General features: G+C 47.5%; 45 protein-coding genes and 3 other annotated features (1 of these 48 only partly in view). Of the genes, 8 read left to right on the top strand and 37 right to left on the bottom strand.

The genetic code is table 11. From position 1 onward, the window contains the following. Window positions 1-16: 16 nt before the first annotated feature. From tdc to M3661_RS22225, 11 genes are all read right to left on the bottom strand, one after another. The gene (gene tdc / locus M3661_RS22275) at window positions 17-1,888 is read right to left on the bottom strand and encodes a tyrosine decarboxylase (RefSeq protein ID WP_251488681.1); all 1,872 of its coding nucleotides are present in this window, start codon (window positions 1,886-1,888) and stop codon (window positions 17-19) included. Window positions 1,889-1,962: 74 nt separating this feature from the next. Continuing rightward, window positions 1,963-3,372, bottom strand: coding sequence for a tyrosine-tyramine antiporter (gene tyrP, locus M3661_RS22270; RefSeq protein ID WP_065291368.1), 1,410 nt, complete (start codon window positions 3,370-3,372; stop codon window positions 1,963-1,965). Window positions 3,373-4,443: 1,071 nt separating this feature from the next. Then, window positions 4,444-5,124 (bottom strand): protein rep, encoded by a 681-nt coding sequence (locus M3661_RS22265; RefSeq protein ID WP_065291367.1) that lies wholly within the window; start codon window positions 5,122-5,124, stop codon window positions 4,444-4,446. 80 nt (window positions 5,125-5,204) lie between these two features. Continuing rightward, window positions 5,205-6,467, bottom strand: coding sequence for a tyrosine--tRNA ligase (tyrS, locus tag M3661_RS22260; RefSeq protein ID WP_142545788.1), 1,263 nt, complete (start codon window positions 6,465-6,467; stop codon window positions 5,205-5,207). 115 nt (window positions 6,468-6,582) lie between these two features. Then, window positions 6,583-6,807 (bottom strand) — a binding site (T-box leader). A gap of 572 nt (window positions 6,808-7,379) precedes the next feature. After that, a complete protein-coding gene (locus tag M3661_RS22255; protein WP_251488678.1) occupies window positions 7,380-13,412 on the bottom strand; it encodes an S-layer homology domain-containing protein in 6,033 nt (2,010 codons plus the stop codon). A 514-nt stretch (window positions 13,413-13,926) separates the two neighbouring features. Beyond that, a complete protein-coding gene (gene groL / locus M3661_RS22250) occupies window positions 13,927-15,564 on the bottom strand; it encodes a chaperonin GroEL (RefSeq protein WP_021254325.1) in 1,638 nt (545 codons plus the stop codon). Window positions 15,565-15,688: 124 nt separating this feature from the next. Further along, entirely contained in the window at window positions 15,689-15,973 is a 285-nt protein-coding gene (groES, locus tag M3661_RS22245) for a co-chaperone GroES (RefSeq protein WP_021254326.1), read from the bottom strand. A 299-nt stretch (window positions 15,974-16,272) separates the two neighbouring features. After that, window positions 16,273-17,055: a twin-arginine translocase subunit TatC gene (tatC, locus tag M3661_RS22240; RefSeq protein ID WP_065291365.1), complete on the bottom strand. Its 783-nt coding sequence runs from the start codon at window positions 17,053-17,055 to the stop codon at window positions 16,273-16,275. Between the two features lie 76 nt (window positions 17,056-17,131). Then, window positions 17,132-17,401 carry a twin-arginine translocase TatA/TatE family subunit gene (locus M3661_RS22235; protein ID WP_065291364.1) on the bottom strand — a complete coding sequence of 90 codons (270 nt, stop codon included), beginning with the start codon at window positions 17,399-17,401 and terminating at the stop codon, window positions 17,132-17,134. A 127-nt stretch (window positions 17,402-17,528) separates the two neighbouring features. Next, on the bottom strand, window positions 17,529-18,029 hold the full coding sequence (locus M3661_RS22230) for a MogA/MoaB family molybdenum cofactor biosynthesis protein (RefSeq protein WP_028531653.1): 501 nt from the start codon (window positions 18,027-18,029) through the stop codon (window positions 17,529-17,531). 139 nt (window positions 18,030-18,168) lie between these two features. Further along, window positions 18,169-18,849, bottom strand: a complete 681-nt coding sequence (locus tag M3661_RS22225) for a 5-formyltetrahydrofolate cyclo-ligase (protein WP_083189164.1) — start codon at window positions 18,847-18,849, stop codon at window positions 18,169-18,171. A gap of 324 nt (window positions 18,850-19,173) precedes the next feature. On the opposite strand from M3661_RS22225, the gene M3661_RS22220 reads away from it, so the two are divergent. Next, window positions 19,174-21,144 (top strand): ABC-F family ATP-binding cassette domain-containing protein, encoded by a 1,971-nt coding sequence (locus M3661_RS22220; RefSeq protein WP_251488675.1) that lies wholly within the window; start codon window positions 19,174-19,176, stop codon window positions 21,142-21,144. A 94-nt stretch (window positions 21,145-21,238) separates the two neighbouring features. Here the strand turns inward: M3661_RS22220 and M3661_RS22215 are convergent, their stop codons facing one another. The 7 genes from M3661_RS22215 to M3661_RS22185 all read right to left on the bottom strand — a co-directional run bounded on the left by M3661_RS22215 (window position 21,239) and on the right by M3661_RS22185 (window position 28,156). After that, window positions 21,239-21,715 carry a YbaK/EbsC family protein gene (locus tag M3661_RS22215; protein WP_251488672.1) on the bottom strand — a complete coding sequence of 159 codons (477 nt, stop codon included), beginning with the start codon at window positions 21,713-21,715 and terminating at the stop codon, window positions 21,239-21,241. Between the two features lie 468 nt (window positions 21,716-22,183). Next, complete coding sequence (locus tag M3661_RS22210) at window positions 22,184-23,758, bottom strand: 2-isopropylmalate synthase (protein WP_065291361.1); 1,575 nt, start codon at window positions 23,756-23,758, stop codon at window positions 22,184-22,186. A 143-nt stretch (window positions 23,759-23,901) separates the two neighbouring features. After that, window positions 23,902-24,181: a binding site (T-box leader), on the bottom strand. A gap of 62 nt (window positions 24,182-24,243) precedes the next feature. Continuing rightward, window positions 24,244-24,530 (bottom strand) — a binding site (T-box leader). 114 nt (window positions 24,531-24,644) lie between these two features. Next, on the bottom strand, window positions 24,645-25,646 hold the full coding sequence (gene tsaD, locus M3661_RS22205) for a tRNA (adenosine(37)-N6)-threonylcarbamoyltransferase complex transferase subunit TsaD (RefSeq protein ID WP_065291394.1): 1,002 nt from the start codon (window positions 25,644-25,646) through the stop codon (window positions 24,645-24,647). A gap of 69 nt (window positions 25,647-25,715) precedes the next feature. Beyond that, window positions 25,716-26,165, bottom strand: a complete 450-nt coding sequence (rimI, locus tag M3661_RS22200; RefSeq protein ID WP_065291393.1) for a ribosomal protein S18-alanine N-acetyltransferase — start codon at window positions 26,163-26,165, stop codon at window positions 25,716-25,718. Between the two features lie 138 nt (window positions 26,166-26,303). Continuing rightward, window positions 26,304-27,185 carry a tRNA (adenosine(37)-N6)-threonylcarbamoyltransferase complex dimerization subunit type 1 TsaB gene (gene tsaB, locus M3661_RS22195; RefSeq protein ID WP_251488669.1) on the bottom strand — a complete coding sequence of 294 codons (882 nt, stop codon included), beginning with the start codon at window positions 27,183-27,185 and terminating at the stop codon, window positions 26,304-26,306. Between the two features lie 3 nt (window positions 27,186-27,188). After that, complete coding sequence (tsaE, locus tag M3661_RS22190) at window positions 27,189-27,668, bottom strand: tRNA (adenosine(37)-N6)-threonylcarbamoyltransferase complex ATPase subunit type 1 TsaE (RefSeq protein ID WP_065291359.1); 480 nt, start codon at window positions 27,666-27,668, stop codon at window positions 27,189-27,191. A gap of 296 nt (window positions 27,669-27,964) precedes the next feature. Continuing rightward, window positions 27,965-28,156: an H-type small acid-soluble spore protein gene (locus M3661_RS22185; protein WP_065291358.1), complete on the bottom strand. Its 192-nt coding sequence runs from the start codon at window positions 28,154-28,156 to the stop codon at window positions 27,965-27,967. Window positions 28,157-28,372: 216 nt separating this feature from the next. On the opposite strand from M3661_RS22185, the gene ku reads away from it, so the two are divergent. From ku to ligD, 3 genes are all read left to right on the top strand, one after another. Continuing rightward, on the top strand, window positions 28,373-29,476 hold the full coding sequence (ku, locus tag M3661_RS22180) for a non-homologous end joining protein Ku (RefSeq protein ID WP_251488665.1): 1,104 nt from the start codon (window positions 28,373-28,375) through the stop codon (window positions 29,474-29,476). Continuing rightward, window positions 29,476-30,522, top strand: coding sequence for an ATP-dependent DNA ligase (locus M3661_RS22175; RefSeq protein WP_251488662.1), 1,047 nt, complete (start codon window positions 29,476-29,478; stop codon window positions 30,520-30,522). The genes ku and M3661_RS22175 overlap by 1 nt, the downstream gene beginning before the upstream one ends. A 102-nt stretch (window positions 30,523-30,624) precedes the next feature. Then, complete coding sequence (ligD, locus tag M3661_RS22170) at window positions 30,625-31,569, top strand: non-homologous end-joining DNA ligase (protein WP_397376542.1); 945 nt, start codon at window positions 30,625-30,627, stop codon at window positions 31,567-31,569. On the opposite strand, the gene cls is transcribed toward ligD, so the two are convergent. Beyond that, complete coding sequence (gene cls / locus M3661_RS22165; protein ID WP_065291356.1) at window positions 31,552-32,979, bottom strand: cardiolipin synthase; 1,428 nt, start codon at window positions 32,977-32,979, stop codon at window positions 31,552-31,554. The two genes, ligD and cls, sit on opposite strands and share 18 nt — an antisense overlap. Window positions 32,980-33,164: 185 nt before the next feature. Between cls and M3661_RS22160 the strand changes: the two genes are divergently transcribed. The 3 genes from M3661_RS22160 (at window position 33,165) to M3661_RS22150 (ending at window position 37,119) form a co-directional block, all read left to right on the top strand. Further along, the gene (locus M3661_RS22160) at window positions 33,165-35,372 is read left to right on the top strand and encodes a penicillin-binding transpeptidase domain-containing protein (protein WP_251488657.1); all 2,208 of its coding nucleotides are present in this window, start codon (window positions 33,165-33,167) and stop codon (window positions 35,370-35,372) included. Window positions 35,373-35,520: 148 nt separating this feature from the next. Further along, a complete protein-coding gene (locus tag M3661_RS22155; protein ID WP_251488654.1) occupies window positions 35,521-36,639 on the top strand; it encodes a peptidoglycan DD-metalloendopeptidase family protein in 1,119 nt (372 codons plus the stop codon). Between the two features lie 39 nt (window positions 36,640-36,678). Next, on the top strand, window positions 36,679-37,119 hold the full coding sequence (locus tag M3661_RS22150) for a bactofilin family protein (RefSeq protein WP_251488651.1): 441 nt from the start codon (window positions 36,679-36,681) through the stop codon (window positions 37,117-37,119). A 35-nt stretch (window positions 37,120-37,154) separates the two neighbouring features. Here the strand turns inward: M3661_RS22150 and M3661_RS22145 are convergent, their stop codons facing one another. From M3661_RS22145 to M3661_RS22115, 7 genes are all read right to left on the bottom strand, one after another. Then, entirely contained in the window at window positions 37,155-38,159 is a 1,005-nt protein-coding gene (locus M3661_RS22145; protein WP_251488648.1) for an LCP family glycopolymer transferase, read from the bottom strand. A gap of 146 nt (window positions 38,160-38,305) precedes the next feature. Beyond that, entirely contained in the window at window positions 38,306-39,175 is an 870-nt protein-coding gene (rfbD, locus tag M3661_RS22140; protein WP_083189159.1) for a dTDP-4-dehydrorhamnose reductase, read from the bottom strand. Beyond that, a complete protein-coding gene (gene rfbC / locus M3661_RS22135) occupies window positions 39,172-39,762 on the bottom strand; it encodes a dTDP-4-dehydrorhamnose 3,5-epimerase (protein WP_065291351.1) in 591 nt (196 codons plus the stop codon). The genes rfbD and rfbC overlap by 4 nt, the downstream gene beginning before the upstream one ends. 162 nt (window positions 39,763-39,924) lie before the next feature. Then, the gene (locus M3661_RS22130; RefSeq protein WP_251488645.1) at window positions 39,925-40,398 is read right to left on the bottom strand and encodes a hypothetical protein; all 474 of its coding nucleotides are present in this window, start codon (window positions 40,396-40,398) and stop codon (window positions 39,925-39,927) included. After that, on the bottom strand, window positions 40,388-40,546 hold the full coding sequence (locus M3661_RS22125) for a hypothetical protein (RefSeq protein ID WP_251488641.1): 159 nt from the start codon (window positions 40,544-40,546) through the stop codon (window positions 40,388-40,390). Before M3661_RS22125 ends, M3661_RS22130 begins: the two co-directional genes overlap by 11 nt. 1 nt (window position 40,547) lies before the next feature. After that, window positions 40,548-41,918: a lipopolysaccharide biosynthesis protein gene (locus M3661_RS22120; protein ID WP_251488638.1), complete on the bottom strand. Its 1,371-nt coding sequence runs from the start codon at window positions 41,916-41,918 to the stop codon at window positions 40,548-40,550. 26 nt (window positions 41,919-41,944) lie between these two features. Next, a complete protein-coding gene (locus M3661_RS22115; protein WP_065291348.1) occupies window positions 41,945-45,049 on the bottom strand; it encodes a heparinase II/III domain-containing protein in 3,105 nt (1,034 codons plus the stop codon). Between the two features lie 116 nt (window positions 45,050-45,165). On the opposite strand from M3661_RS22115, the gene M3661_RS22110 reads away from it, so the two are divergent. Then, a complete protein-coding gene (locus M3661_RS22110; protein WP_251488635.1) occupies window positions 45,166-46,806 on the top strand; it encodes a hypothetical protein in 1,641 nt (546 codons plus the stop codon). 321 nt (window positions 46,807-47,127) lie between these two features. Here the strand turns inward: M3661_RS22110 and M3661_RS22105 are convergent, their stop codons facing one another. The 11 genes in view from M3661_RS22105 to M3661_RS22055 are tightly spaced (at most 30 nt apart) and all read right to left on the bottom strand, a layout consistent with a single transcriptional unit that may run on beyond the window. Then, window positions 47,128-48,297 carry a DegT/DnrJ/EryC1/StrS family aminotransferase gene (locus M3661_RS22105; protein ID WP_065292601.1) on the bottom strand — a complete coding sequence of 390 codons (1,170 nt, stop codon included), beginning with the start codon at window positions 48,295-48,297 and terminating at the stop codon, window positions 47,128-47,130. Then, on the bottom strand, window positions 48,290-49,405 hold the full coding sequence (locus tag M3661_RS22100) for a lipid II:glycine glycyltransferase FemX (protein ID WP_065292602.1): 1,116 nt from the start codon (window positions 49,403-49,405) through the stop codon (window positions 48,290-48,292). Before M3661_RS22100 ends, M3661_RS22105 begins: the two co-directional genes overlap by 8 nt. After that, window positions 49,398-50,759, bottom strand: coding sequence for a polysaccharide deacetylase family protein (locus tag M3661_RS22095; protein ID WP_251488632.1), 1,362 nt, complete (start codon window positions 50,757-50,759; stop codon window positions 49,398-49,400). Before M3661_RS22095 ends, M3661_RS22100 begins: the two co-directional genes overlap by 8 nt. Window positions 50,760-50,789: 30 nt before the next feature. Next, the gene (locus tag M3661_RS22090) at window positions 50,790-51,611 is read right to left on the bottom strand and encodes a GNAT family N-acetyltransferase (RefSeq protein ID WP_251488629.1); all 822 of its coding nucleotides are present in this window, start codon (window positions 51,609-51,611) and stop codon (window positions 50,790-50,792) included. Between the two features lie 7 nt (window positions 51,612-51,618). Further along, window positions 51,619-52,227: a sugar transferase gene (locus tag M3661_RS22085; protein WP_072727421.1), complete on the bottom strand. Its 609-nt coding sequence runs from the start codon at window positions 52,225-52,227 to the stop codon at window positions 51,619-51,621. Then, complete coding sequence (locus tag M3661_RS22080; protein WP_251488626.1) at window positions 52,227-53,057, bottom strand: acyltransferase; 831 nt, start codon at window positions 53,055-53,057, stop codon at window positions 52,227-52,229. Before M3661_RS22080 ends, M3661_RS22085 begins: the two co-directional genes overlap by 1 nt. Window positions 53,058-53,073: 16 nt before the next feature. Further along, window positions 53,074-54,369 (bottom strand): glycosyltransferase family 4 protein, encoded by a 1,296-nt coding sequence (locus M3661_RS22075; RefSeq protein ID WP_251488624.1) that lies wholly within the window; start codon window positions 54,367-54,369, stop codon window positions 53,074-53,076. Beyond that, window positions 54,366-55,052 carry a WbqC family protein gene (locus M3661_RS22070; RefSeq protein WP_065292607.1) on the bottom strand — a complete coding sequence of 229 codons (687 nt, stop codon included), beginning with the start codon at window positions 55,050-55,052 and terminating at the stop codon, window positions 54,366-54,368. The genes M3661_RS22075 and M3661_RS22070 overlap by 4 nt, the downstream gene beginning before the upstream one ends. Beyond that, entirely contained in the window at window positions 55,049-55,702 is a 654-nt protein-coding gene (locus M3661_RS22065) for a PIG-L deacetylase family protein (protein ID WP_065292608.1), read from the bottom strand. The genes M3661_RS22070 and M3661_RS22065 overlap by 4 nt, the downstream gene beginning before the upstream one ends. Before the next feature lies 1 nt (window position 55,703). Further along, window positions 55,704-56,981, bottom strand: coding sequence for a glycosyltransferase family 4 protein (locus M3661_RS22060; protein ID WP_251488621.1), 1,278 nt, complete (start codon window positions 56,979-56,981; stop codon window positions 55,704-55,706). Continuing rightward, window positions 56,968-57,671, bottom strand: partial view of an O-antigen ligase family protein gene (locus M3661_RS22055; RefSeq protein WP_175400554.1) — the 3' portion only. Its footprint extends 448 nt past the window's final position; 704 of the gene's 1,152 nt are visible here — the last part of the coding sequence; the start codon falls outside the window, past its right edge — the gene reads right to left on this strand; its stop codon occupies window positions 56,968-56,970. Before M3661_RS22055 ends, M3661_RS22060 begins: the two co-directional genes overlap by 14 nt.

Raw genomic sequence — 57,671 nt, 5'->3', positions numbered from 1 at the left:
TTTATTAATGTGAATCTTACATTTCGTACATGTAGATTTTTTCAAGCTTGTCTTGCATTGCTTTCTCAATCTTAAGCGCATATTCTTCGAATACGTCTTTGTCATGAGCATATGGAGACAATGCACAAGCACGAAGGATTGTAACCTTACCTGCACGATCCCATTCTTCTCTGCTAAATCCAAGACTGTTGACGAATTCCAATGGGCTGTTGCCATAGTCAGGAATTGCGAAGTCTGTATGAGATGTAATGAATTCGTTGCTGTACAATCCGCCCTTCACATAGGAAGCATAGTCGAAGAAGTCATGGTTCAACTTGTTCATTTTCTCCAAGTCTGTGTTGCCTTCTTCGTTAAATACATAGTCAACCATGTTGAAGTCTGGTTTAGTCAATGGATGAAGTTTAATCACTTTGCCATTAACGTTGAATGTTCTTTCCTTCAAGAAGTTGTAGAAGCGGTAAGCCCCTTCGATGCTCGCACCCATCAATTTACCAAAGCCTGTAACGTTGAGTGGCAATACTTTGTGTGCTGTCCATACAGCCGCTGCTGTTGCACCTGCTTTGGAACCTTCGAGAATATACGCACCAAGCAATGCTGGGATATCTGCACCCTTCTCGAATACGTATGTTGCGAAGTAAGAGATCGCGTCGCGCATTCTGATATCTTGAATAACGATTGCACCTGCAGAGTAAGGGATATAGCCCATTTTGTGCGGGTCAATTGTAATGGATTCAACTTTGCTCATTGCTTTGAAGGCTTCATATACATCTTCTGTAAGCCATTCGTCCTTCAAGCTCATATCAGTGAAGATATTGTGTTTCTTGAATACTTCATTAATTTTGTTGTATTCGATAAATTGATCATTTTCATCCAAGAAGATGGAGCGTGCATAGCCGCCGTAAGCTGCATCGACATGGATATAGAAGTAGATGCCTTCTTTCGCCAATTTTTCACGAAGAGCAACGATTTTATGAATATGGTCGATTTGACCTTCTTCTGTACTGCCGACTACGCCGACAACCCCAAGGATTGGCGTATTTTCTGCTGCCAATTCACGAATGCGTGTTTCCAGCTTCTCAATATCCATATGATAGCTGCTGTCTACATCGACTGCTTCAACAGCATCCAAGCCGATACCGATAATGTCGGCTGCTTTCAACCAGGAATAGTGTTTTGTTTGCGGAATCAGCCATTTACCAAGCTTGTCCAAATAACGACCGCTGCGTGCGGATTTTGCTTTGATGTCGTCCAATTGATCTTGAACTTTGTCCATGATGTCCATGATTTCTTGCGTAGACATGTTGAGCAATTCCCATTCGGATTTGCCTTCTACATGCTCAGGCGCAACTTCTTTAATCGCAAGCGGCAAGGACTTGATGTTACGTGCATACCAGAGACCTTCCAAGTTCGCGATGGAACCATCAGCACAAATGTGGCCCCAGCTATGTCCTTCGCGATAGCTCATCATTTTGCACAATTCATGTCCAACTTCTTCTTCCATCTGGGATGTACCTGGAGAAGATTCATAAGCTACGTTGTTACCGTTCCACAGCATTGCTGCTGTATAAGCAATAATTGCTGGCATCAATGTTTCCGAGTTCATATGACCCCAGAAACGTCCTGCTGTATGCCATGGCAAGGATTCGGAACGAAGCTTGGAAGACAATTGATCGAATACGCTGCGCATATGGTCTGCAGTATCTCGGAAGCTCTCAGAGCTCTTATCGAAAGGAGAGATGACTGGCAAATCTTGCGGTTGATAGTTTTGTCTCCAGCCAACATGCTCGTCCACAATTTTATTCAATACTTCTTTGAAGAGATTAACGTTCTCGCCTTTAGAACCAAGGAATAATGCTTTCAAGTTAATTTCCGGAATTTGATAGTTCATGTTCTATTCCTCCCGTGATGTATAAATGAATTGAATGTGATGAAACGAATTGATGAAGCACTTAATTTGTGAAACTATTCACTCTTTTTCCAGCTTGGCTTCTTGAATTTATATATGATAAGGGCGATGCCCACCATAACAATTGTTGCGCCTACTTGATATATGATATAACCCGTTGTTTGGCTTGGTTCGAGAATAGATGGTGGAATCAAGCTAACAACCAATGTTATGCCTACGCTCAACAAGGCCAGCAAAGCTACGAACCACATCAAGCCATTGCCTTTGCTGCCAAGTCGGAATGGTCTTTCGACTTCAGGCATTTTGTAACGAAGACGAATTGCTGAAATTGCGATAAAAGCATATACGAGACAATAGAGAATTGTCGTTGTAATTGTGATAATCAAGAACGCACTGTTTACGTCAGGTACTACGATATAAAGAACGGAAACTAACGAGATAACAATCGCTTGAATCAATACGAACGAAATTGGAATACCTTTTCCATTTCTCTTTTGGAAGAATGGCGGCAAGTTACCATCTTCTGCGACCTTGATCATCGATTTACTTGGTCCAAGTACCCATGCACTAAGCTGAACGAGTACACCGATCAAAATCATTGCCGAGATAATATTAACGAAAATTGATGGAATGCCTAAGTCTTCACAGAAGATCAGGTAAGGCTGCGTAATGTTCGCAAGCTCCATTTTCCCCATTGGAACACCGTTTGCTACAGTAAGACCTGCAATCAGGTTGAAAATAACCAGCAAGATAACGGAAGCGATAACTGCAATCGGATAGTTGCGTTTCGGATTTTCGATGTTATTCGCATGTACAGAGGAGATCTCTACACCAGCGAAGATAAAGATGATACCGGACAAGAATGCCAAGCTTCCCAAATCGCTTAGATTCGGCAACAAATTGCTTGCTTTGAAGTCAGCCAAGTAACCTTGTGGGTTAATGCCATTTTTGATCATGTACATAATACCCAGGATTACGAGAATAACGAATGGGATATATACCCCGATAATTGCGCCCCAGTTACCTGCAATTTTGACCATATCGAACTTCAAGTTCAATAATGTAACGCCCCAATATGAAATCAGGATAACTGCGAATATGAAGTAATTGTTTGATGATAAATCGGGAACATTAATGACGTATCCGAATAGAACCCCTACTGTGGATGCGACCATTACCATCCCGAAGAACATTTGTACCCATAAGAGCCATGAGGTAACGAAGCCCCATTTCTCGCCTAAAGCGTTTTTAACCCATACTTGCGGTCCGCCCTCTTCAGGGAACCCTGTTGACAGCTCGGCTGACATCAACGCGATTGGCAAGGCGAACAATACGGCTGCAACCAACATATAAAAGATTTGAGTCCAGCCGGTGGCGGCAAGTGTCGGCACACTACGAACAGTACCGAAGAACGCCATCGTAATCCCAATTAACCCGAATAGCGTCAACTTTTTTGAATTGGCCATTGATCTATCCTTCTTTCTCTCAGTTGTCTAACCTTTTCAATCTTCCTAAATTATTCAAATCAATGAATAAGGTATGAATTGAAACTATAGGAATGCAATTGAAACGCTTCGAGCTCACCCCTTGATCATATGAAATTATTTATATAGTTTTGTTAATCGATTAACTTGCACCGTCAGTATACGCCTCATTTTTTTGTTCTGTCAATTCGATTCAACACCTTGTCACATAAGGTTTTTTCGTCATTTTCCAGAATCTTGTTAGCAGATACTTTAAAGCTTTTTCCAGCAATTCGATGAAGGCTTTAAAGGTTTTTCGCTTCTATAGGTAAAAGCATTTCCAGGGTGAAATAGTGAATATAAATGCGGTAAATAGTATTTTTATATATACATCAATTCATCTTCTCTATCATTTATTTATTGATATTGAACACACATCCTTTCAATCATGAAATAAAAGCACACATGGGGATTGGTTGCCTACTAGAAGATATCACTATCATGCGTTGGGGAAGTTGTTCTTATTCCCTAAGGTTGAACGTAATTGAGGGCAAAACTGGATTGGGGAACAAAGAGTGAAGAAAATACAAAAGGGAATACTTATACATGCTGGGGAATATGTTTACCGGTTTGCTGGAGTAAGGGAAACCTCTCAGAAATAGATAATTCCCTCTCTATTTCTATTTTTTATCAAATTCCACTCAAATGCTTGAAGTACGCAGATACAAATGAAGAGGATTAATTTGGTAAGTAATTATATTGAAATCGGCTATTTCTTATATCAAAACGTGTACCCTTTCTTATCTTCCTATGATAATCCTCATATTTTAATTGTGAAATATATCATAGCCAAACATTTCAATTTTTGATCTTTTTATGGCCTTTATAGATTAATGCGCTCAATCTGCATCAGAAAGTGTATAATTTCTCTTCAGCTCCCACTTTTTTGAACCAAGCAGCATTCATTGGTGACGTTCCGTACAAAGAAAGGACTGGATTTTGTCTCAATCCAGTCCTTCAAACTTCTATCATCTATATAAATTAAATGATGACTCTATTTCTTAGGATGATGATCTATTTGAGCCGTATCCCAGGATACCAATCGAGCATGATTTCGAATGCAGCGTTCGCTACGACATCTTCTGTTCGGTACTCGCTCAAATCATATACAGGATCAGGCTTCAACTTCTCCATATATTCCTTCATCACTCTGCTGTATCCGATTAATCTGCGAGAAGGGAGTAGGGTACTTGGCTCACTACTCTCCAACCTTCGTTGTCCCCTATTCACTACAAGCTTGTCCAAGCCTTCGTCCATCTTTTGAACAGTCGCCTGCTGATCGCCCTTTGGGTTCACAACCTTCACGTTCACGGTCACATGGTCTACAGATTCTTTATCCAAGGCTCTGCACCATAGAGACAACCACGACTCTGCCTTAATATAATACCTGCCTTGAAAATAACTCTTAATTGTTGGAAGCAGAATATGTAGCTTAGGCTGGCAACTCTCTTCATTTCGTATAATATCCAACATTCGAAAGCAGCCTAGCGATATCTGCTTTACCTGTTTATACTTGCATAATCGATTGAACGCAATTAGCATACGGTCAAGTTCTTCATTCAGTTGATCGAGAGCCACTTCGGCAATCCCGAGATCGAGCATAAGCCAATTGACTTGCATGTCCTGATTGATAGCCGATATAATGCGATGATTCAGTAAAGCACTTTGCAGCGATTTTTTCCACGATTCTGGCATTTGGTTATCCTGCCCCCTAACTAAAGGAGATAAAGGAAAGAGAATAGCTGTAGCAGCTATTCTCCAAATTTCATGAGCAGCTATTCTCCCAATTTCACGAGGCTGTAGCTCTTTTTCCCTTTACGGATAATAATGAAGCGGCCATCGAAGGAATTGTCCACAGTAACTGTCATTTCCAGATCCGTTACTTTTTCTCCATTCATCGAAATTGCACCGTTCGCAATATCTTCACGTGCTTGACGCTTGGATGGTTCGATACCAAGATCAACGAGCCAGTCTACAATGTTTTTCTCTTCCTTAGAAGCATGGAATGTAGGCATATCTTTGAAGCCTTGCTCGATTTCATCTGCAGTCAGCGCTTTGATATCTCCGCTGAACAAGGCAGCTGTAATTTTCTGAGCTTGTACCAATGCTTCTTCGCTATGAACGAATTTGGTCATTTCTTCAGCAAGTACACGTTGAGCTTCACGTTTATGCGGCTCTGTTTGTACTTTCTCTTCTAACGCCTTGATTTGCTCTTGCGTTAAGAATGTGAAGAATTTCAGGTATCTAATTACGTCACGGTCATCTGTGTTTGCCCAGAACTGGTAGAACTCGAATGGAGTCGTTTTGTTCGGATCGAGCCAGATTGCACCGCCAGCAGTTTTACCGAATTTCGTACCATCTGCTTTGAGCATCAATGGAATTGTCAAACCAAATGCTTTAGCTTCTGATCCTTCTTTTTTGCGAATCAAGTCAAGGCCGCTTGTAATGTTTCCCCATTGATCCGCGCCGCCGATTTGCAGTTGTACGTCTTCATTAACGAACAAGTGATGGAAGTCCATCGACTGAAGAATCTGGTACGAGAACTCAGTGAAGGAGATCCCCGTATCGAGACGGCTTGCTACGATATCTTTCGCCAGCATCGTGTTGACGCTGAAGTTCTTCCCGTAGTCGCGAAGGAAATCAAGAATTGTTACGTTATGAGTCCAATCGTAGTTGTTCACCATGCGCAGGCCAGTGTCGCCTTCGTTCAAGAACAGCTTCTTCATTTGCGCAGTCAATGCATCTACGTTATTTTGGACTTGATCCATCGTTTGCAGCGTACGCTCTGTTGTACGGCCGCTTGGATCGCCGATTGTCCCTGTTGCTCCACCAATCAAGATTACCGGACGGTGTCCTGCAAGCTGGAATCTCTTCAGCATCATGAATGGAATCAAGTGTCCGATATGCATGCTGTCCCCAGTAGGGTCAACACCACAGTATAATGATATCGATTTCTCGCTTGTTAATTTACGCAAACCTTCAGCATCTGTCTGTTGATTAATGGCACCGCGCCATTCCAATTCGTCGATAATGTTCATCATTGTGATTCAGCTCCTTGGTGTGAATTTATATTTGATAATTGGGAATGTAAGTTCAAAACGCTACCTTATAGGTTTAGAAATACAAAAAAATCGTCTCCTTGTCTATTGTAGACATAGGGACGATTAATTAACCGTGTTACCACCCAGCTTGCATGAACAGTGCTGCAGCCACTATTCATACCACTCTCGGCAATGATATCGATTGCCAATCCGCTTAGCGTTACCTAAGAACCTCCAGAGTGTAATTCGCAATTCATTGTGTGTACCAGGTCGCATCAACCCCTGGCTTTCTGAGAACAGTGACAACATTGCTACTTCGCTCTTTCATCGGGTTATTCAATATTAGATTACTGACAATCTTAGAACTTATTAAACCGTCTGTCAACACCATTTTTTTGAAATTTTAAAAATTGAAGAAGTTCGGAATCGGGGATCTTTTACGCCTCTGCTACTGTCCGTTCGCAATTAGTATAACTTAAACGGTATGTTCTATACAGCTGGATCAACGTTCAAATCTTCCATTAAGCCCACAACAAGGTCTTGATACAATAGGTTTGATTTGCTCATGGGCTGGGATTGGTATTTGATTAACTATCGGCACAACGAGTTAAAATGTGTGTACTTGAGGATAGCTACGACAACTATTGACCACCCTGTGTTTATGAAGATAGATCATAGCAGCAAAACCAAATGCGGAGAAAAAAATGGACTCTGTATCAAGTTGACATAGTAAGGGAAGTAGGATTGAGATTGATTCTTCATAGAAACAATCTATTATACCTAAAGCCATCATACAAAATATAGAAAAGACAATATACAATTGAATAAACATTTAAATATTTGAACGTAGAGCTTATGAAAGACCGTCAGGATGATCCCTGACGGTCTTTTGGGTTCTGCGCGTATTCGTTACTTATTCAACATCATATACAGCATCTTCGAGATTTCCGCTCTCGTTACTGAGCCGCGCGGATCGAAACGGTTGTTGTCTTTGCTGTTAATGATACCCGTTGCTTGCAGCTTCGTCACCGCATCCTTCGCCCAGCCGGAGATGCTGCCCAAGTCAGCAAATGCTGGCACGGAGGACGATCCCGAAATTGGCTTCTTCATGTATTCTGCCATTTTGTTCAGAATCACTGCCGCTTCTTGGCGCGTAATCGGCTCCGTCGGACGGAATTTGCCGTTGCTGCCCTGTACCAATCCCAGTTCAGCCGCTTTGCTCACATAGCCTGCATAGTAACGGTCTGCCGCTACATCCGCGAATGGCGTCTGTCCTTCTGCTGCTTGGATACCCAGCGCACGGATGACAAGCGTCGCGAAATCCGCTCTCGATACATGCAAGTTCGGGCGGAATTGGTTATTCTCCATCCCCCTAATGATATTCTTCGCAGCCAGCTTGAGGATGTACTCATCAGCCCAACCGCCAGTTAAATCAGTGAACTGCTTGTGCTGCTCAAGCACCGCGAATTGCGCCAGTTGATCCGTCGTGAAGCTAATTGTGCTGCCATCGAACGTACCATCTATCAGCTCTGCTTTGCCGCCCACCAGATGATACAGGTTCGCATAATCTTGCTGTAAATGCTTCTGTTGCTCTGCCGTTAGCGTACGCTTCACGGTAATCGGACCGCTGAATTGCTGAACCGCCGTCTCTGTCTTTCCTTTGACCGTTACTAGCTTGAGCGTGAATACAACGCCTGTCGACTTCAGTTCACCGTTCGAGCTAATTGCCGCGTTGATTGTCGTCTGGATTGAGGAATTCATCGTCGGATCAATATGAAGTACGATGCGATCGACATCTGCAATGCCATTCGGCAAGGAAGCTACCGGAATCGTCACGGTAAACCCAGATCCCACAATTTCAATACTCAATTTGCGCTCTTTCGCTTTCTGCACACCAGCCGCATCCAACACGAGCTGAGCCGCTTGTTCCGAAGACGCTACCTCGAGCTTAATCGCCACTTTGCCGTGCTCTGCTTCATTGAATGCTTTTTCAAGCGCAGCGCGATCTACCGCATAAGCGCCATCCGCGCCCGGTTTAATGCTCATAACCCCTTTGTCCGAAGAAGTCTCCGGCTTAGGCTGAGGTTTTGGATCAGGCTTTTGTTCTGGCTTTGGATCTGGTTTCGTAGTACCAGGGCCTGGATTAAGATTACTCACCTTACCTGTATAGAAGCCCCAAATATCCGATAACACTTGACCGCTGTTGCCGTCTTCTGCCTTCGTATACCATTGATAGTAGCTATCGCCTTGGAGACCGTTCCAAGTAAAAGCTGCCTGCTGGCCGCTCTTCACGTTATTCACTTTGCCGATCGGTAATTCACTATAGACCTTCACGCCAATGTAGTCGGTTGCGACGCGTTTGATCTTCGGCTGTAAATCCAAATCCAGCGAGAACTCGTCTTTGCCAGGATAGAATTCAGGATCATAATAGTTATAATCGTCCAAATATGGCGAATACGTCTTGATGTGAAGCTTGTTGTTCTTCATGTCGAACTGCATCAGACGGATATAGCCGAGACCGCCTTCCGGCGCGCCTTGATAGTCCGCGAGCATCTGATAGACTTTGCGCTTCTCGCCGTTGTCGTCCTCCAGCTCATCGATCTTCAGCTGCGCATCGTGATAGTGTCCGGACAATGCCGCGATGACGTTCTTGTTCGGCTTAATGACCTTCTCGAAAATCTTATCGGCAATCGGGGCACGGTTATTGGATACGAGCATGTATTCATGCAAGCACAAGATTGCCTTACGCTCCGGATATTTCGCCACGACCTCATTCATCCAGTCGATTTCCTTGTCACCCAGGCCCCAGCCCATATAGACGATGATAAAATCATTGCCTCCGGCCGAAACGAGATCGTAGTGTCCGCGATTGTTCTGATAGGACTCGCCGTACGTTGGCATATCCTTGAATCTCTGTTCTCCGAAATACTGCCAGTACTTCGTATAGTCGTTGTCTTGGTGACCAACATCATGGTTGCCAGCAAGCACGCCGTAAGGAATGTTGGCATCTTCCAACACCTTCATATCCTCGTCCGCTTCCTGCCATTGATACTCTTGATAGGATTTATCGACGATGTCGCCCGTATGGATGACATATTTAATATTGTTGCTCTCTTTGTTATCCTTCACCCAATTCACAATTTTCTTGTAAATCTGAGGATAACTCTGCGAGTAGTACTGCGTATCCGACATCCATACGAAGGAGAAATCATACGGATCTTGGGCCGTATCAGACTTCAGTTCCTTCATCTCCGCGATCTCATCTTGCACGATGATCTGGATTGTCTGTCCCATTGCATAGTCTTCGACTTTAACCATGGACTTCAATTCGAAATCCTCTGTGCCTGCAATGCGGGTAACGAGCTGCACCCATTTCTTCGCGCTCTCGTTCCAAGCATACAAGCTGACTTTACGTCCTTCGATTGATTTGCCCTTCCAGACGATATCGACGCGGTCTGTCTTCTGAACCGCTGGGTCAAGCTTAATCTCATAACGTTGGTATGGGAATTGCTCCACTGCGTCATTGACTAAGTAATCGCCGTCTTCTGCGCTGATCTTACGGTAATCCTCTGCCGTTAATGTCTGCTCTCCTTCCGGAATCATGACCTTCGGCGGTTCGTTATCGGATGCGTTCATGAAGCCTGTGAATCCTTCTGCAATACGGTTGCCATCATATTGGAAGCCTCTGTAGAACGTGACGTTCATCGGATCATTCGTCGGATCCTGCACTTTCACTTTCAGACCCACGCTGCCGCCCAATTCGGATTGACCCTGCGTTGGCGCAATCAATTCCGGCTTCAGCGGGTTTTCCTCCGGCGTCGTGAACGTTACCGTGCGCTCCGCTTGATTGCCCACCTTATCGGATGCCGTAATCGTCAGCGTGTGCTTGCCCGCCTTCATGCTGCCGGAAGATAAAGCATAGGGAAGCTTAATATCTTGGTTATCCAGCTTCACGGCCACTTGGTCTACGCCGGCAAGCTGGTCTTTGATTTCCGCATCCAGCTTAAAGTTGCCGCGGTACTGCTTGCCTTCTTCAACATTCGGCTTGATCGAAGGCGGCGTATTGTCTACGGTGACATTCGCCGTCACGTCAACGTTGTTGCTATCGGTCACTTTCACCTGATGCGCGCCGTCCGCCACTTTGGTCGTATCCCAAGCATAGGCGCTCGACTGGAAGTACTTCGCATCCAGATTGAAGTTGAAGCCGATTCCTTCCATTTTCCCAGGACTGTCGCCGATTTTGATTTCTTTCCCCTTCACGTAGAGTGGATCCCAAATCTCGGTACCGTCCGCTAGCATTAAGCGCACGTTTCGCACTTCGAAATCGTCTTTATTCTCTTCCTTCCGGTCGTCGAATGGGCTTGTCTTCGATCCTGCACGAATATAGATCACGTTATCCGCACCAATGTGGAAGCGGCTCGCTTCGATTTTAAAAGTCAATGTCGTATACGTCGGGATCGGATCCATGAACGTATAGAGAATCGTCTTATCCTTCTCGCTCTCCGGTCCCATCGTGACGGCATTCTTGAAATAATAGTCCACGTTCTTCGCTTCGAAGACGAAGTATGCATCATGCTCTAATGCATCGAAGGAACCTTGTGTAATCGCGTGGCCGTCTACGCTTAACTTCAACGTATTCGCAGGCGCTGTCTCCGACGTCCCTTTCAACGTCTTCGTGCCGTTTACAATATCCCCGTTCTTCACGTTGAGACGGAGCGGATCATGACCCGGCTTGCCGGTGATGTCCACCTTGGCCTTCGCCGTCTCCACCTCATTTGTACCATCAGATACCATGAAATAATATTCAATATACTTGCTGCCGATCAGCGTAGCTGCAGGCACGAGATAATGATACAACGAATCGGTGAAATTCTGCGTTAGCGCATAACCGGTATATTCCGCCTCTTTGTCCGTGCGGATAAAGACTTTTACCGTCGCCACTTGCTTCTCATCATCCGCAAAAGCTTTCAGATCAAGGTTCTGCGATTGCTCGACCGACGTTATGCCAGAGCGGTCTTCTGCCTTTGACGGCGTCGTGTCTTGCTCGACATGTACAGGCACGGCCGGAACGAGCGCCGGATCGATCACGCCAGGGGCAGGCGCCGCGAGCCCGGAACTTGTCTTGATCATCGTGATGCTGCCGTCCATTGGATATTTGAATAGAATCGCTTTGTCTTCCTTAGTCTCGTCGCTCACGCCGCCTTCATATACGGTCGTTGCGTCATAATTGGCATAAGAAATTTCTTTGCCCGTGTTCGTCTTAATGACGATACCACGACGACCCGAATTCGCCATGCCGTCACTCATGATTACGAACAAGTTCGTATCCTCAACCAAGTTTGTCTTGTGGAAGTTGTTGAAATCCGCAGCCGTATAGCTATTGTTCGCTCCGTTCTTAATCCAGAACACGACCGACTGCTGAGAAGGAATCATGAAATCTTCTTTGGTCGTAGGCCATTTCAAATCAGCTTCCGGCCCATCATCAGGATATCGATAGTTGACCTTGTAGTTCTTAAAATCGATCGGTGCATCGGTATTGTTGTACACTTCAATCATTTCGAATGCGTCCGATGACATGTTCGGTACGTTCGTCGTGTTCGGGACGATCTTCGTTACGAGCAAGGATGGGACCTTCGCCGCGTTAAATGGCGGAATATTGACATCCACGGTGTAGCTGTTCTCGACGTCTTTCACACGAATGGTGTAATCGAGCGTGGATTCAACGAACGCATTCGCCGGAATGGTGACGCTATAATCATTGCCATTAGGTTGCAGCTGCTTCATTGCCAGCAGGGTGTACTTCGCCTGTGATGGCGACTTGTACAGCAGCTCCACTTTGTCAATTTTGACTTTATCCGGATTGTTCAGCTTCGTAGTAATGAGTAAATCTTTCGCATCGACTTGCTTCGCCGAAGTATGCTCGATTTGAAGCTTGTCCCCTTGTACCGGCGGTAAAGATTCGATCTCGACCGCATATGTACCCGTACGCTCCGGCTGCTGATTTCCGTCCACTGCTTCAATATAGTATTGAAGCAAATTGCCATCAACGACCGCTTTTCCCGGAATCGTAGCTGTATGCTTCACGCCGTCAGCCGACGTCATCACTAGCGGCGTATAAGCCGTCTGAACATCTGTCTTATAGTAGACGGAAGCGGTAACTGAAGTCAGGTTGCCTGTGATGGATGCATCAATCGGCACATCTTGATTCACGAGCGTCTTGCTTGCCGGCACGTGATCGAAATTTAGAGCCGTAGCAGTAGGCGGTTCCCCGATATCCGAAGGGAATGCCGGCACTTGAATCGCCTCAACGGTTCCTGGGGAAGCCGGTTGCGATTCCGCTGCGCCTACCATCGCCATATTCTTGCTTGCATCCATTGGATAGCTATAGTGAATGCCGAAATTTTCTTTGGACCTGGTTACCGAATAAGCCGCTTTGGCAATCTCGACACCGCCTAGCGTATGAATCGCTACGCTGCGTTCTCCCGTATTCGCCATGCCTCCGCCCGCATCAATCCGGAACAAATTCGTGTTTTCAATCAAATTGGACGTATATCCGTTAATTGTATAATTGCTGTTAAATGCATCAGCCGTCTCGTTCGTATTACTGCCATTCATGATCCAGAGCACGATCGTCTGATGCGGCTTGATAATCACGGGAACTTTCTTATCCGTAAGCGACCAGTCATTGTTGCTGCCGTTGTTATACACAACTTTGTAATCTCTGAAGTTGATGTCACGGTTCGTATTATTGTAAATCTCAATACTCTCATAGCCGTCGGCCGAATTCACATTCTTCGTATCCGGCACCAGCTCCGTAATTAATAGCTTCGGCACCTTGGTATAATCGAATCCAGGTGAAGCTTGCGCCAATGCGGGCTGCAGCACGCCAAGCAGCATGCTCCCCAGCAATGCCAGAGACAACCATTTTCTGCGTATTCGCATGTGATCTTTTCTCTCTCCTTTGTTATCTGTTACAGAATGGTAGATCTATTGCTACTGAATTCTACCCCCAAATTGTAATATCCAGGTCATCCCCATATGGAGTGTCTGTAAAAGAAAGTGAAAGCAAAAAAAAGGAATCATATGATTGAAAGCTTTTGGGATTGACAGCCACTGAAGGAGAAACTAACTCAATTATCAAAGAAGAGACAAATACGCTCAATGAAAGCGAAGACAAGAATCTTGTAAAGATCATTATCAAGAACAGAATGTAACGAATACAAAGAAAAAGAGGCTGCTCACAAGTTCTCAGAACTCATGAACAGCCTCTCCACTAATTGATTTATCTAGCATAATGGAACAGAAATGGGACAATGCTTATTGTAAGCCTCAAATCTGCTGTACATAAGGGATTACTCCCCATTGTCTCTGCATTGAGCAATAATTGTTCAATCAGCAATAGAATCCTCCGCTAAGCGCGGTCGACCATCTTCGAATTGCTTCGAAAATGATTCTATTACATCATGCCGCCCATTCCACCCATTCCGCCCATGCCGCCCATATCAGGCATGCCGGCTTTTTCTTTCTCAGGCTTGTCAGCGATAACCGCTTCAGTTGTCAAGAACATAGCAGCAACGGAAGCTGCGTTTTGCAACGCGGAACGTGTTACTTTTGCTGGGTCAACGATACCTTGAACGATCATGTCAACCCACTCGCCAGTAGCAGCGTTGTAGCCTACGCCAACTTTTTCATTCTTCAAGCGCTCAACGATAACGGAGCCTTCTTGACCAGCGTTGTCAGCGATTGTACGAACTGGGGACTCAAGAGCTTTCAGGACGATGTTCACGCCTGTTTGCTCATCGTCGGATGCTGTTACAGCTGCAACTGCATTGTATACGTTCAGAAGCGCAGTACCGCCACCTGCAACGATACCTTCTTCAACTGCTGCACGAGTCGCGTTCAAAGCATCCTCAATGCGCAATTTGCGCTCTTTCAATTCCGTTTCAGTAGCCGCACCAACTTTGATAACTGCTACGCCGCCTGCCAATTTAGCAAGACGCTCTTGCAGCTTCTCTTTGTCGAATTCGGAAGTTGTTTCTTCCAATTGCGTACGGATTTGGTTCACACGCGCATCGATGTCCGCTTTGTTGCCAGCTCCATCTACGACGATTGTGTTTTCTTTTGTTACGCGAACTTGGCGAGCAGTACCCAATTGATCGATCGTAGTCGATTTCAATTCGAGACCAAGCTCTTCTGTAATGACTTGGCCGCCAGTCAATGCGCCGATATCTTGCAGCATTGCTTTACGACGGTCACCGAAGCCTGGAGCTTTAACAGCTACGCAAGTGAATGTACCGCGCAATTTGTTCAGAACCAATGTAGGAAGTGCTTCGCCGTCTACATCTTCAGCGATGATAACGAGCTGCTTGCCTTGTTGAACGACTTTCTCCAATACTGGCAAGATTTCTTGGATTGTCGAGATTTTCTTATCTGTGATCAAGATGTACGGATTGTCCAGAACAGCTTCCATCTTGTCAGTGTCTGTGATCATGTATGGAGAGATGTATCCGCGGTCGAATTGCATACCTTCAACCACTTCAAGCTCTGTGTTGAATCCTTTGGATTCTTCGACAGTGATTACGCCATCTTTGCCAACTTTCTCCATCGCTTCAGCAATCAACGTACCTACTTCATCGTCAGCTGCAGAGATCGCTGCAACTTGAGCAATGTTTTGCTTGCCTTCGATCGGCTTCGCAATGTTGTGCAATTCTTCAACTGCTGCACGAACAGCCTTCTCGATACCTTTGCGAACTACCATTGGGTTCGCGCCAGCTGTAACGTTCTTCAAGCCTTCGCGAATCATCGCTTGAGCCAAAACTGTAGCTGTAGTTGTACCGTCACCAGCAACGTCGTTTGTTTTCGTAGCTACTTCTTTAACGAGTTGTGCACCCATGTTTTCGAATGCATCTTCCAACTCGATTTCTTTCGCGATTGTTACACCGTCATTCGTAATAAGCGGAGAACCGAATTTCTTCTCCAATACAACGTTGCGACCTTTTGGTCCAAGTGTCACTTTAACCGCATTTGCCAAAGCATCTACACCACGAAGCATCGCACGACGTGCTTCTTCAGAGAACAAAATATCCTTAGCCATTAGTGAAACCCTCCTCAATTCGTATCAATATGTTCATTCATTCATCTTCATGTATGTGATTCAGCGGTTCCCACTCTGGAACGTGATCATGTGATTGCAAAATGAGCGCATACGCTCTCCGGCTCTATTCGCCGATTACTGCGTGGATGTCGCTTTCTTTCATAATCAAGTATTCTTTGCCTTCGAATTTGATTTCAGTTCCAGCGTATTTGGAGAACAGCACGCGGTCGCCTTCTTTTACTTCCAAAGCCACACGTTGGCCGTCTTTCCACACTCCGTTACCTACTGCCACAACTTTACCTTCTTGCGGCTTTTCTTTGGCAGTGTCCGGCAATACGATTCCGAAAGCTGTAGTTTCCTCCTTCGCAATTGCCTCGATCAATACGCGTTCACCTAAAGGTCTGATCATGAAAAATAGCCTCCTTTTAAACAAGAGTTATAAAGTGAAGAATCCGATGCCCGATAGTACGGACAAAGGCTCCACAACAAAATTAGTAATGTGTTAGCACTCGATAGTGGTTAGTGCTAATAACAATTCTTATGATACTGATTTTAAGATTCGATTGCAAGGGGGTATACGCTTAAAAATTTTTAACTTTTTATAACCACTATGTCTCCTAAGCTTATGAAGACAGGCTGTTTTCAACAAAAAATGCAGGTAAGAAAAAGTGCAAATCAAATCACACTCTCTCTACCTGCATTTATAACTTAGGCGATTGTCGCATCTGCAGATTCATCGAACTCTTTCTCCCAAGCAAGCTGTTCTGCTATCTGTTTGCGATATACAATCGAGGACAAGAACACACTTAACTCATAAAGGATGAGCAGCGGTATCGACACCAAGATGTCTGAAATGACATCCGGCGGCGACAGCATCGTACCTAACACAATTAAGATAAAATACGCTAAACGGCGCATTTTCCGCAGCCGAAGCGGATTTAACAGCCGTATTCGTGTCAGGAACATAATCACAACTGGCAGCTCAAACAGCAGCGATATCGGGAGCAATATATTGAACATGAACGAGAAATATTGCGTAATCCCATACGTTGCTTGCAGATCCATGTGCTCATTAATACTAGAAGTAAACTCGAAAGCCATCGGAAAGACAACAAAATACGCAAATGACAGCCCTAACAAAAATAATACGAACACAAAGGGCACATAACGAAGAGCCGCTCGCCGCTCTATCACTCTCAAGCCGGGACTGACAAAAGCCCACAGTTGATACAGCGTAATCGGCAGTGTAATCGCCAAAGCAAAAATAAAGGCGAACTTCATATAAATATTGATGCCATCCCAGAGCGAAAATCCATGCAGCGGCATATTTTTGGCCGGCTCGACACTGCGCAGGTAGGTATAGATCGGATCAGCTAGTATAAGTCCGCCTACAAGTCCGATAACAAGCGCCACCAGAATGAGAACAATCCGTTTGCGCAGTTCGACAATGTGCTCGACCATTGTCATTTGGTCTTCCTTTTCTATCGACATTGCTACACCAGCCTGTTCATCACATTGTTGCAATCTTCGCTAGGCCGCAGCCAAAAGGCCTGTCACCAGCGAAGCATTATTCCGGCAAACGCCGTTGTGATTCGGTTTGAGTCGCCGACGCCGTAGGAGAAGGCTGTCCAGACTTCTCTACATCTACATACTGCACTTCCTTGCGAGCAGGCTTGGATTCTTCGTCATCGCCCATAATATCGCGTGCACCTGCTTTGAACTCCCGTAATGTGCGGCCAAATGCGCGCCCAAGCTCAGGAAGTTTATTCGGTCCGAACAATAACAAGGCAATAATCAACAGCAACAGAACACCAGAAACCCCGATTCCGTTAAACACCTTGTAATTCCACCTTTCATTGCCTCTATAAAATGAAATGCTATGATATACATCATAACATACTAGATATGTAGAAAATACCAATGAACTGTAACAAATTTATGAAAATCATTCCAAATTCGGCACACTACTCGAATTCGTCCGCACTGCTTAAATTCCCGCTAACCGCGTACAAAGCATGCGGCAACTGGTCGATAATCGCCAGTAAATGATCGTGTACACCCTTTGGACTTGCAGGCAAGTTGATAATGAGTGATTTGCCTCTTATTCCACAGACTGCACGAGACAGCATTGCCTTGCGAGTTCGCTGCATAGCTGCGTAACGCATTGCTTCTGCCAATCCAGGAACTTCCTTATCAATCACCTTCATCGTCGCTTCAGGCGTCACATCACGCGGAGCTAATCCATTTCCTCCGGTGGTAATAATTAAGTCCGCTTGGAAATAGTCAGCCATCTCAATTAATGATGCTGAAATATCATTGACCTCATCCGGCACAATCCGGTATTCTACAACCTCACCATGCAATTCTTCCTCGACTAGCTCACGGATAACCTGTGCGCTCGTATCCTCCCGTTCGCCACGTGAACCTTTATCACTTGCTGTTAATATCGCCACTTTCCAAAGCATGTCCATTCCTCCTTCCGCCATTCGCCAATTCATCATAATAATCTCTTGTTCCATGCTAAAGCTCGTTTATATTTTCTCAGCTGTGTCTGTCTAGTCCAATATAAAAAGTCGCAGTCTAATCAAAAATACCATGAGTCTGCTACTGCAATCCAAGTTCGAGCTCTTCCTGCGAAATCCTTCCTCGCTCGCAAAAAATTATGCCTTCTTCGGAAATAAGCAGATCCACCCCAATGTCATGGGGCTCCATCGGAACATCATCAGTAATCTGCCAAGAATAGACACAGCTTATCCGCACGACCGAGAGATCCCCTTCGAGATCTTGATTGTTCGTGAAGCTCTCCATATAAGACTGCCAGAAGCGATCATAATATCCAGCCCCTAATCCGAGTCTGCCGCCTGCAGCATCAAACGCAATACCAGGTACAATAATCACGTCTAGACTTGTCCATTCTTCACTCGGCAGCAAGTCCGTATGTGCCTCAGGTTCACGGATTCCGAAGCAGCCATCCGTAAACGTCGTCTGGTCATCCCATCGATGCAGTGTCATTGTTCGTGTAGCAGGGATCGTTCGCGGCAAGTAAATCTGATCTCCAGCTTCTAAACATGCAGCAAGCAAGGGTTTAATGTCCAACTCTCTTCCAAATGGCCAATAGCCAAAGATCCGAAGAGGGCGCTTCAAATGTTCCCGCAGCTGCGCAAAATAGGCAGAAGCATGGTTGCATACTTCTGCACTGGATACATCGTACTCCTTCTCCATTACCGCCTTTCGACGCTGTTTGAATCGTTCTCGTAGTATGCCTTTATCTGCCGCTTGCTCCAACTGTACCCCTCCTCGTCTGCGTGACACTCTTCCATGCGACGTATATCATCAATGTATGTTCATTTTCTCTTATTTTCACTCATTTTCACCATTTTCAACCTTAGTTTACCATCCTTACTTCATTTCCGCTAGCTATGCGCATGCATTCTCCATTTTCGATACCAACTGCTTTCGTTATTATCATCACCATAGATGGAAAGACTTCGCACTTTTCCGCATTTTCATGTAAACTTAAGGGGATATGTTCAATTCTGATTGCTCTTGTAGCACGGATTGGACAACCTCTTAAGACATGGTAGTTTGCCCAAAACGGAGGAGATACCGATGCTGCTTCAAGCGAACGGCATATGCAAAAGTTACGGGATTACCCCCGTGTTATCCAACATTACTTTTCAAATTTTAGAACGTGAGCGGATTGGCTTAGTTGGGGTCAACGGCGCCGGCAAGTCTACGCTCCTGCAAATGATTGCGGGAGAGCTCACACCTGATGATGGCATCATATACAAGTCGAAGGAAACTCGAATCGGCTATCTTGCCCAACATACCGGTCTCCATTCAGAACGGACGATTTGGGAAGAGATGATGTCCGTATTCTCTCACCTCATTGAGGCTGAGCAGGAGCTTCGAGAATTAGAGCGTCTTATTGCTGACCCTGCAACTGCGGAGAATGAATCTCGATATGAAGAGATCTTGCGTCGATATGCGGAGCAACAAGATTGGTTCCGCCAGCATGGCGGCTACGAGATGGAGACGCGTGTGCGAAGCATCTTGCACGGCATGGGATTCGGCCAGATGGATCCGAACACGATTCATATTCACACGTTGAGCGGTGGACAGAAGACGAGATTGGCACTTGCCCGAATTTTGTTGCAACAGCCTGATTTGCTCCTGCTTGACGAACCTACGAACCATCTAGACATCCATACCCTTACATGGCTCGAAGGTTACTTACGCTCCTACCCTGGCGCTGTCCTTGTTGTATCGCATGACCGATACTTCCTAGATGCGATGGTGACGACGATCATCGAGATCGAACGCCATCAGGCCAAGCGGTATACAGGCAATTATTCGAAATATATCGAGTTGAAGGCAGCCGAATATGAGCAGCAAATGAAACTCTATGAGAAGCAGCAGGTTGAAATTGCAAAGCTTGAAGACTTTGTACAGCGCAATATCGTGCGTGCCTCAACAACCAAGCGTGCACAAAGCCGTCGTAAAACACTCGAGAAAATGGAACGAATTGATAGGCCATTAGGGGATCTGAAGCGTGCAAGCTTCAGCTTCGAGATTACTCGTCAAAGCGGGAAAGATGTGCTGAAAGTAGAAGAAGCATCTGCATCCTATGACCATAAGCCTCCATTATTCCGCCACGTAAGCTTCGAATTGAAGCGTGGAGAAATGGTCGCACTCATTGGCCCGAACGGAATCGGCAAGTCCACCTTGTTGAAAGCATTGACTGGCAAGCACGATCTATTAGCTGGACAGATCCAATGGGGCACGAATGTTACGATTGGTTACTATGATCAGGAACAGACGAATTTGAACCCGAATGTAACCGTCATAGAGGAAGTATGGTCTGCCTATCCGCATATGGAGGAAGTTCGTATTCGAACTGTACTCGGAAGCTTCTTATTCAGCGGAGACGATGTACAGAAGAAGATCGCTTCCCTCAGTGGTGGGGAAAAAGCTAGAGTAGCACTAGCCAAGCTGATGCTCCTACAAGCAAATGTGCTCATACTCGATGAGCCGACCAACCATTTGGATCTATTCAGCAAGGAAGTGCTCGAATCCGCTCTGATTGACTATGAAGGCACACTACTCTTTATTTCACATGACCGTTACTTCCTGAACAAGATGGCTGAGCGCATCGTGGAAATGAGTGCAGAAGGAACGTGTCATTTCCTAGGAAATTATGACGACTATGTAGAGAAGAAGCAGCAGCTGGAAGAAGATAAGGATCTGCTTTCCACAAATCCATCTCAGCCGAGCAAACCTGCTTCATTCCAGAGCAGTACGGCGGAAGGCAAATCAGAAGCAACACCTAGCGGATTATCAACGTATGAAGCAGATAAGCAGTCGAAGCGAGAAGAACGCGCACGACAACGTAAGCTGGAGCAAATCGAGAAGCAAATTGCCGAGTTGGAAGCAGAGATTGGTGCTCGTGAACTAGAACTTACCGAACCCGAAGTGTTCAATGATTATGTACGCGTCCAGTCGATTCAAGAACAATTAGATGCGTCCAAGGCCGCACTTGATGAAGTATATGCCGAGTGGGAGCTGCTTATGGAGGCATAAGAAAGTTTATCCTCAATACGTGTTGAAAAGGGATCTCCATTGGGATCCCTTTTTTTGTATACACTTCAGGCACCATACAACTTATCCATATGAACTATGTGATAGAAACTACCTTTCCGTTCGTCAATTCCACTAACTGCTCAGGCGTTAATTGAAAGACAGCTTTGGGATGGCCTGCTGCGGCCCATATCACTTCATATTTCATCAGTTCTTCGTCGATCAACGTCTCAATCGATTCCTTATGGGCAAACGGCGGAACTCCTCCGATCACATAGCCTGTATGTTCTCGGACAAAATCAGCATCTGCCTTGCCAATCTTTTCGTTCAATAGATAACTGATCGCTCTCTCATTTACGCGATTCGTCCCACTTGCCACAATCAGCAAAGGGAGGTCTGCAGCCTTTCTGCGAAATATAATTGACTTTGCGATTTGCGATATTTTACACCCGATTGTGTTTGCGGCTTCTTGCGCGGTTCTCGTGCTATCCGGCAGCTCAACAACCTGATTGGGCAGACCCCTAGCTGCAAGCTTGTCCTGCACGATCTGCGCACTGTTCTTAAGCTCATCCATTCCAACACCTCCATCACAGCTCGGTGAATCAATTTTACTCTGAATGGTTACTTACAAGATGGATGGTCAGTGCTGTATAACATCAGCACCGACCCATCATTTATCGCGAGTACGATAAGCCATCCCGCAGCATCCATGCCCTACTTTTCATTCCACCAATTGGAATTTTCATGAAGAAATGCAGACCTTAAGGCCACATTCACGTAAATCACAGGTTATTCACAAGAATCATCTTTATGAAACAGCAATCAAGTTTTCATTTCTACTCATTTTTTATTGGTAGAACAGTGTTTTGATTTTGTAAACCAAGATTATCCACTGTTTTATCCACATTATCCACAATTCCAGTGTATTCCATTGCAGATGTTATTCTTTTTTTCACCAAAACTAGATCCTTAGTCCTGCATGGCCGAAAGCGTTCTATCCACGTTTTCAACGGAATATGTGGATAACTTTGTCCACACACCGTTAGGATACCTCCACAGTCCCCACCTCGGCAATAGGGTCTGACTCAGCCACTTGGCCTCGAACGGCTTGATTGCATGCTGCAACATAGGCTTGTGCAGCCGCCATTACAATATCTTGGTGCATCGCGCTGCCTTGGTAGCGGCATTCATTGCACGACACGGTCACTATGGCCTCGCCCGCAGCATTCTCCCCGGAAGACAAGGAATGTAGCTCTAAGTCTTCAAATTGAATCGGCTCAGAGAAGGACTGCGTAATAGCCCGTATCACGGCTTCAATCGGCCCGCTGCCCACACCGGCATAAGTATGCTCCATTCCGGTATCCTGCTCCTTAACTACCACGGAGGCAACACGACTGCGGGAGCTTCCCGCTATTACTTGAACATCAAGCAATTCAACAGCCTCCAGCTGTTCATTCAACGTCTCCCCGATGCAATGAAGCAGTTGTTCATCCGTCACAACCTTCTGCTGATCTGCCATCTGCTTGAAGTTCGCATATACCTCTTCCAACTGATTCGTATCCAATGAGACTCCATATTGGGCAGCTCTATGCTTGAGTGCATGGCGTCCCGAATGCTTGCCCAGAATAATCATATGATGGGGAATGCCCAGCTCAACAGGATCCATGATCTCATAAGTGCTGCGGTTTTTGAGCAATCCATCCTGATGAATACCAGACTCATGCTGGAAAGCGTTGCGGCCCACAATCGGCTTGTTGAATGCAATCGGGAAATGCATCATGCGGCTAACCATGCGAGACGTTTCGTATAAGTGCTCTGGCTTGATCAGCGTACCCGCCCGCAACACATCATTCCGCGTATTCAGTGCCATCACGAGCTCTTCTAATGCACAATTGCCTGTGCGTTCCCCAACCCCATTTACTGTTACTTCAATCTGAGTAGCTCCTGCCTGAATCGCAGCGATGCTGTTCGCAACAGCAAGACCCAGATCATTGTGGCAATGGGCACTAAATTGAGCTTGTTCTGCCCCCCGCGCGCCTTGTCTCACCTTGCGGAATAATGCCCCGTACTCCTCAGGAAGAGCATAGCCAACTGTATCCGGCAAGTTAATAATTGTGGCTCCTTCTTGAATAGCAGTCTCTACAAGTTCAATTACATAATCAGCGTCTGCACGTGTCGAATCCATAGCCGTGAACTCGATCTGATCTACAAATTGCTTGGCATAGGACACCATTTCCCGTGCCATTTGCTTCACTTCTGCCCGAGTCTTGCGCAGCTGATATTGCAAATGAATATCCGAAGCGGAAATAAAGAGATGGATACGCCTCTTCGCTGCATCCTCAGTTGCGCGAACCGCAGCATCGATATCCTCTTTTACCGCACGTGCAAATCCACAGATTTCGACCTCAGGGAACATTCTTGAAATGCGCTGTACTGCCTCAAATTCCCCTGGGCTGGATACCGGAAATCCCGGCTCCATGACATCTACACCCAATGCAGCGAGTCTTCCCGCCAGTTCCAGCTTCTGATCCAACGTGAGAGCAGCACCTGGCGCTTGCTCTCCATCCCGCAGCGTAGTATCGAAAATTCGAATCATATTGCTATTGTTCGTTGACATAGAAAGTCCTCCTTCATATGGAAAGGCTATAGGTAATCAGCATAGAAACTCGTTATTCATCTTCAAACGGAAATTATTGTTCTGTCGTCCAGTCATATTCCAAAAGTGAAAATGGATACAAAAAAACCTGTCGTCTCCATGTATCAGGAGACGACAGGTTGTATGCCGCGGTACCACTCCGATTGAAGGCCATATAAGATGCAGGCAGCAGCCAGCTCCTATTCGAGACCTTCCTCTCATGCCTGATAACGGCAGGTACCGTAACCGCTTATCGAATATAATCGGAATATAGTCATATCCAATCATGCTCGTTCAGCTGTTCCACTCCCAGGCGAGTTCAGACTTTACCGTCACTGCGTCGCATCACCCCGCAGCTTGCTGTGAGACAGTTCAACTCTTACTACTCCTGTTCATTGTGTATGAATACTATGTTATTGTCTTGTCGTTCGATTAAGTTGGGTAACAATAAAAAAACCTGTCGCCTCGTTAGAGACGACAGGTGATCTGCCGTGGTACCACTCTAGTTGATGAACTCCATCTTCGCGATAGATGAAGCCTCATCCGCTTCATGCACATGTCGATACACGCAGGCCACAGCCTAAAATAATATATCGTCATGTACGCCCGATGACGGGGGCTTCCGTATCTGCGTACTTCATTCCGCCGATCCGCTCACAGGCGAGTTCAGGCTTGCTGCCACTGCGTTGCACCATCCCGCAGCTCTCTTCATTTGAACAGCAATTTCCCTACTACTCCTGATCTTAGCGTTATACCGTATTTCCCATTCCATGGAAGGATTTAGGTTTGATGATTATTATATTGCCCTCATCTGAAATCGTCAATACCTAATTATCGACGCTTGAAAGAAGCTGCATTCTGCAATGGATTACACGAACCACGCTTCTAAGGAGAACGATGGCTCTGCCTTGAAGTCAAGCGGCGTAGACTGACCATGCTTCCACTTCAAATAAGCAGCTGCTCCGATCATTGCCGCATTGTCCGTACAATATTCGAATGGCGGGATGAGTAGTGGAATCCCCTCAGCAGCACAGCGTTCTGCCAATGCGGCCCGTAGGCCCCGGTTGGCGGCAACCCCTCCGCACAGCAGAAGCTGCTTCGCGCCGTATTGTTGAACAGCCCGCATCGCTTTGCCAATCAGCACGTCGATGACAGAGAGCTGGAATCCACGGGCAATTCCTGCGTAATTCGGCTCGTCCCCCTTCATCTTTGCCTGGTTGACCGCATTCAGCACGGCAGATTTCAATCCACTGAAGCTGAAGTCGTACGATTCGGGATCAAGCCAAGCTCGGGGCATCTCGACCTCCTCGGTTGATTCAACTGCCAGCCGGTCGATATGCGGACCTCCCGGATATGGGAAGCCGACTGCCCGTGCTACCTTGTCATAAGCCTCGCCTACTGCGTCGTCTCTTGTACGCCCGATTACCTGAAATTTTCCTTCTTCCTCCAAGAGCACAAGTTCTGTATGACCACCAGACACTACGAGCGCCATGCATGGGTACTCAATCTCTTCCACTAGTCGATTCGCATAAATATGACCAGCAATATGATGAGTTCCAATGAGCGGAATATCAAGTGCCATAGACAGTGATTTGGCTGCAACAACGCCAACAAGCAGCGATCCGACTAGACCCGGCCCTTGTGTTACCGCAATTGCATCTACATCTGCCATCGTAACGTCTGCTTCCTGAAGCGCCTGCTCCAGCATCACCGTAATCGTCTCGACATGCTTGCGAGAGGCAATCTCCGGAACAACTCCGCCGAAGCGGCGATGAACGTCGATTTGACTGGACACCATATTGGACAGCACCTCTCGTCCATCGCGGACGATAGCTACTGAGGTCTCATCGCAGCTTGTTTCAATAGACATAATGAGGCAAGAATTATCTTTAATAGATTGGTTCGTCAATGATTTCACCTGCTTTAATCAGTTAGCGCCTTAGGGTCTTGCATAGGGAGCCGTAGGATCCAAGTCTGACCACATAATAAGCGCGTCTTCTTGGTTATCGGAGTAATAGCCTTTGCGCACGCCTTGCGGAGTGAAGCCGAACTTGGCATACAATCGCTGTGCGACATGATTCGAGACACGCACCTCAAGTGTCATTCGCAGCATTTCAAGTGAGTGCGCCAGCTGAACTAGCTCTTGCAGCAGCATTTCTCCGAGCCGCTGCCCTCGATATTCTGGATGTACAGCAATATTCGTAATATGCGCCTCATCCAGGACGGTCCACATTCCTGCATAACCGATAATACGCTCACCCGCTGTCATCACGATATATTTTGCAAATAAATTGTTCGTCATCTCATTACGGAAAGCATCTTGTGTCCATGGCAACGTAAATGAAGCATGCTCAACCGCGAGCACACCCGAGATATCATCAATCGTCATACGGCGAAATTGAACATGTTGAGCTTGTTTCAGCTGAGAAGAGTGATTAACATTCGCCTCGTCCTGACCAGCATGTCGCGGCTGTGACACAATTCCAGCCTTCTGTTCTTCAGCTTGTCCCATTCGAAGTACGCTCCTTTACGATTGTTGTACAGCCTTGGCTGCCGCCTGCTCCTTCGCAAGCAGCTTCGATTCCGCTTCCGTCAATTGTGTGTAATTCGGCTCCAGTCGGTGTGTGTCACCAATCTCACCTTGATGGAAGGCCTTGCTTCCAATTCGGCCGATCCAATGGGCCTTCATCATACAAGGAACCGCATGTATCCGATCTCCGAATTGTTCTTGAAGTGCTGCAATTCGTTCCATATGCGGCTCAATCTCTCCGACGAACCATACATGTTCAGGCATATCAGCCGGCTCTAAATCAGTGGATTGCAATACGTGTGCCACCTCTTCAGCCACCTGACTGAACAATCGAATTCCATCCTCTTGCACGCGATATCCGAGTTGTGCATCCCATTCCGGTTCTTGTCTAGAAGTCTTATCATCTACTTCGACAGCGCCTGTATCTGTCCCTGTGCGGAACCGAGCCGTATATACTTGGCCTCTCCTAGCGTCCACTAACGGATAAACCCAGTCTCTGCCTATCTTTAGGGCCCCATCTGAGAATTTTTCCTTATGAACAGCTTCTAGTCCGCTTAGAGCTAATGCATGCAAGCTTGACACGCCTACAACCGGCTTACCCCATGCCCAGGCCATGGTCTTCGCAGCTGTAACGGAAATTCGTACACCTGTATAAGAGCCTGGTCCAATCCCCACTGCAAGGAGAGAAAGATCGCTCCCCTCCCAACCCAGACCCTTCAGCATGGATTGCATCGCTGGGACCAGCTTCAAGGAGTGATTGCGTTCAGCCTGCGATTCAAGCTGAGCTGCTGTTCTCCTATCTTGAAGAAGCGCTAGAGCCATAGTAGAAGTAGAGGTATCTAACGCTAACACCTTGACTTGCTCATGTTGTACTGCCATGATTCATACTCCCATCCGTTTCAATTCATTCACCCATGACACGTACGGCTCCCCGTATCCAGTCAATCGAATGATGCGATCTGTCTCTCCCTCATTCTGAATGAACAAGTGCAAATGCTGCGGAGGCAAGATCGGGGTAATAATGCTGGACCACTCCACCAAGGATACGCCTTCTCCATAGAAGTACTCATCCAGCCCCAGCTCGTCCGCTTCCGCCATCGATATCCGATATACGTCCATATGATATAAAGGCAACGTATCGCCTTCGTATTCCTTAATAATCGTAAAGGTTGGGCTGTTCACGACACCCGTAATGCCCAGCGCCTTCGCTACAGCCTGTGAGAACCTCGTCTTGCCTGCGCCTAAGTCCCCATCAAGCGCGATTACAGTTCCCGCATGAAACCGTTCAGCCAGCCGGGAAGCCAGTCGTTCCGTATCCGCTTCGCTGCTTGAGCGGAAGGCAAATTCCGCAATTTGATTCATATTTGTCCTCCATCACGATACGTATAGTAACTAAGTTATCATTATAGCATAAATTCAACATCTCCAAACCGAGATCTACCTTAGAAACATGCGAAGTCATCGTACAACTATACCCTTAGGAAAATGATTTCTATGACCCTACATGCAATCCATGGTACACTCCCCTCACCATCCTAAAACCATTTTCACCTGCCAAAAAGAAAGGCATAAATCAAATGTCTAATAGACAAAAAGACACCTGCATGCCGCAGGCGCCTTCTCCCTTCTTTTGTTTCCATCATTCCATACAAAAGGCGTTATTGCTTTTTCTCCTCAACGAGGCGGTCTACCGCTACCGTCTGCGTGTTCAATGGACTCGTTCCCACTTGAACGGTCGCCATACTATTCGCTACATCCACGCTTTCAATCCACACAGACTGCTCCCCATCCAAGCGAACGGGCACAGTATCCTTCATCTCTAATATTTGCTTCGCACGGTTGGCATCCATCATCTTGTCCCATCCTCCTTCATTTTCCACGCCGCATGCGGCACATCCTGCCTGCAGCCACCTTCTGTTAAGATGGCTCAGCGCTTCCTATTTCATGCATGATTCTGAATGGGTAACCCCTGTGCATCTGTCACATACTGAGATCAGGCAATCATTTTACATTTGTCATGCTTACTAATGTGATCATCAAGTATCGATAAGCAAAGGAGGCACAGCATGCATACGGTTTGGAAAGGCGCCATAAGCTTCGGCCTTGTACACGTCCCTGTCAAAATGCATACCGCAACCGAGGATAAGGATATATCCATGCGCATGATTCATAAAGAGTGCGGAAGCCCGTTATCCTACGTTCGATCCTGTCCGGTATGCGACAAAGAGGTGGCCTGGGACGAGATCATCAAGGGATATGAGTATGAGAAAGGGCGTTTCGTCTTATTCGACAAAGAGGAATTGGAGCAGCTGCAAGAAGAGGCCAACCGTGCTATCTCCATCATTGATTTTGTCGATTTGCAGGAAATCGATCCAATTTATTACCAGAAAACGTATTACCTCTCCCCAGACCAAGCTGGGGCGAATGCGTATCAACTTCTGAGGGAAGCCCTCAATGAGACTGGCAAAATTGGAATTGCTAAGGTTACCCTTCGGGCTAAGAGCAGTCTTGCTGCAATACGTGTGTTGAACAATTGCCTCGTTATGGAGACGATGCACTACCCCGACGAGATCCGGGCATCGACTCAAGTACCGAATGTTCCGGAACAGGTACAGGTGAACCCTAAAGAACTCGAGATGGCCAAGCTGCTTATTAGCCAATTATCAACTACCTTCGAGCCTGAAAAATATACGGACGAGTACCGAGCACGCCTATTGGAACGTATCGAACAAAAAATTGCAGGACAAGAGGTCCGAACCGCTCCAGCTGCTCAGCCTACCGCTAATGTCGTTGATTTGATGGCTGCATTGCAAGCTAGTATTGAGGCAATGAAATCACCTGCACCGATTAGCACGGATACAGGCGTAAGCCAGCCAGTAACAGCAAGCAATGCAACAGCTACAGAAGGTGCATCGACCCGGAAACGAAGAACAACAAAACGAAAATCAGAAGCGGCAGCACAGGAAGCAAATACCGAGCAGACCGGTGCAAATGCAGCTGTGAACGATTCAGCCTTGTCCGAAGAAGCTCCTCGAAGCAGACGCAAGGCTCGCAGCACTTCCACACGTGTTCCAGCTAAGCAAGCAGCTAGCGGAGAAGCTGCAGAACCAGCATCTCCTGCGCGTCGACGCAGAAGTACTAAGAAATCGAAGGAAGGCTTGAGCTCATAATGAGAGAGAATGGGCCGCGTAATCTGACTGCAACGTCGATTGCCAATTCTAACGTTCCCTCACAATCAGACTTACTTTCTGTACCTTCTAATCAAGGTACAGAACAGACGAAGGAATCTCTTTCAGCTGCGTATCGATTGCCTGTGCCTCCCATGTCCCCGCTGCTGTCCTCCCATATCCCGACAGGAACAGGATGGACGCATCAACTGAAGTGGGATGGGGTACGCATATTAGCTTTATGCTCTCCTGGGAGCGTACAGCTGTACTCGAAGAAATTGCTTAACAAGACCAGCATCTACCCAGAAGTTACTGGGATGCTCAATCAATGGTCGAGAACGCTTCAGTACCCTGTGCTCTTGGATGGAGAAGTCGTTGTAATGGATCCTAAGACGCTGCGCCCTTCATTCCCGCTTGTACTTCAGCGGGAGCGGACAAGAGCGCAAGGAGCAGGTGAAGCGTTGCAAGCCATCTACGTTCTCTTTGACCTGCTCGCATGCAATGGGAAAGATATCCGAGCATGTCCCTACTCTGAGCGATATGAACGGCTAATTAGCCTGCCTACACCATCAACAGAACGTTGCTTCGTCACGGATTGCTTCGATGATGGCGATGCCTTATGGCAGTGGGTCAACGAGCGTGGGTGGGAAGGAATCGTCAGCAAGCGATTGGGTTCGCCCTATGTAGAAGGGAAACAGCATCGAGATTGGATGAAGAAGAAGAAGGATATGCAGCTTGAATCTTTCGCAATTGGCTATGTGCGTAAGGACAATCGTCCTTCCAGCATTGTCTTGGCGGATTCTTCAGGGCAATATATGGGCAAGGCATCTATCGGATTGGACGAGCTCCGCAGACAGCTGCTTACGGCATGGGCAATCAAGCATCCGGCAGACCGTCCAACAACACAAGGTTTGCCCGCTTCCTTATCGAAGGAGCAGATAATCTGGTATCAACATCCGATTCCTTGTCTCATCGGTGCTCTAGAATACACAGACGCTGGCTTGCTTCGCCATCCGCGCATCTTAACACTGCCATTGCTTAATACCTGAAATTCCAATACATTTTCATACACGATACCTAATAAATTCGGCTTAGCGCATTGAAGAGCGGCCAAAGAGCGGCCATCATTATGTGCGTGAAGGAGGTTTCATATATTGGGAACTTCGAAGGGGACTAGAAGCCAGGCACAAACTTCTTCCGCGACATTGAACATCGGCGGGAATCATGTGCAGATTACCAATCCTGACAAGATGCTGTTCCCCGAAATGGGGATTACTAAAGGACGATTCATACAGGAGCTTGTACGGCTTAGTCCTTATCTGCTGCCAGCATGTGAAGGGAGATACTTAACGACAATACGTTATCCCGATGGCGTGAGCGGGAAATTCTTCTATCAGAAAAATGCCCCTGAGCCCACTCCTCCTTATGTTCAAACGGCTGTATCGGAAGGCATTTCTTATGTGGTGCTCAATGACATTACTACACTGCTCTGGCTTGGGAATCTGGCATGCATCGAATACCACCCCTCCCTGCATAAGGTTCATGACCCGCTTCCGACGGAGTGGATTATTGACCTTGATCCGTCTGTCGAAGAGGAGCCTCGGATTATGGAGGCAGCTGCGCTCGTCGGCGATATGCTGGAGCAGCTGGGGCTCCGCTCCGTGCCGAAGACCTCCGGTGCAACAGGCGTACAGATTGTAATTCCCATCGAGCAAGGCCCTTCCTTTACTCAGTTAAAAGAACTGGGACATGTGGTTGCGGCTTATTTATGTGAACGTCACCCGAAGCTGTTCACGATTGAACGATTCAAAAAAAATCGCGGCACTAATATTTATATCGATTACATGCAGCATGACAAAGGACGAACCATCGCAGCTCCCTATACACCGCGAGCAACACGATATGCATCCGTCTCCATGCCGCTAACTTGGGATGAAGTCAGACGAAATCCGATGCCTCGGGATTTCCATCTGCTTAATGCTGCTGATCGCCTGCAGCTAACAGGCGATCTCATTCAGCTTGAGCCGAAGCAGCATATTGAACCAGTATTGGAAGCACTATCAAGCCACATTGCTGCGTTACAGAAGCGGCGATAGCAGCCGAGCCAACGCCTCGGCTGCCCGTTGCCAGCGGGAGCGATGAACAAACTTCGTATAATCAATTTCAACACTGTCATCAAAATCCTTATAGAAATCCTGCTCCAATCGTTCAATTGCCTGCTTGTCGAACAACACCGCATTGATCTCAAAATTACTAAAAAAGCTGCGCATATCCAAATTCGCAGTTCCGACTGAACCCAGCGCGTTATCCATAATAAATGCTTTTGCATGGGCGAAGCCTTTCTGATATTGATAAAAGCGAACCCCGGACTGCATGAGCTCCTCCACATAGGATAAGGAGCCCCAATCTACGATGCGTGAATCCGACTTCCCCGGAATAATAACCCGCACATCAATTCCGCTTACCGCTGCCGTCTTCAATGCAAGCCGGATGCTTAAATCAGGAATGAAGTATGGCGTTATTATCCACATCCGTTCCTGCGCCGAGCTTAATGCTCCGAAGAACAGCTCTTGAATGGCATCCCAGCTTGCGTCTGGCCCGCTTGAAATCATCTTCACCTGCTCACAGCCTTGACAGGTATGTTCAGGAAATAGATCCTGCCGATCATTTGGCGGCTCCTTCACAAAGGACCAGTCGTGCAGAAATACGGCCTGAAGCGCGTAGACACCATCCCCTACTACCCGCAAATGTGTATCTCTCCAAAACCCAAGCTTGTGGTTCAACCCTAAATAATCGTCACCGATATTAATACCGCCAACAAATCCAATCGTCCCGTCAATCACGACAATCTTGCGATGGTTCCGGTAGTTGAGCCTGCGCCGAAAGAAAGATACCCACACAGGAAGGAACCAATGAAATTCCACGCCTGCCTGCTGGAGCTTGCGCACATATTTGCGCCGCAGCTCAATGCTTCCTACCCCATCCGCAATGATGCGCACCTTGACGCCTTCCTTCGCCTTCGCAATCAGTGCTTCTTGAAACATCGTGCCAATACCATCATCTCGAATAATATAAAATTCCATATGTATATGACGCTTCGCCCCGCGGATAGCATCCAGCATCGATTCAAACGCAGCCTGTCCATTCGTTAATACCTCAGTCGAATTGCAGCTGGTTATCGGGCTGGGCGACAAAGTAGAAATTAAAGAAAACAAACGTTCATGCTTAAGCATATCGCTGTTGTTCAATTCCTCAACTTGATCAATAATACTCAACTTGGACAGCTCGCTTTTATTAACGTATTCTCCCCACAATTCATGCTTGCGCACACGTCTACGAGCCGTATATTCCTGAGCCAGAAAGTAATACATGACAAATCCAATGAGAGGAAAGCAGAAAAGAATCAATAACCAGGCAACTGCTTTAGATGGATGCTTGTATTCTGTGAGTACAATCGTCACGATTTGGAAGAAGTACACAAGCAATATTACGATGACCCATATCATGAATTCGTGCAACCTCCGTAATGTGACATCTTCTATTTATACCATATTCCTATCCATTCCAGATCATTTGATGGTTCACACGAACAGTCCTGCGTTTTTTCCATTGTATCCTCTTGTACAATAACCACACTCCATGTACAGTAAATATTACCACCCTAACACTTTCCATGGAGGATCAGTCGATCATGAACCGCAGAATTCGATTGCGCGTATTTGCACTAGGTATGATCATGGTATTTGTTTTTCTTGTCTTAATCATACGCACGTTCTGGATTCAAGTCATCAGTTATGATTTCTACATGGAACGCAATATAAAGACCTGGGCACGCAGCGAGGTTCTTCTGGCCAAGCGAGGCACAATATATGATCGAAACCACAAACCGCTTGCTCTCGAAGCCTCAGCATATAATCTGGTAGTATTCCCGCAGGAGATTGAGCAGCTGAAGCAGCAAAGTCGTGTTGCTGACGGGCTTCACCAAATAACAGGCAAACCTCTTCCTGAGCTCAATGATCTCATTAGCCGAACGAAGCAGCGCCAAGTCGAAGTGCGCACAGAAGGCTGGCTCATGGACTATTCGAAGCTCGATGAATTCCGCACCCTCTTCGGCAAAGAATTGGATTATGGAGAGTGGCTGCACTTCCCTGATTATGGGGTTGGATTAATGAAGTCCTCCAAGCGTTATTACCCCTATAATCAATTAGCCGCTCACGTACTCGGATATATCAATAAAGAAGGACAAGCTGTATCCGGCATTGAAGGCAGATTCAATGAACAGCTGCAAGGTGTTAATGGCAAGGCAGCATTTCTGAGGGATAATCGCGGCAACCCCATTGCACTGGCAAGCCGTACGACAACATCGCCCATTGACGGCAAGTCCGTAACGCTTACGATTGATATCGAAGTTCAGCGGTTCGTAGACGAGGCCATGACTCGTGTCATGAAGCAATGGCAGCCTGCCAGAGCCATGGCTGTTGTTATGGATCCGTATTCGATGGAAGTGCTGGCTATGTCCTCGAAACCGGATTTCAATCCGAACCGATACTGGGATATATCGAATATTGGCGCCTTGACGAACGATACCATACATTTCGGATACGAGCCTGGATCAACGTTCAAGATCGTTACGCTTGCGGCTGCCATTGAGGAGAACGTATTCCGACCGGACGATACATTTGTCTCTGGCTCGATCAAGGTTCCCGGCAACGTCATTCACGATGTGAAGAAGGATGGCTGGGGAACAATCAGCTACCAGCAAGGATTGGAGAAGTCAAGTAATGTCGCCTTCGTCAAACTGGGCCTGGAGAAGCTCGGTAAGGAGAAGCTGTACAACTATATTGACCGCTTCGGATTTACACATCCAACAGGCATCGAATTAAGTGGAGAGGCAGCGCCTCTTGTTCGATTTGAGCGTCCCTCCGAGGTTGCAACCGCGACCTTCGGGCAAGGTAGTGTTCGAGTAAACACACTCCAGCTTGCTGCCGCTTATGCCAGCATCGCGAACGGCGGGAAATGGATGCAGCCGAGTATTCTGAAGAATGACTCCGCTCCTAACGCTCAGACTGAGCGTCAGGTCGTCTCCCCTGCCACTGCAAGAGAGGTCACAGAGCGCTTGGAGCAAGTTATCCTAAAAGGTACTGGCAAGCCTGCTATCATTGATGGCTATCGGGTAGCTGGCAAGACCGGAACTGCACAGAAACCAGCCAGACGAGGCTATAAGAAAGGAAATTGGCTTATTTCATTTGTTGGCTACGCACCTACCGATAACCCGAAGGCTGTCGTCGCAATTGTAGTGGATGAGCCCGATCTTGGGGGTGACTTCACCTTGGGTGGTCAGGTCGCTATGCCCGCCTTCCGCTCCATCATGCTCAGTACGCTTCAATATATGGGGATTAAGCCCGATCCAAGCCTACTCCCTACTAACGATGAAGGTTCTGAACCACCGGTAAAGATCAACAGCAAAGTGGAAGCGAAGAATACAGCTGTCGTAGGAAATTATAAATCAAAACCGGTAAAGGAATCCGTGCAGGCTATCAAAGATAGACGCATGCATGCCGTTGTGCTTGGAAAAGGTACGCAAGTGCTTGAACAATATCCGCAGCAGGGTGAAGAGCTGTATGAACAGCAGCCAGTCTATTTACTAACAAGCAAGGAGAAGGACATTCCCCTCCCTTCGCTTGCCGGATTGTCGCTGCGAGATGCACTTACCATCTGTCAGTTGCTTGATCGCAAAGCCACCATCATCGGAGAAGGGTATGTCGTCAAGCAAGAAGAAAGTACGGCCGGAGAACAACGATCTGTAACACTCTATTTACAAGCCGAAAGCTATCGAAATCCACAACAAGGCTCTACTTCTTCTGAAACTTTGGCGCCAACCAAGACAGAGAACAAGTGACGCGTCCACGAAAAAAGGTATGTTTTGAGGAATCGTTGAATAGAGATCAATAGACAACTTTCTTGCGAGCATACGAATCGTGCGCGAGCAGCAAGCTAACCCGGGAAGGGGGAATGCTTGATGACGCGTCTAAAGTTGAGGTGATAGGATGAAACGGCATTGGTGGAATGGATCGATGACACTGCTTGTCATTCGTGATGCAGATCAAGCAGTGAAGCAGGTCAGTGTATCGAAAATGCTAGTTGTCTCCGTCCCGATTGCGGCAGTCATATCGATATCTGGACTCTTTCTGGCTATGCAGTGGAAATCTACCGCACATATTCAAGAGCTTCAGGGACAAGTGACTTCCCAGACTATGGCCTTGGACGTCACCGTTAAGGACAAAGACGAGGCCATTCGTCTTCTGAAAAATGAAGTCATCCGCTTGTCTTCCCAAGCAGAATCCGTCAAGGATCGATTGGAGCAGATGAGTTCCCTGGAGAAGCAGCTTCAGCAATTCGTCGAAGGATACATCGCTCCTTCGGATGCATCCAAACATTCAGCTATGCTATCCGCCCCCTCACAATCCTCTGGTTGGAATGAACGCATTCAGGTTGGCGGCGAAGACATCGAGGCAAGCACGGAGCAAATTCTAAATTTGGCAAACCGCTCTCGCATCGATCTCAAGCAAGTAAGTGACATGTTGAATACAATGCAGCGTTCTGTTCCGACTACCTTGAAGCAAGCACAGAACAGACAATCGACGATCGCAGGAACGCCGTCCATCTGGCCGACGAAGTCACGCCGCATCACATCCAGCTTCGGCTATCGCCAAGATCCAATGCATGGCCGAGCCGCCTTCCATGCGGGACTCGACATCGGCGGCGAGCTGGGCGACCCCGTCTATGCCGCAGCTGACGGCAAAGTCATTGAGGCCGGATTTCAGCCAGCACGCGGCAACTATATCGTCATCCGCCATGTCAATCAGCTAGACACCTGGTATATGCATCTACAGTCGATCCTCATCGACGTAAATGACACAGTGGCGAAAGGCGACCATATTGCCAAGCTTGGGAATACCGGAAGAAGTACAGGGCCTCATCTTCATTTTCAAATTGTACAGCGCGGCGAACCGATCGATCCGTTTCCTTTTGTACGCAACGCTCTGTATGAGACTGCAAGTTCCAAGAAATCTATCCCTACTCCTCTTATTCGCACCAGACGTTCAAGCGAACCATTGACGTCTCTCAGCACTCGTGCCGACTCGTATCCGATTTATCAATCCTAGCTTCGTCATCCCGATCCATTTCAAGGAGGTTATGCGAGCATGCTCCGTCGCTCAACACAACAACCGAAGCACAGTGACACGTATATCGCACCTGGGACTCACTTAGAAGGCGCAATCCGCTGCGAGGCAAACATCCGCATTGACGGCAAGTTCACAGGAGAAGTGACTTGCAGTGGTACGATTACAATTGGTGAACATGGAGAGGCACACTCTACCCTTACCGCCAATCATATTATTGTAGCAGGCAGCGTAGTTGGCGATATTCACGCAAGCGGCAAATTAGTAATTTCCTCAACGGGGCAAGTCTGCGGCAATTGTCTATCGGAAGTGCTGTTAATCCAGGAAGGCGGATTGCTGAATGGAACAAGCCTCATGGAACGTTCATCCGAAGCTAGCTCCTCCAAGAAAGGCGGCAAGGGGAACCGACAAGAGGTGGCCAACGCATCTAGTCATAAAGAAAGCGAGAAGCAAGCGGGATAACCGCTTGCTTCTCTGTCTATTATGTATTTATATGTTTACCCCTTTAGTTGGTTGCGCATCGATTCAGTTATTTTCTGTAATTGTCCTTCATCAGGGAAGAAGTAGTAGATCCCATTGATCATCTTCCCCTTCCCCTGCAGCACCTGCTGCTCCACTTTCGTCAATTGTGGCCGATAATGAAGCATCAGCTGCTTCCAATCGTCAAATTGCAGGTTTGTACGGATATTCTCCTTTACCTGTGCGAGCAAATCCATCCAATGTCCTGCTGAGTCAAGTTGGGCCGACTTGTTCAGTATCGCCTGCAGCACTTGGCGCTGTCGCTGCATGCGGCCAAAGTCACCATCTGGATCCTGCTTGCGCATCCGAACATATACGAGAGCCTCTCTCCCTTGCAATGCAACCTTGCCCTTCGGGAAGGATATACCGTCGTCCGCGAACGCTAAGCGATTCTCTACTTCTATACCGTTCAGAGCGTCTATCATCGATACAAAGCCATTCATATTTGTCTTCACATAGTAGTGCACAGGCACCTTAAAGAGCTGTTCCACCGTGGCAACTGTCATTGGAACTCCGCCAAATGCATAGGCATGATTGATTTTATCAACCGTATGGTGGCCTACGATTGACGCCCTCGTATCACGAGGAATGCTGAGCAAGGTCAAAGTACCGCTCTGCGGGTGAACCAGAACCAGCGCGAGCGAGTCAGATCTCCCCTTATCGCCAGGCCGCTCATCCGTTCCGATCAGGAGCAGCGTGAAGGGGCTCTGCTCGGATAAATTCGGCAGACCCATAGCTGCCTGTGTCGATGCTGACACTGTCTCTTTCCTATCTCCCACAGCATGCTTCGTCGAATCAGATGTCGGCTGCTCCAGTAATGGCCCTCTCGTTCCTTCCGGGAGCGGTTCATACATCGCATCAGCCGTTCCCTTCAACGTATTCCATACGATAAGAAGAACGGTAGATACAATTAATATCATAGCTCCAAGTAAGATAAGAACGACCTTGTGCCATCTTCGCAATGAGTTCCTTCGTACTATCAAACAATCTCCCCTCCCCTTGCTCCCCTCTATTCACCTTGATCGTTCGTGCAAATTTGAACCGCCCGGCCAGATCGCGCAAGCAAACAACGAATAACGAGAGCCATCTTATTCACTTGTGCGATCTGCCCTTTCACCCTATTACCACTCTATTTCTCGGGAGGAGCATCCTTCTGCAAGAAATGCCGTATTGCCTCATTCCAATGTCGAAGCAGCGAGAAGTCATTAAGCCTCAACGCTAGTGGCTCCAACACTGAATATTCAGGTCTGCGAGCAGGCCTTGGAAAATGAGAGGTGGGCACCGCGCGTACGATCGTAGACAAGCCTGCCTCCTTGATAATTGCTGTAGCGAATTCATGCCACGAGCAGCTTCCGCTGTTCGTAATATGATAGGTTCCATATTTGGTAGTGTAGAGCAATTCGACTATCTTCTCCGCCAAATCAAGCGTATACGTAGGCGAACCTACTTGGTCATTAACGACTTGCAGCACTTGTTCCGTCTGTGCCTTCCTTAGAATCGCTTTGACGAAGTTGTCCCCATACAAGCCGAAAACCCAAGAGGTGCGTACAATAAATGCAGCAGGATGATGATTTCGCACAAATCTCTCGCCTTCCCACTTCGAACGCCCATAGATATTGATGGGACGAACGGAATGGAACTCATTGTATGGGCAGTCACTCTTCCCATCAAATACATAATCCGTGCTGATATATACAAGTGCTGCACCAATACGGTTAGCCGCTACGGCCACGTTGCGCGTCCCGTAGCTGTTAATTCGATACGCTGTGTCAGAATCCGACTCAGCCAAGTCTACCTTCGTATACGCCCCAGCGTGGATAACATGTGTAGGACGCTCCTTCTCCATCACCGTCCGCACCTGCTCCGCATCCGCCACATCCATATCGTGATGCCCGTAGCCAACTGCCGATATGCCATGGCGATGCAGCACAATCAGCATCTCCATTCCAAGTTGTCCACCTGCTCCTGTAACCAGCACCTTCATCTCTTCCTTGTTCACTCGGCAGCACCATCCTTATTGCAAGAATTGGGGGCTGCCTTCCAAGTAGGAAGCTCGGCATCTTCTAACATCGGATGCTTGGCATCCTTCTCGGACAAGATGGGCTTGCTTACAGGCCAGTCAATATGAAGCGCTGGATCGTTCCATGCAATCCCTCGGTCGGATGCCGCATGATAGGGAGCATCCACCTTATATAGAACCTCTGTATTCGGAACGAGCGTACAGAAGCCATGTGCAAAGCCTTGCGGGACGAGAAGCTGCCGACGATTTGATGCGCTTAAGATAGCACCAACCCATTGTCCGAACGTCGAAGAGCCTTTGCGAATATCAACCGCAACATCATAGACGGCCCCGACTGCAACCCGTACCAGCTTCGTCTGCGCATAAGGATCCAACTGATAATGAAGACCTCGCAGTGTGCCAGCACGCACGGATAAGGAATGGTTATCCTGCATGAACGAATAATTAATACCAAGCTCTTCCCACTTATGTGCGTGATAGCTCTCCATAAAAAATCCGCGTTCATCCTCGAACACATTCGGCTCGAGAAGAAGTACTTCGGGTAATTTTGTCTGACTGACCTTCATCCTGACAACTCCCTTTTCGAGAGATAATTCGTGACTGATTGAAGAGGCTTTTCGCCCACTCATTACTATTCTATGCCGTTCACCCTCTTATTGACATTCAATGTGGGGAAAGTGCGACATATATCCATCAATCACATATTCGGGATGATTCCAGTTCTACGGTCAGCCGAACCATTGGACGTGCGCCCAAGCAGGGTCGGGGTTATACAAAAAACATTGATTATACGTATTCATCATTTTGGAAAAATGCGGACATGCCTTCGTAAGTTGAATGTTTAGTCGTGAGGTAAGCATTGCTTTCTGCTGAGGGGTTAATATAAATTTGACGGTGTATTGATATACAACCTGTTCTTGTTCATGCTTCCGTTCTTTGCACACAACGTTTCCGCGAATGGACATACGGTCGTTGTCAAAATCACATGTAAATGCTAATGAATAATGGTTCGATATTGGCAAGCTCAAATGAGTAATCATCGTTAAGCAGTTCGGGCTAAGCCCGACAAGCATAACTTCACAGCTTCGCGCATGATGAACAGGCTCCTGATGCACGCGATCTATTGTCATCAGAACTGGAACCGGCTTGGGCAAGATAATGAATAGTTGCGACGGATACGCAGTAGACCAATTATTCGTCATGATATTCCTCTTGTACAATCTGAACAACAGAATGACTCGCAGCACATTCCCACCTTGCACGCAAAATGCCTAATTGCAACATGATGTCCGTAATATCAACCGTTCGTTTCTCTGTCAAGGACTCTCTTTCATGCTGCTCAACTGTCATGTCATGCCTCACTCCTATCACCTCGTTCATTCACTGTCGTATCGGTTCCACCTGTTGCAGCGGAATTCATCCACTCTTCCTTACGCTTCCTTATGCCGATAGCGCTCATTCGATAAATAATCAAATAGAATACGCCCAATATCACGGCTTGCAAGATGGCAGCCGCCAGCGGGGACAATTGCAGCCATACGACGATTAGCAAACCTAGCGCCAATGACAGAAAACGAGTAACCGTCCACCAAAAATTCCAATGCTGCAGGCGAAGGGATTCTAAAATAACGGATACCGGAGAAAACAAAATATTTACACCGTACAATAGCGCGTAGACCGGCACATATTTAGCAGCAGGCTCCCATGCAGCGCCGAACAGCCATACAAATAACGGCGGGCCTACAACCGCGATTACAAGAATAGGTACTACTCCAATTCGACATAGCTTGCGAAACGTATCCCGGAATAATTGCTCGAGCATCTGCGGATTCTCGCGTGCATGCTTCATCGATTCCGCGTAGAACACTTGCGAGATAGACATGCTCAGCAGCAGTATCGGCCCTCCCAGCACCTTATCAACGAGAGCGATGGAGCCCGCTTCCTTCAACCCGTAATATCCCGCCATGAAGAGCGGCAGCATTTGGAGTGTCATCGAGGTGAATACTCCTGATCCAGTCACATAAAGCGCAATTTTGCGATATCGGCTGACCATCTTCTTCATAATGCTCCAATTCGCTTGACGGGCCCATTGGCCAGGCCGGAATTGCTTATGAAATAACGTGTACAGTGTTCCCGTTCCTGCTACGCGTCCAAATACTTCGCCCAATACGAGCCCGACTCTGCCCAATCCGACGAACGGAGCAGCCAACTGGATAAGGATTCCCCCCATCCCCTGCACCCATTTCGTTCTGGCTAGCGGTCCATAGCTTCTCGTTCGGAGCGCCCAATAATTTAACGTATTATAGAGGCCGTAACCGAAGAAGGATATAGGAAGCAGGTACACGATCATTCCAATTCTGAACGAATCAGTTATCATCGACGCAAACAAAATAATCGCTGCCAAGAACACACCGGTGAGAAGAACGAGAAGCAAAAAACAAAAAGTTACGATATAGGGGATATGCTCTTCGTCCTCCTCCATCGGTATCGCTCGTTCAAACCCCAAGCTTCCGAACAAAACAGAAATCGCCAGTATAGACATATAAACAGCTAGCTCACCGTATTGCTCAGGTGTATACAAATGTGCCAAGAGGGGGGATAGAACAATCCCTATTCCTTGGGCGGCAGCCGTCCCGCTAAGCATAATAATAACGTTCTTAACAAAGGATCCCTGGCCGGTGAGCACGCGCCAGCGCTTGATCGCAGTATGGATAATATTCATTCTCGTAACCTTCCTTTGTCATTCCGCTAGAATTGGCGTGCTTGCGATAGAGGGATAACAAACGACTGTCCTGCCTGAATATCGTAGATGAATCTATCGCCGATCTGTTGTTGAATAAAGGTCGTATTGCCAAGACTGACGACCACATGACTGCCTTCCTGCTTGATTACACTCTTAATCGTATAAGCCGCATTCCGTACAGCTGCAGAGTTCGATGAAGACACCGAATGATTGTCAACATACACCGTAGCACCTACTAGTTTCTTCACATCGAACGATGCCATATTTTCAAATTTGAGTTCCAAACGATTATCAAGGCTCCACCCTGTTGTAAAGCCAGCAACTTTCCCTACTAAGCGCTCTGCTTCCGATTTGGACTCCTGCTTGCTGCCATCGTTCTGCAGCCACGTTCCATCGTGTGCATACTGAACCTTCGCCCCCTTAGACGACATACTTGTCAGTCCAAAAAAGCCCTTGAATGACAGTCCGTTCTCCAATTGGTATTCCCGATTCGATTCGAGACTGCAAATAATCGTATCTTTCCGACCATTTTGGAGGGCAACCTCAATGGCCATCGCTTCCCATTCAGGAACAGCTGTGCCTTCATGGGTTACGCTAAGCCTTCGAATTGTTTTGATCGTTCGTTCCTTCGCGAATGGCTCCAGAATCGAAGTGAACAAACTCTCCCCGCCAGGACGCCGTGTTAATAAATAATCGAGTCGCCGAGGATTCCCCGGCTTATTTTGGGGCGGATCTCCCTGGGCAACTGCTGCATCTGTATACGAACCAAGCATCGTAACCCGCAAATTCGGCTTTACCTGCGTGCGGTTGTATGACACGGACTTCGCCGACTTCCACTCTGCATAAAACTGGCCGATCGGATCCTTGTCCTTACGGACATTGTACAAATAGTTATATCCGCTCTTGCTCTGCTCCGAATAGGCGGGATCTGCAAGAGGAATCTGTTCGCCAGCATAAGTGCCTGACTTCTGCTCCACTAATTTCAGCCCACCTGTCTCGACCGTTCCTTCCATGCCGTGAAAGCTTGACACTTGTTCACCCGCCCCCTTGACGCGGAAGAAATCAACGGCATAGGCAAGTCGATCATCAATGGGAATAAGAGCGAACGTCCTTCGATATACATCAGCCCCCTCGTACGCATAGGGCGCCTCCACATCGATTAATTTGGCGTATTTGCCGTCATCATAATGACGTGGTATGCCAACCCATGAATTAGGCTGCTGTCCTTCCTTATTGAACACAACTGTATTATGCGATATGGTGTTCGATTCCCAGCGTCTGCGCAAAATGTTATCGTCAGCGAAGGTCACGTAACCTAGATCCGGGGCCATATCTAGACCGAACCCATATAACCCGATATTCAGCGCATCCCGATGAGCGTGGGATGTGCCATTTCGCCCATAGTACAGCCAAGCCTCAATATCCCCATGCCTCAAAGCTGTGTATCCATATCCCGTTAAATTGATACTTTTGAACTTATAGCTGCCCTGAGATTGCACGACTTTACGGAACTGAGCAAGCAGTGCTTCCATCTTCGGTTGAAACAAATCATTTGTAATCCCTTCCGTTCGGTTTCCATTCAATAGAAATGCTGCCTGGGCAAATAAAGGATCGCGATATTTAACAAATGCCCTCCATACCAAGTCCCGCTTCGCCCAAATATTATCTTTGCCTATCGAGCCGGAATCCCCGATATTGGGTGTGTCCTTGCCTTGCATCACAAGATCAAGAAAGGCATAGAACATCTTCTTCACCTTCGGATGCTTATACAAATCCGCGCTTGGGACGCGCTCATAGCTGTCCAAAATATCCGCCAAACTGTTCATTCGTTCCAACCAGGTCACATTGTATTCAGGGGAAGCTTCATCACCATAGCCATCGCGATCAATACGATTCGCCAGAACGTCATAGACGCCTCCGCCACTTATTCTCCATCCGCCGCCCGCTACACGCTCCAACTGCCCTGACTGCAGCGCAAATTGAATCCACTCCGCAGATTCAGGAAGCTGATCCAAGGTAATAGCCGCTAGTGCAATCACATTCTGATGAGATCCGAAGTTACCTGAGATCTGCGCTTTCTTGACAGCAGGCACAATTTGACGAATGATACGATTCTCAAAGTTTTGCTTTATACTGTCGGCTGTTCCCTTCGATGAGGGAAGGCTGTAACGATCGGCTTTCTTTTGCAAAAAGGGCAAGTATGGAGCAGTCTTCTTCTGGAGTACGGGTAAAAAGGCATCGTAACTGAGGAGCAGCTGCTCCGTCAGTGTAACTTCAGCAATTGATCCCAATACTTTTCCCTGTCCCGTCCCGCCGTGCGCATTTTTGAACCCATCCTCCCACCGATACACGGAGACGTCCATATCAGGATACACATCGGCTACACGATCTAATAGAATCAGGCCGCTATAAGCGTACTTCTCATTTCCCGTATATAAGTAGGCTTCACGCAGCGAACGCAATGCATCAGTTAACCACTGACTCCATACCCAATGATTGTAGAACGCGATGAACGTATACTTGTTGCCTTTTTCATCAACATATCCACTGCCGTCATCGACGCCAAATGCCGTGCCTTTGTCCGGATACAGCGTATTCACCAAATATTTGCGGTCGGCGCGCTTCGGATCAAATCCTCCCTTATCATCTAAGCCGCTCCGGTAGTATGAAGCGAAATCATTCGTTGGGAACATCATTCCATTCGATTTATCCTTTACTTTCCACGGCTGCGCCACAGGATCAATTTCGTAGCTTGAACGGTCATCACGAGGCCCCTTCTGACCACCTATCACACTTCCCATTTCTTCATTCACATCATAGCTTCTCGGCAAGGTCTGCGTGGTAATCATCGACCATAGCTCTTCGTAGCTCAAATCTATATATTTTTGTGCCCTTCTTATGCTTGCATCCCTTTCATCCCGCGCCCATTTATACATTTTCACATTGTCCTGAACAGCTTGGCGTTTCTCTGCTGTATAGTAATTGCTCCTGGACTGACCTGCTGCATGCGGACTGTTCATAAGCACGAAATCGATACAAAAATATAGTACAGCAATAATGAAAGAAACGATAATTAACTTCCATTTCCAATCAATTCTATAAGTTGTCATATATGTAATCTCCTTGCTCATATATCGTGACATTTGCTGTCATCACTTTCTAGTAGGGCGTTTCATATTGTATAAAAAACAAGCTACTATTCCGATAGAAGAGGATGTGTCCGCCTATGATTAATCCGAACTTTGTTACTCCGCAGAACTTCGGAGCTTTGTATGATGGAGCAGCAGACGATACCACTCCAGTCAATAAAGCGCTGCAATTCGCTGCGGTCAATCAGATGAGCGTCTACTTTCCTCCCGGCAAAGGTGCTGTAGTCTCCCAAGCAATCACCGTGCCAGCCGGCGTCAGACTTATTATGGATGCCCCGCTTATTTATAAGGGAGACAACACTCAACCTTGTCTGCTGATCGGCAATGCCATCGAATCTACCACCATGATGGATTACAAATTGAATGTCCGAAATGCTCAAGCATCCGACTGGAGCAACGAAGGGAACATCGGCATCATTCTGACCAACTTTATCTCATGTAATATCGATATTGTAGGAATCGATGGCTTCACAATCGGTCTGCAAGCTAAGGGAAATAGTAAAGGATTCTCCTTCAACAAGCTGACACTTGGACAAATCATGAATAATAAGATTGCGCTGGATTTGTCGGCAGTTCGTTCTGGCTGGGTCAATGAAAATTTATTTGAGAATGGAAGGTTTGGATGCTGGAGTCAGGTCAATACGAATGCAAGCCGTTACGGAATTCGCATTGTATCGCCTGATAATTCGTACTTTTACAATAACAACAATGTCTTTATCAAACCTAGCTTCGAGCTTGGCCAATCCTACCTTACGGGCAATGCCGAAGCAGTCCCGCTTCTGATCTATCACGGTGAGCAAAATAAATTCCAAGATATGCGCAACGAGGACAATAATACAACCTTTGTACGGGTGTTCAACTCGTCTTCGAATAACGTGTTCAATGTCGGTTATGGAGAACTGAACGGAAGCAATATCGATGATCGAAGCCGTTATCCGGTATCCGTGTACTCCTCACGCAAATCCAAGCTAATCAATACAAAAGGAAACATGATCTTCCTATCCGGTCCCCTGAATAAAATAGCCTGCTACTACAATGGGAATAGCTTAGTCAATATTCCACGCGTTAATGTCGCCACTTCTCGCACGTCCACAGTTCTGAAATCGGGAGCAATGACGCTCGCCAATGAATATGTAGAGCTTATTCAGCCAGCAATCGGCGTATTCATCAACACCTCCAAAGCCAAGCGATTTATTGTACAAAAAGATACGATCACTGGATATGGGGGACGCGTCATTGTCATCTGCTACGATGCAAACGGCAACATTCTAGGAAGCACTATTCAAAATGAAGCAACAGTCAAAGGCTCCTCCAACGCAGAGCCCTACTTCAACACAACCGCACCCGGGGGTGGAGCAATAGGCGGTTATATTACCGGCTCTGACTCCAACAAAGACTTCTATTTCCGTGTTCATTCTGATGTCACTATGATACGCGTCTTGTTATCAGGAGGAACACAGCCGCTGCGCATCAAGAGTTTCTGCATTTACAGCATCGACTGCACGGCAGCGGTCTGGTCTGGCTACGAAGAGATCATACCTGGTGTGAATCTTGGCACGCAGCCGCCTACTGCAGGACAATGGGATAAAGGGCGAATGATCTTGAACGATAATCTCTCGCTGCTCGGCACCGACGGCAGCAAATATGTCGTAGAAGGCTGGCAATGCATTCAAGCACCCAATCAGTGGATAGAAAAAAGATCCTATACAGGCTTATAGAGGTTGTTCAAAAAGTCCGCTTTTGATCACGAAGTAAATCATGAAGTGGGCTCGGCATCGAATCTTGAATTCAGCCGGGCCTAAGCAGATGCTTACGAAGTATGTTTCCTCTGGAAACATCTCAGGTGCTCATGTACCCAAAACGTACGCTCCGCTCCTCAGGCCCTAGCTTCATCCAACTGAAGCGTTTTGAAAAAACGCACATCGGAAGCATATGCTTCGGTGCTGAAAACCGGCCTTTTTGAACACGCACTTATAAAAAAAATGGAATGGGCAGCCGGGTGATTCCTTCTTCACTCGGCTTCTAAGCCTCTTCCTGTTCTACACACTTTGCCGATAAATCGCATTCTGCTGTAAATGTTCCAAAATGACACCGACCACCCGATCCTGTTCGGCACTCGTCAGATTCGAGCCGGATGGCAAGCATAGCCCTTGTGCAAACAATTGCTCGGACACACTAAGATGCGACTCGTGAGGGAAATATAAGCTGGAGTGGAACATCGGCTGCAGATGCATCGGCTTCCATACGAGACGCGACTCGATGCCGTTCTGCTGCAGAGCAGTTTTGATCGAGAGCGGATACGTCCCCGTACGCTTGCAGTCAACCAAGATAACCGTAAGCCAGCAAGTCGATCTTCCGTAGGTAGGTTCTGATATCAGTCGAATACCATCATAAGCTTCCAATACACTCCGATACCGCTGATATACAGCCCTCCTTGCGGCAATTCGCCCTTCAATCACGGTGAGCTGACCACGTCCAATTCCTGCCAGTACATTGCTCATCCGGTAATTGTACCCCATCTCATAATGCTCATAGTACGGCAGATCTTCTTTAGCCTGAGTCGCCCAATGTCTGGCCTTTCTAAGTGCCACGGGGTCGCTGCTCACCAGCATTCCCCCTCCGGATGTAGTAATGAGCTTATTGCCGTTGAACGAATATATGCCGAAATGACCGATTGTCCCACAATGTCTGCCACGATAGGTCGTACCCAGTGACTCTGCTGCATCTTCCACCACAATAATGCCATAACGATTGCAGATAGCCATAATTGCATCCATATCTGCGCTCTGCCCATAGAGATGAACAATGACAGCAGCTTTCGGCGTCTTCCCCTCCTGCGCAAGCTGCTCACATGCCCGCTCCAGCGCCTCAGGCGACATATTCCAAGAATTCGGCTCCGAATCAACGAATACAGGAATCCCGTTCAAGTACAGGATAGGATTCACACTAGCTATAAAGGTAAACGTGGAACATAGCACATAATCGCCCGCTTCTACCCCGGCCAGCCGTAAAGCCAAATGGATGGCCGCCGTCCCTGAGCTTAGCGCAACTGCTCCTTGCGCCCCTACATAATGGGCCACTTCTTCTTCAAATGCCTGAATATGCGGACCGACAGAGGACAGCCAATTGCTAGCAAATGCCTCATCGATTTTAATCCGTTCTTCACCTCCCATATGCGGAGGAGACAGATATATATAAGGCTTAGACATACTGGGTCACCTCTGCTGAGTCAATCCCAACCGCCATAAGTGAAGGGTCGCGATAAAATGGGAAATACTCGCTCTCCGAAATACCATTAAATTTGCTTTTCAATAATTTATATAGGTAGGGATCTCGTACTTTCCTTCCGACATAGAAGTCCAATGGTTCATGATTATTGAACCCCTTCTTGAAGCGATACAAGGAATCATTGCCCGTATAACCGCCGCCTAAATGAATCTTCTTAAATCCTCGTTCCTTGAAGTGCTGTATGGCGAAATACAGCAAAAAGTTATTGGGCGCGCAAGAAAAATATCGCTCATTGGAGGCGAGCAGATGATAGTGCACATGTTCACCTTCATGCAAAAATATCGATGCACAAACCAACTCGTCTTCCGCGTATATTCCCAGCATGGTGAGCTGATCGGATAGGCGAGCCAGCATGTCATAAAAGTATTGTTCAGTAAAGTAATAGCTGGCCTGAGCCTTAACACGATCCATCGTGTGATAATACATATCAATGAAAGATTGCAGCCGTTCTAACGTCATCGTTTCCTGCCGTCCAAAAAGTCCAGATTTCAAAGATACACGAATTCGATTCCGGTTCTTGGAGCTGAACTTGGCGAAAATATCGTCTACCGCCGGCTCTAAATCTACACTGATCGTATTGCGCACGAAGCACGGATCCACATCCATGTAATCCTGATGATTGCGATAAAGAGGATGAAATCTGACAAACTCCGTTATAATTTTTTGATCCTTACAATAGTTGGAGAAGGCTTGCTGAAATCGCCCAAGCAATCCATTACGATCTTGATCATGTGAAGAAGTGCATATAGGTCCTCCATAACCGTATGGGGTAATGATGTCGTACATTTCCGGAGCGTCTTCCCATAAGCGCTTAATATGCGGTAGTGTATTGACTTGCCTGAGAACAAATGGATACATGACAGTTCCGGTATCTTCTTTGTAAATAAATAGACGTGCCGATTCTTCCTGTCCGCTCTCGTATAAGGAGCAATAGCCTGATAACCAATATATGTCCGGATCTACTATACTCTTGGCAAGTTCATCCCATTGCTTCCACTCGTCAGGCGACAGTATTTGAACATTACCCAATTGGACACCCTCCTTGAATGACGAACGAATGATAGTAATTCGCATATGGCTTCCAGAACGAATTGCGAATATTGGAATTATGCCACAATAAAACGAACTGTCCGCGATATCGATGCACGACTCCTAGAAGGTTATTCATCTGCTCAAACATCTGAGCGGGTTCAAGTCCTTGATAACCGCCAAGGCTAACCTCCATTGCGGTTAGAGGGAGCTCTAGTAGAGATAAAGGCTGTCTGGCATGAATATCAAAGACACGGTATGAATGGCAGATTCCGCTGCGAAACCCGATTTCATCGGCATACCCAATCGTACTGTCTATCTTCATCCCGGCTCGCTCCCATATGCCCCATGTATCCGGAACACGGAAGCGCAAATAATGATGCCTTCCCTCTGTCACCACGCATCCCGCCGCCTCTTGAATCCGCTCCTTCTCTTGCAAGAACAACTCTTCATTGCAGTATGCATCATAGCTGGGGTGGAATCCGACGATATGACCGCGCTCACGTACGCGCTTGAGCACCGAACGAGCGAGTTCTCCCCGGACGTCATATCGATTGTCGTAAGAGGTCGTGCCCCCCGCCATAAAATAGAACCTGGATTGAACTCCTGCCTGCTCAGACAGATCCATCAGCCAATCGAATGTATCGTATGGATCGGCACATCTACCTGATTTTACTTGTATGTATTCCTGTATGCTTCTAATGGGAGCCAATGGATTGAAGTTGGCCAAGCCTCTTGCCATACTCCGAATAAGACGCTTCGTACCATCCCAATACCGCAGATCATCCACATCATGCGTCACAATCAATTCAAAGGAACGATTTGTTCGTTCTGTCTCTAGCCCTACTTCAATGAGCATATTCCAGAGCATCTCCGCCATCTCGTTCACAACAGGACGCTGCCAGAAGCGGCTTCGAACAGCTAAACTGCTGGATGAGGGGAACCGTTCATGACGGTCTCTTATGTTCGCGCACTCTTCCCATCGAGTGAGCATAAAAAAGCAAGCAGCAAGCAGATCCGCTTCGCAATACAAGTCCCCTCCATCCACTCGCCATTCCCCTCTCCCGAACCATATGGGCATATCCCCTTCGGGAGCAAATCTGGAGTTGGCATAGGACACACGTAGTTGGTTCGTATCCGCGGACAGGTAAGACAGTCCATCCTCATATTGAGCAAAGAATGCATCTCTGATATACAGGCTGCTCCCGTTCGACAGTGCGAACCGGATATAGGGAGACCGATCCATATCATCGTCCACGACGAGCTGGTACGGTACTCCAAGCATATCGCCGATCAATTGTTGAATGATATATGTTCGTTCGGGCACGAACAATGCAGGTATTGTAATATTCATGGCCCTTAACCCTTTCCTGTCCTCATCTTGTCAAGACAATGGCTTCACCATGCGAAACGCTACAGCCAACTGCTCCATGCCGGAGTGAGGCGGCTCTTCCCCTCCGTCTGACACAAGCACCCTTCGATGCGGGGCAAGACGTGCAAGCAGAGCAAGCACATCCTTATTCATAGCAGCCTTCAAGCGAATTCGGAAAAAGTTCTCCTTCATAAGCACAATTCGTTCTTCTTGACGATCGAAGCTCACGCGGAAGAATCCATAGCCATACACTTCGAGGCTGGCTACTGCTTGCGGCCAGTCCTGAACCATATAATTCAAGCTGGTCTCTCCCGCTTCTGCGTCCTTCCATTGATGCAGCGGAGCACTTGCATACCAATAATAAGCATGCTGGCGAACGAATCCGTTCCGCTCATATAGCCGAATGGCAGATTCGTTCGTGTCGAATGCATCAAGTTGCACGGAAGAGAAGCCCTCCTTCGCGGCGTGAATGCTTGCCTGCCGAATCACATGGGAACCGATGCCCCTTCCTCTGAACGGAGCAGATACATAGAAATTGTTCAGAAATAAGATGTCATCGATCAGTCTCCATTCCGCGAAGCCAATCAGAGAATCCACATTCCTATACATCCCTATAAAATGCGAAGTGAAACGAGATGGCGGGATAGCAAGCGAAGCACGCAAGAAATCAGCATATCCATGAGCTGAAAAAAGCGTCGCTTCATAGAGTTCCGCAGGCATCCATGTCTCGCTCATGCGGGAAATTTCCTCATAATGTGCCGGTTCCAGCGTTCGGACATGAACAGATTCGCCTCGTGACTCGATGCAGCAGTCAGGAAATAATCGTTTCCACATGTCCCCGTCACCCCTCGCGGCTGTGATATCGTTCCTTATCGAGATCAGATGCCCCACGACTTCCGGGAAGTGCAACTCCCTCCCGCTTGACCACAGTAATGATTGTTAAGAACAAAATTTTGATATCCAGCCAGAAGGACCAGTTCTCCACATATTGGACGTCAAGCTCCAAACGTTCATTCCAGGATAGATGGTTCCTTCCCTTCACTTGGGCTAATCCAGTAATGCCCGGACGAACATGGAATCGTTTTTGTTCCCGCTTCGTGAAGTACGGCAAGTGCTTCACGAGCAAAGGCCGTGGCCCAACCAGACTCATGTCTCCGCGCAACACGTTCCACAATTGGGGCAGCTCATCCAAGCTCGTTGAGCGCAGGAACGTACCAAAAGGGGTAATACGGTGGGCATCTGGAAGCAGTTGCCCTGCACTGTCTCTGGCGTCTGACATCGTGCGAAATTTATAAACCTGGAATACGCGCTTATCCTTGCCCGGCCTCTCCTGCTTGAAAATGGCCGGCGAACCTAATGCAACGCGAACGCAAATATAGGTAATAAGGAGAATCGGGCTGATTACGAGCAGTAAAATGGACGAAACTGCAATATCGAATATACGCTTCATTACTGATGCTGCAGCAATTGTCCCTCGGCCACTTGACGGAGAACACGTGCAGGAATCCCCATGACCAATTGCTGTCCTTCCACATCTTTAGTAACAACACTTCCAGCCGCGACAACGGCTTCTTCTTCAATGACAACCCCCGGCAGCGTTACGACTCCAGCCCCAAGACGTCCGCCCTTCTTCACAGTTATTCCCTTCATCCACTTAAATCGTTCCTTCGTCCGGCCAATGAAATTGTCATTGCTCGTGATAACACCCGGCGCTACAAATACATCATCACCAATGGTGGAATAAGCCGTAATGTAACAATTCGTTTCCAACTTGCAGCGTGCGCCTACCGTACAATCGTTCTCTACCGAAGCTCCGCGTCCGATAATCGTACCAGCACCTACACGTACACGTTCACGCACAGTAGCTAGGTCGGCGACGAATACATCATGCTCCAGAACAGCACCCGCATATACGATGCTAGCTGTTCCAATCGTGCAGCCTTCCTCGATGATGCACGGATCCTGGCTTCCTCTATCTTGAAGCACAGATCGTTTCGCACGAAATGGCTGCTTGCCGATGACGGCTTGATCCATAATCGTTACCCCATCGCACACAACCGTCTTCTCTTCGATGATGACATGACGGCCGATAACCACTCCCTTGCCAATGACCGCACCTGCTCCAATGATGCTCCCATCGCCAATGCAGACTCCATCCTCGATTGTCACTCCATCACCAATTACACAGAAATATCCCAGCCTCACCTGTTCTCCCATTCGAATATCCTGTCCCAACACTTGCAATTCTGCTCCTGCTCGCTTGTCATCCTTTATCCCCATCTTCGAATCATCCCCTCTACACATCGTAGGACGCAGCCGTATTCCGCTTGCTAACTCGCTTCTCGTTACGCCCAACGTCCTCCGCTATTGCCGCGGAAAGCTTATAGGACATGCGTTCCCAATCATGCTCTCGTTCCACATAATCTCTTGCTCTGCGGCCCATTTCCTCCCGATCCTTCAACTGCCTCGCCAGTTTGGACAGAGCTTCGCTTAATTCCTCAGGATCTTGCAGGACAAGACCGATTTGTTCCTTTGCAATGACCGAATCGTCAATCTTGCCAACGAGAAGAGTCGGCAATGAAGAGGCCATATAGTCGTACATTTTGTTGAAGCTCATGCCCCATTTGTATACAGAAGCATCTCGCAGCGCAATTAACCCTACATGAGCCCGCGCCAAAAGTGTGGGCACAGCCTCCTTCTTCACGAGTGGGAGGAAGGCTACATTAGTCAATCCCGCTTGTTCCGCCTGCTTCACTAGAGCTTCCTTCTCCGGTCCATCCCCAACAAAGACGAATTGAATATTACTGTCGGTTCCCTTACTAAGTGCTGCTGCTTCCAAAAGATGATGTATGCCGTCAGAAATACCGTGCGATCCGGTATAAATCGCAATGAACTTCCCTTGCCATTGTTCAAATTGGCGCTCCACCTCAGAAGGGAGTTCGGCCAGCGGAAGAGCGAAGCGCTCCATATCGACGCCATTAGGCAGAACCAGCACCTTCGATCCCAGCCCGCTCTGCTTCTCCACATAATCAGCAGCTTTATCGAACAGCACGATGATGCGGGACGCCTTCCGATATAGATGAGATTCCAGCCAATAGAGTGCCTTGACGATCGGATGGTTCGGCGACATCTTGCCGAAGTCTATGAGTGTCTGCGGCCATAAGTCTCGTTCCTCGAAGTAGAATACCGCATTATGATGAGCAGCGAGGCGGGAACCGATCCATGCAGCCGCAGGATGCATAAGGGATCCGATGATGAGATCTGGGCTCTCTTTGCGCCGCCGCCCCTCCCAATAACAGCGCCATGTATAATCCAGCATATTCTTAATGCGCCGCCAATCATTGCGCCTATAAGCCGTTGTGCGGAGCCAGACGAACCGCACTCCATCATATGTCACTTCCCGAACCGCATTGCGCGAGCCTTCCAAATGATTAATCCAATTCTGATGCCCATAGGCGGAAGCAAATATCGTGACACTCGCTCCTTGCCTCACAAGCTGCTTCGCCAAATCAAAATGACGAGTCCCTCCGCCTGTGCCAGGGGCGACTCCGTAATGATTCACGATCCATATGTTCATTCCAGCTACACTCATACTGCCGCCTCCTTCCAATGCAAAGTTTCCACTTGCATCGCATAATCCAGCGAGCTTAACCCGCCCGTAAACCCTTCCTTGGCATGTCTTTGCGGATAAGAAAACGGTGTGAATTCGTGATATTCCACCCGGATTCCATATTTGTGAAATATGGATTCATCTAAATACTCCCTGCCGCTGGGACCTGATAAATAAACATCGCCGCCTGCCTCATGCACGAGCTGAGCAAGCAGCTCCGATTTACTCCCATCTGCCAACATGGAACTGGAACGGATGAGCGGAGTGCGAATGTCCAGCCAGTTCATGAGCAGCTCGATGCTCGGGATAGCAAAATCGACAAGACGCTCATATTTCGCACCGTAGAGATCGTGTAGTTCATTTTTCCGCTGAAGATACCCAGGGCATTTGCCATAGCTGGCTTCGAGCTGGCGCAAATGATCCGCCTGCCAGTCGCGGTTGTTCGCAATTCGCACATCGATCGTCCTCGTTCCGAACAAGCCTTCCTTCGCTACGGGAATAGTCAGCCATTTCGGCCCACCTTGCGTGTCGATCATTGTGCGATTTTGATAGCCATTCTTCGTGAATTGAACGGTATCGAGCAAGATGAACAAATCCGAGCAGGCCATCTTATGAAAAAAACCAAGCCACGGCAGGACATTCGGCTGATGAATGCTGACAATCATATTCTCACCCTGAGGGGTTCAAAGGCTTCGGCATATTCTTCACCGATTTGAACGCCTCGAATTTTGGCCAATCCAAATACCATCTCTCTCGTAAAATAACTCCGGTTCAGATGCAGCTGAGAACGATATTGCTGCAAAGCCTCCCATTTCCGCTCCATATATTTCCGGTCAAGCGGGGCAAATATTCGTGAATTGGTGCTCAGTTGATTCCAAGGGAGCTCGTAACCGTAAAGGGATTGTTCCTTGAATGCACGCTGGCTCTCACTACAGATGACTTGATGATCTTGGTGTATATCGGACGAGGATGGCACTAGAACCAAATCCGGTTTCATGTCTCGCTTCATTCCAACGAGAACTTCCAGCAATTCTTGGCGATGGGTGGGAAATTGGCGGACAGGGAATCGATAGATGATGCGATTGTCATGTGGAATTTCCAATACGTCCATGGATGCATGAAATTCATGCGCCAGCGTGTCTTTGGCAAAATCGCCCGGCAGTGATTGCTCAGCTACCGAAAACGCCGCGACAACCACATTAGCTCCTGACTCGATCTGCTTCGCAATAAACGCGCCACAGCCAAGTTCCGCATCATCCGTATGAGGAGCCAGCACCAAAATGTTACGAGCGCTAACTTGTGTTGGTAGTACCATGCTACTTTACAACCTTCCTTTCACGTTCCCTATTCATCGTGCCAAAGGCAGTTTGCTGTACTTCTTCCTTCCTGATGCGGCCCGTGACGTCGGCATAAACATGCAGCAGCTTTTCTTTTTCTACATTCCAATGATAGAGAGACTGAACTGCCTCTTGCCCGCGGCGCCCCATTTCTTCCGCTTCTTCATGATGCGTAATGAGCCAATCGATTCGTTTCGATATGCCTTCAAGATCGAAGGGGTCGACGCAAAATCCGCAGCCTGCTTGCTCAATAATCTGCCTCCACTTCGGGAAGTCAGAGGCGATGACGGGAATGCCCGCCGCCATATATTCGAACAGCTTGATCGGAAGCGCGTCTATGTAATTGATCGTCGGGTGCAAAATAACGAGCCCTGCTCTCGAACGAGCCATCGTTTCATATACCTGCTTGCGGCTCAACTGCCCGAGGTAATCAACTTTGGCCCAGCCGGAACGTCCCATAGCAACATGCTTCTCCTCGGCAGAAGCGAAGGAACCCGCCAGCAAAAGCTTTTTATCCGGTATTCCGAACTCCATGGCGCCAACTATCTGCTGAAGTCCACGAATATTCCCGATGGAGCCGACATAACAGACGGCGTCCTCCTTACCTGCATGTTGGGAAATGCCAACGAATTCCCCGGATTGTGGTGACTCGGCAGTTTGTACGAATTCGTCCAGAATTGGATAATTGCACACCGTCTCGGTGTAACACTTCGGATGTCTAGCGAACCGTTCCTCAATATGAGTCGTTGCCGTTACAATCGCATCGAAGCGAAGACTAGCCCAGAGCTCTATCCGCTCCACCAATCGAGATACGCCGCCTCTTAGCCACTTCGGAATCCACCCTTTGCTCAAAATCTGGCGCGGGACATCTTCATGCACATCGTATATGACTCTGTATCCCTTTTTCTTCAGCCATATCCCTATTGGAATCAATTCTGGATCATGAAAATGGTATATGTCTGCATCTATTTGCCTCGCCGCCTGATAGAGTCGCCATGTTGTCGTCCACATTCTCTCAGACCGAGAGCGTGGAATCGGCAGAGGGACAATGCGCACCCCTTCAATAACTTCCTCTCCATGGTGCGGTACAATGAACAGTGTGTTATATCCCGCCTTGGCCAGTGAGACGGCTTCTTTGTACGTTATGCGGGAATCGTTGGCATCGTGGGCCGTACTAAGCATGCATACCGTGAACAAATGATTACGCTCATGATGATCCACCACCAATCCGCTGCTGCCATATTTAACGGTGTGCAATAGAATGCTCCTCCTCTCGCGCTGCTAATAATCCTGCTTTAGTAATGACTGGAAGCAGGCCGATTACGGCAAAGAACGCTCGATTGTCGGGAATATCGCCACTGACCGTTACATTGAACAGCATGGCTATAAATATCATGACCAGCACGATCCAGCGCTCGGATTGAGCAGATTTCAAGATCAATATCGCATATCGAATCGTAATGCCAATCAATAAAGCTAAGAGCAGCAAGCCAATACCACCGAGTTCTACCATCACTTCGATGAACAGATTATGCGGATAATCGCGGAAATCGTCCATCTGAGACAGCACAGGCCATGATCCAATCCCATTGCCCCGCAATGGGGATCTCAGCCAGTAATCTCCCGCTTCGCCTGCATACGACACCCTTGCGGAGGCCGAACCCCCAATTCCATCACTTCCCGGCATCAGCAGAGATAGCCGGAGCAATGTCTGTGGTGGATTCGGGGATGCAGACCATATTACCGCTGTAGAGATCGCCCCCGCTATCATGGCAAGCAACAATAAGCTGTAACGCCTTACGTACATCCGATTGTGCTCCAATCGAATCGAATACAGCATCGGCAAGAGCAAGGACAGAAATGTTGCTAGCAGAGGACCTCTACCCCCGCCAACAAATAAGTGAAACATACAAATACCGAATGAGAACAATGAGAACAATTTATACA

This window comes from Paenibacillus sp. MER 180 (genome assembly GCF_023713665.1).
GTDB classification, from domain to species: Bacteria; Bacillota; Bacilli; order Paenibacillales; family Paenibacillaceae; genus Paenibacillus_B; species Paenibacillus_B suaedae.
This window is presented reverse-complemented; position numbering and strand designations above follow the sequence as displayed.

Excerpts from the sequence above, each read along its gene's own strand:
- M3661_RS22080 (WP_251488626.1), bottom strand. The coding sequence starts at position 53,057 with ATGGGGATAAAGGATGACAAGCGAGCAGGAGCAGAATTGCAAGTGTTG.
- tsaD (WP_065291394.1), bottom strand. The coding sequence starts at position 25,646 with ATGTCTATTGAAACAAGCTGCGATGAGACCTCAGTAGCTATCGTCCGC.
- M3661_RS22215 (WP_251488672.1), bottom strand. The coding sequence starts at position 21,715 with ATGGATGAGCTTAAGAACAGTGCGCAGATCGTGCAGGACAAGCTTGCA.
- M3661_RS22075 (WP_251488624.1), bottom strand. The coding sequence starts at position 54,369 with ATGAGTGTAGCTGGAATGAACATATGGATCGTGAATCATTACGGAGTC.
- M3661_RS22070 (WP_065292607.1), bottom strand. The coding sequence starts at position 55,052 with ATGATTGTCAGCATTCATCAGCCGAATGTCCTGCCGTGGCTTGGTTTT.
- M3661_RS22185 (WP_065291358.1), bottom strand. The coding sequence starts at position 28,156 with ATGGATGCCAACCGTGCGAAGCAAATATTAGAGATGAAGGATACTGTG.
- M3661_RS22220 (WP_251488675.1), top strand. The coding sequence starts at position 19,174 with ATGCTGCTTCAAGCGAACGGCATATGCAAAAGTTACGGGATTACCCCC.
- M3661_RS22150 (WP_251488651.1), top strand. The coding sequence starts at position 36,679 with ATGCTCCGTCGCTCAACACAACAACCGAAGCACAGTGACACGTATATC.
- M3661_RS22120 (WP_251488638.1), bottom strand. The coding sequence starts at position 41,918 with ATGAATATTATCCATACTGCGATCAAGCGCTGGCGCGTGCTCACCGGC.
- M3661_RS22065 (WP_065292608.1), bottom strand. The coding sequence starts at position 55,702 with ATGGTACTACCAACACAAGTTAGCGCTCGTAACATTTTGGTGCTGGCT.
- tsaB (WP_251488669.1), bottom strand. The coding sequence starts at position 27,185 with ATGGCAGTACAACATGAGCAAGTCAAGGTGTTAGCGTTAGATACCTCT.
- M3661_RS22210 (WP_065291361.1), bottom strand. The coding sequence starts at position 23,758 with ATGTCAACGAACAATAGCAATATGATTCGAATTTTCGATACTACGCTG.
- M3661_RS22085 (WP_072727421.1), bottom strand. The coding sequence starts at position 52,227 with ATGAAGCGTATATTCGATATTGCAGTTTCGTCCATTTTACTGCTCGTA.
- M3661_RS22255 (WP_251488678.1), bottom strand. The coding sequence starts at position 13,412 with ATGCGAATACGCAGAAAATGGTTGTCTCTGGCATTGCTGGGGAGCATG.
- ku (WP_251488665.1), top strand. The coding sequence starts at position 28,373 with ATGCATACGGTTTGGAAAGGCGCCATAAGCTTCGGCCTTGTACACGTC.
- cls (WP_065291356.1), bottom strand. The coding sequence starts at position 32,979 with ATGATATGGGTCATCGTAATATTGCTTGTGTACTTCTTCCAAATCGTG.
- tsaE (WP_065291359.1), bottom strand. The coding sequence starts at position 27,668 with ATGAATCAAATTGCGGAATTTGCCTTCCGCTCAAGCAGCGAAGCGGAT.
- M3661_RS22115 (WP_065291348.1), bottom strand. The coding sequence starts at position 45,049 with ATGACAACTTATAGAATTGATTGGAAATGGAAGTTAATTATCGTTTCT.
- tyrS (WP_142545788.1), bottom strand. The coding sequence starts at position 6,467 with ATGAACATTATCGACGAATTGGAATGGCGCGGTGCCATTAATCAACAG.
- M3661_RS22130 (WP_251488645.1), bottom strand. The coding sequence starts at position 40,398 with ATGACGAATAATTGGTCTACTGCGTATCCGTCGCAACTATTCATTATC.
- groES (WP_021254326.1), bottom strand. The coding sequence starts at position 15,973 with ATGATCAGACCTTTAGGTGAACGCGTATTGATCGAGGCAATTGCGAAG.
- M3661_RS22155 (WP_251488654.1), top strand. The coding sequence starts at position 35,521 with ATGAAACGGCATTGGTGGAATGGATCGATGACACTGCTTGTCATTCGT.
- rimI (WP_065291393.1), bottom strand. The coding sequence starts at position 26,165 with ATGACGATTGATGATATCTCGGGTGTGCTCGCGGTTGAGCATGCTTCA.
- tatC (WP_065291365.1), bottom strand. The coding sequence starts at position 17,055 with ATGTCGATAGAAAAGGAAGACCAAATGACAATGGTCGAGCACATTGTC.
- groL (WP_021254325.1), bottom strand. The coding sequence starts at position 15,564 with ATGGCTAAGGATATTTTGTTCTCTGAAGAAGCACGTCGTGCGATGCTT.
- M3661_RS22160 (WP_251488657.1), top strand. The coding sequence starts at position 33,165 with ATGAACCGCAGAATTCGATTGCGCGTATTTGCACTAGGTATGATCATG.
- M3661_RS22125 (WP_251488641.1), bottom strand. The coding sequence starts at position 40,546 with ATGACAGTTGAGCAGCATGAAAGAGAGTCCTTGACAGAGAAACGAACG.
- M3661_RS22090 (WP_251488629.1), bottom strand. The coding sequence starts at position 51,611 with ATGTGGAAACGATTATTTCCTGACTGCTGCATCGAGTCACGAGGCGAA.
- M3661_RS22105 (WP_065292601.1), bottom strand. The coding sequence starts at position 48,297 with ATGTCTAAGCCTTATATATATCTGTCTCCTCCGCATATGGGAGGTGAA.
- tdc (WP_251488681.1), bottom strand. The coding sequence starts at position 1,888 with ATGAACTATCAAATTCCGGAAATTAACTTGAAAGCATTATTCCTTGGT.
- M3661_RS22095 (WP_251488632.1), bottom strand. The coding sequence starts at position 50,759 with ATGAATATTACAATACCTGCATTGTTCGTGCCCGAACGAACATATATC.
- M3661_RS22230 (WP_028531653.1), bottom strand. The coding sequence starts at position 18,029 with ATGCTTTGGAAAGTGGCGATATTAACAGCAAGTGATAAAGGTTCACGT.
- M3661_RS22110 (WP_251488635.1), top strand. The coding sequence starts at position 45,166 with ATGATTAATCCGAACTTTGTTACTCCGCAGAACTTCGGAGCTTTGTAT.
- rfbC (WP_065291351.1), bottom strand. The coding sequence starts at position 39,762 with ATGAAGGTCAGTCAGACAAAATTACCCGAAGTACTTCTTCTCGAGCCG.
- tyrP (WP_065291368.1), bottom strand. The coding sequence starts at position 3,372 with ATGGCCAATTCAAAAAAGTTGACGCTATTCGGGTTAATTGGGATTACG.
- M3661_RS22175 (WP_251488662.1), top strand. The coding sequence starts at position 29,476 with ATGAGAGAGAATGGGCCGCGTAATCTGACTGCAACGTCGATTGCCAAT.
- M3661_RS22265 (WP_065291367.1), bottom strand. The coding sequence starts at position 5,124 with ATGCCAGAATCGTGGAAAAAATCGCTGCAAAGTGCTTTACTGAATCAT.